The 56875-nt window shown below is 67.3% G+C and carries 54 protein-coding genes and 4 pseudogenes (1 of these 58 cut by a window edge); 34 read left to right on the top strand and 24 right to left on the bottom strand.

All coding sequences use genetic code 11. The annotated features are described in order from the left end of the window. The 6 genes in view from VJT49_RS34445 to VJT49_RS34420 are tightly spaced (at most 36 nt apart) and all read left to right on the top strand, a layout consistent with a single transcriptional unit that may run on beyond the window. On the top strand, nucleotides 1-39 hold the 3' portion of the coding sequence (locus VJT49_RS34445) for a hypothetical protein (RefSeq protein WP_324169179.1). It extends 1062 nt beyond the left edge of the window; only the last 39 of its 1101 coding nucleotides appear in the window; its start codon lies beyond the left edge, outside the window; the stop codon is at nucleotides 37-39. A 4-nt stretch (nucleotides 40-43) separates the two neighbouring features. Then, complete coding sequence (locus VJT49_RS34440; RefSeq protein WP_324169178.1) at nucleotides 44-1267, top strand: dTDP-4-dehydro-6-deoxyglucose aminotransferase; 1224 nt, start codon at nucleotides 44-46, stop codon at nucleotides 1265-1267. Then, complete coding sequence (gene desII / locus VJT49_RS34435; RefSeq protein ID WP_324169177.1) at nucleotides 1264-2727, top strand: dTDP-4-amino-4,6-dideoxy-D-glucose ammonia-lyase; 1464 nt, start codon at nucleotides 1264-1266, stop codon at nucleotides 2725-2727. Before VJT49_RS34440 ends, desII begins: the two co-directional genes overlap by 4 nt. A gap of 36 nt (nucleotides 2728-2763) precedes the next feature. Then, complete coding sequence (locus VJT49_RS34430; protein ID WP_324169176.1) at nucleotides 2764-4059, top strand: glycosyltransferase; 1296 nt, start codon at nucleotides 2764-2766, stop codon at nucleotides 4057-4059. Further along, nucleotides 4052-5500, top strand: a complete 1449-nt coding sequence (locus VJT49_RS34425) for an NDP-hexose 2,3-dehydratase family protein (protein ID WP_324169175.1) — start codon at nucleotides 4052-4054, stop codon at nucleotides 5498-5500. The genes VJT49_RS34430 and VJT49_RS34425 overlap by 8 nt, the downstream gene beginning before the upstream one ends. Further along, a complete protein-coding gene (locus VJT49_RS34420; RefSeq protein ID WP_324169174.1) occupies nucleotides 5476-6237 on the top strand; it encodes an NAD-dependent epimerase/dehydratase family protein in 762 nt (253 codons plus the stop codon). The genes VJT49_RS34425 and VJT49_RS34420 overlap by 25 nt, the downstream gene beginning before the upstream one ends. A 7-nt stretch (nucleotides 6238-6244) precedes the next feature. Here VJT49_RS34420 and VJT49_RS34415 read toward each other — a convergent pair whose 3' ends face one another. From VJT49_RS34415 to VJT49_RS34355, 13 genes are read right to left on the bottom strand one after another with little or no spacing between them, the layout of a single operon-like run. Continuing rightward, nucleotides 6245-7279, bottom strand: a complete 1035-nt coding sequence (locus tag VJT49_RS34415; protein ID WP_324169173.1) for a polyprenyl synthetase family protein — start codon at nucleotides 7277-7279, stop codon at nucleotides 6245-6247. A 30-nt stretch (nucleotides 7280-7309) separates the two neighbouring features. After that, complete coding sequence (locus VJT49_RS34410) at nucleotides 7310-9238, bottom strand: KedN5 family methylcobalamin-dependent radical SAM C-methyltransferase (protein WP_324169172.1); 1929 nt, start codon at nucleotides 9236-9238, stop codon at nucleotides 7310-7312. Nucleotides 9239-9278: 40 nt separating this feature from the next. Next, nucleotides 9279-10439, bottom strand: a complete 1161-nt coding sequence (locus VJT49_RS34405; RefSeq protein ID WP_324169171.1) for a cytochrome P450 — start codon at nucleotides 10437-10439, stop codon at nucleotides 9279-9281. A gap of 7 nt (nucleotides 10440-10446) precedes the next feature. After that, on the bottom strand, nucleotides 10447-11259 hold the full coding sequence (locus VJT49_RS34400) for an alpha/beta hydrolase (RefSeq protein WP_324169170.1): 813 nt from the start codon (nucleotides 11257-11259) through the stop codon (nucleotides 10447-10449). Next, the gene (locus tag VJT49_RS34395) at nucleotides 11256-12296 is read right to left on the bottom strand and encodes an acyl-CoA dehydrogenase family protein (RefSeq protein ID WP_324169169.1); all 1041 of its coding nucleotides are present in this window, start codon (nucleotides 12294-12296) and stop codon (nucleotides 11256-11258) included. The genes VJT49_RS34400 and VJT49_RS34395 overlap by 4 nt, the downstream gene beginning before the upstream one ends. 40 nt (nucleotides 12297-12336) lie before the next feature. After that, nucleotides 12337-13083, bottom strand: a complete 747-nt coding sequence (locus VJT49_RS34390; RefSeq protein WP_324169168.1) for a methyltransferase — start codon at nucleotides 13081-13083, stop codon at nucleotides 12337-12339. A 28-nt stretch (nucleotides 13084-13111) separates the two neighbouring features. Next, complete coding sequence (locus VJT49_RS34385; protein ID WP_324169167.1) at nucleotides 13112-14278, bottom strand: FAD-dependent oxidoreductase; 1167 nt, start codon at nucleotides 14276-14278, stop codon at nucleotides 13112-13114. Nucleotides 14279-14316: 38 nt separating this feature from the next. Then, nucleotides 14317-15159: a phytanoyl-CoA dioxygenase family protein gene (locus VJT49_RS34380; RefSeq protein ID WP_324169166.1), complete on the bottom strand. Its 843-nt coding sequence runs from the start codon at nucleotides 15157-15159 to the stop codon at nucleotides 14317-14319. 19 nt (nucleotides 15160-15178) lie between these two features. Beyond that, entirely contained in the window at nucleotides 15179-16369 is a 1191-nt protein-coding gene (locus tag VJT49_RS34375) for a cytochrome P450 (RefSeq protein ID WP_324169165.1), read from the bottom strand. After that, nucleotides 16353-17597: a cytochrome P450 gene (locus tag VJT49_RS34370; RefSeq protein ID WP_324169164.1), complete on the bottom strand. Its 1245-nt coding sequence runs from the start codon at nucleotides 17595-17597 to the stop codon at nucleotides 16353-16355. Before VJT49_RS34370 ends, VJT49_RS34375 begins: the two co-directional genes overlap by 17 nt. Continuing rightward, nucleotides 17594-18829, bottom strand: a complete 1236-nt coding sequence (locus VJT49_RS34365; protein ID WP_324169163.1) for a cytochrome P450 — start codon at nucleotides 18827-18829, stop codon at nucleotides 17594-17596. The genes VJT49_RS34370 and VJT49_RS34365 overlap by 4 nt, the downstream gene beginning before the upstream one ends. Continuing rightward, entirely contained in the window at nucleotides 18814-20142 is a 1329-nt protein-coding gene (locus tag VJT49_RS34360) for a cytochrome P450 (protein WP_324169162.1), read from the bottom strand. The genes VJT49_RS34365 and VJT49_RS34360 overlap by 16 nt, the downstream gene beginning before the upstream one ends. Next, the gene (locus VJT49_RS34355) at nucleotides 20139-21842 is read right to left on the bottom strand and encodes a prenyltransferase/squalene oxidase repeat-containing protein (protein ID WP_324169161.1); all 1704 of its coding nucleotides are present in this window, start codon (nucleotides 21840-21842) and stop codon (nucleotides 20139-20141) included. The genes VJT49_RS34360 and VJT49_RS34355 overlap by 4 nt, the downstream gene beginning before the upstream one ends. Nucleotides 21843-22030: 188 nt before the next feature. Between VJT49_RS34355 and VJT49_RS34350 the strand changes: the two genes are divergently transcribed. The 5 genes from VJT49_RS34350 to VJT49_RS34330 all read left to right on the top strand — a co-directional run bounded on the left by VJT49_RS34350 (nucleotide 22031) and on the right by VJT49_RS34330 (nucleotide 26344). After that, nucleotides 22031-23011, top strand: coding sequence for a Gfo/Idh/MocA family oxidoreductase (locus VJT49_RS34350; protein WP_324169160.1), 981 nt, complete (start codon nucleotides 22031-22033; stop codon nucleotides 23009-23011). Nucleotides 23012-23246: 235 nt separating this feature from the next. Continuing rightward, a complete protein-coding gene (locus VJT49_RS34345; RefSeq protein WP_324169159.1) occupies nucleotides 23247-23888 on the top strand; it encodes a hypothetical protein in 642 nt (213 codons plus the stop codon). A 497-nt stretch (nucleotides 23889-24385) separates the two neighbouring features. Next, on the top strand, nucleotides 24386-24592 hold the full coding sequence (locus tag VJT49_RS34340) for a hypothetical protein (RefSeq protein ID WP_324169158.1): 207 nt from the start codon (nucleotides 24386-24388) through the stop codon (nucleotides 24590-24592). Between the two features lie 652 nt (nucleotides 24593-25244). After that, nucleotides 25245-25703 (top strand): hypothetical protein, encoded by a 459-nt coding sequence (locus VJT49_RS34335; RefSeq protein WP_324169157.1) that lies wholly within the window; start codon nucleotides 25245-25247, stop codon nucleotides 25701-25703. Nucleotides 25704-25846: 143 nt separating this feature from the next. After that, complete coding sequence (locus VJT49_RS34330; RefSeq protein WP_324169156.1) at nucleotides 25847-26344, top strand: NUDIX hydrolase; 498 nt, start codon at nucleotides 25847-25849, stop codon at nucleotides 26342-26344. On the opposite strand, the gene VJT49_RS34325 is transcribed toward VJT49_RS34330, so the two are convergent. Both VJT49_RS34325 and VJT49_RS34320 read right to left on the bottom strand, forming a co-directional pair. After that, nucleotides 26334-26708, bottom strand: coding sequence for a hypothetical protein (locus VJT49_RS34325; protein ID WP_324169155.1), 375 nt, complete (start codon nucleotides 26706-26708; stop codon nucleotides 26334-26336). The two genes, VJT49_RS34330 and VJT49_RS34325, sit on opposite strands and share 11 nt — an antisense overlap. Continuing rightward, nucleotides 26709-26852 carry a hypothetical protein gene (locus VJT49_RS34320; protein WP_324169154.1) on the bottom strand — a complete coding sequence of 48 codons (144 nt, stop codon included), beginning with the start codon at nucleotides 26850-26852 and terminating at the stop codon, nucleotides 26709-26711. Between the two features lie 544 nt (nucleotides 26853-27396). On the opposite strand from VJT49_RS34320, the gene VJT49_RS34315 reads away from it, so the two are divergent. Genes VJT49_RS34315 through VJT49_RS34305 form a run of 3 tightly spaced genes read left to right on the top strand, consistent with a single transcriptional unit; the run spans nucleotide 27397 to nucleotide 30893 of the window. Next, nucleotides 27397-28254, top strand: a complete 858-nt coding sequence (locus VJT49_RS34315; RefSeq protein ID WP_324169153.1) for a HalD/BesD family halogenase — start codon at nucleotides 27397-27399, stop codon at nucleotides 28252-28254. Nucleotides 28255-28272: 18 nt separating this feature from the next. Further along, nucleotides 28273-29106: a class I SAM-dependent methyltransferase gene (locus tag VJT49_RS34310; protein WP_324169152.1), complete on the top strand. Its 834-nt coding sequence runs from the start codon at nucleotides 28273-28275 to the stop codon at nucleotides 29104-29106. Between the two features lie 8 nt (nucleotides 29107-29114). After that, nucleotides 29115-30893 (top strand): choline/carnitine O-acyltransferase, encoded by a 1779-nt coding sequence (locus tag VJT49_RS34305; RefSeq protein ID WP_324169151.1) that lies wholly within the window; start codon nucleotides 29115-29117, stop codon nucleotides 30891-30893. Nucleotides 30894-30899: 6 nt separating this feature from the next. Here VJT49_RS34305 and VJT49_RS34300 read toward each other — a convergent pair whose 3' ends face one another. Then, nucleotides 30900-31214 (bottom strand): hypothetical protein, encoded by a 315-nt coding sequence (locus tag VJT49_RS34300; protein ID WP_324169150.1) that lies wholly within the window; start codon nucleotides 31212-31214, stop codon nucleotides 30900-30902. Between the two features lie 330 nt (nucleotides 31215-31544). Between VJT49_RS34300 and VJT49_RS34295 the strand changes: the two genes are divergently transcribed. Genes VJT49_RS34295 through hmgA form a run of 3 tightly spaced genes read left to right on the top strand, consistent with a single transcriptional unit; the run spans nucleotide 31545 to nucleotide 34470 of the window. Continuing rightward, a complete protein-coding gene (locus VJT49_RS34295; RefSeq protein WP_324169149.1) occupies nucleotides 31545-32318 on the top strand; it encodes an SDR family oxidoreductase in 774 nt (257 codons plus the stop codon). Further along, nucleotides 32315-33058: a hypothetical protein gene (locus VJT49_RS34290; protein WP_324169148.1), complete on the top strand. Its 744-nt coding sequence runs from the start codon at nucleotides 32315-32317 to the stop codon at nucleotides 33056-33058. Before VJT49_RS34295 ends, VJT49_RS34290 begins: the two co-directional genes overlap by 4 nt. A gap of 20 nt (nucleotides 33059-33078) precedes the next feature. Next, nucleotides 33079-34470 (top strand): homogentisate 1,2-dioxygenase, encoded by a 1392-nt coding sequence (gene hmgA, locus VJT49_RS34285; protein ID WP_324169147.1) that lies wholly within the window; start codon nucleotides 33079-33081, stop codon nucleotides 34468-34470. 218 nt (nucleotides 34471-34688) lie between these two features. On the opposite strand, the gene VJT49_RS34280 is transcribed toward hmgA, so the two are convergent. After that, nucleotides 34689-35420, bottom strand: a complete 732-nt coding sequence (locus VJT49_RS34280) for a hypothetical protein (RefSeq protein ID WP_324169146.1) — start codon at nucleotides 35418-35420, stop codon at nucleotides 34689-34691. A gap of 359 nt (nucleotides 35421-35779) precedes the next feature. Between VJT49_RS34280 and VJT49_RS34275 the strand changes: the two genes are divergently transcribed. Continuing rightward, complete coding sequence (locus VJT49_RS34275) at nucleotides 35780-36850, top strand: hypothetical protein (protein WP_324169145.1); 1071 nt, start codon at nucleotides 35780-35782, stop codon at nucleotides 36848-36850. Nucleotides 36851-36911: 61 nt separating this feature from the next. Here VJT49_RS34275 and VJT49_RS34270 read toward each other — a convergent pair whose 3' ends face one another. From VJT49_RS34270 to VJT49_RS34260, 3 genes are all read right to left on the bottom strand, one after another. Continuing rightward, nucleotides 36912-37481, bottom strand: coding sequence for a hypothetical protein (locus VJT49_RS34270; RefSeq protein ID WP_324169144.1), 570 nt, complete (start codon nucleotides 37479-37481; stop codon nucleotides 36912-36914). Further along, nucleotides 37478-38356 carry a hypothetical protein gene (locus VJT49_RS34265; protein ID WP_324169143.1) on the bottom strand — a complete coding sequence of 293 codons (879 nt, stop codon included), beginning with the start codon at nucleotides 38354-38356 and terminating at the stop codon, nucleotides 37478-37480. Before VJT49_RS34265 ends, VJT49_RS34270 begins: the two co-directional genes overlap by 4 nt. A 99-nt stretch (nucleotides 38357-38455) precedes the next feature. Beyond that, nucleotides 38456-39427, bottom strand: a complete 972-nt coding sequence (locus VJT49_RS34260; RefSeq protein WP_324169142.1) for a cytochrome P450 — start codon at nucleotides 39425-39427, stop codon at nucleotides 38456-38458. A gap of 340 nt (nucleotides 39428-39767) precedes the next feature. On the opposite strand from VJT49_RS34260, the pseudogene VJT49_RS35640 reads away from it, so the two are divergent. Further along, nucleotides 39768-40034, top strand: a pseudogene (locus VJT49_RS35640) (DUF6444 domain-containing protein); the annotation flags it as partial. A gap of 120 nt (nucleotides 40035-40154) precedes the next feature. Here the strand turns inward: VJT49_RS35640 and VJT49_RS34250 are convergent. Beyond that, nucleotides 40155-40304, bottom strand: a complete 150-nt coding sequence (locus VJT49_RS34250) for a hypothetical protein (protein ID WP_324169286.1) — start codon at nucleotides 40302-40304, stop codon at nucleotides 40155-40157. An 11-nt stretch (nucleotides 40305-40315) separates the two neighbouring features. Here VJT49_RS34250 and VJT49_RS34245 point away from each other — a divergent pair. The 3 genes and pseudogenes from VJT49_RS34245 to VJT49_RS34235 form a co-directional block, all read left to right on the top strand. Beyond that, nucleotides 40316-40501 (top strand): annotated as a pseudogene (locus VJT49_RS34245) (IS66 family transposase); the annotation flags it as partial. A gap of 23 nt (nucleotides 40502-40524) precedes the next feature. Then, on the top strand, nucleotides 40525-41211 hold the full coding sequence (locus tag VJT49_RS34240) for an IS66 family transposase (protein WP_422652946.1): 687 nt from the start codon (nucleotides 40525-40527) through the stop codon (nucleotides 41209-41211). 1390 nt (nucleotides 41212-42601) lie between these two features. After that, the gene (locus tag VJT49_RS34235) at nucleotides 42602-43501 is read left to right on the top strand and encodes a DUF4231 domain-containing protein (RefSeq protein ID WP_324169140.1); all 900 of its coding nucleotides are present in this window, start codon (nucleotides 42602-42604) and stop codon (nucleotides 43499-43501) included. Between the two features lie 183 nt (nucleotides 43502-43684). Here VJT49_RS34235 and VJT49_RS34230 read toward each other — a convergent pair whose 3' ends face one another. Beyond that, nucleotides 43685-43861 carry a DUF6223 family protein gene (locus VJT49_RS34230; protein WP_324169139.1) on the bottom strand — a complete coding sequence of 59 codons (177 nt, stop codon included), beginning with the start codon at nucleotides 43859-43861 and terminating at the stop codon, nucleotides 43685-43687. Next, complete coding sequence (locus VJT49_RS34225; protein WP_324169138.1) at nucleotides 43840-43962, bottom strand: DUF6223 family protein; 123 nt, start codon at nucleotides 43960-43962, stop codon at nucleotides 43840-43842. Before VJT49_RS34225 ends, VJT49_RS34230 begins: the two co-directional genes overlap by 22 nt. A gap of 339 nt (nucleotides 43963-44301) precedes the next feature. Here VJT49_RS34225 and VJT49_RS34220 point away from each other — a divergent pair. Together VJT49_RS34220 and VJT49_RS34215 are read left to right on the top strand one after the other, a co-directional pair. After that, nucleotides 44302-44985: pseudogene (locus tag VJT49_RS34220) on the top strand (histidine kinase dimerization/phosphoacceptor domain-containing protein); the annotation flags it as partial. After that, a pseudogene (locus VJT49_RS34215) lies at nucleotides 44980-45069 on the top strand (DNA-binding response regulator); the annotation flags it as partial. The pseudogenes VJT49_RS34220 and VJT49_RS34215, both read left to right, overlap by 6 nt. Nucleotides 45070-46041: 972 nt before the next feature. On the opposite strand, the gene VJT49_RS34210 reads toward VJT49_RS34215, so the two are convergent. Then, entirely contained in the window at nucleotides 46042-46299 is a 258-nt protein-coding gene (locus tag VJT49_RS34210; protein ID WP_324169137.1) for a DUF3311 domain-containing protein, read from the bottom strand. A 167-nt stretch (nucleotides 46300-46466) separates the two neighbouring features. On the opposite strand from VJT49_RS34210, the gene VJT49_RS34205 reads away from it, so the two are divergent. The 10 genes from VJT49_RS34205 to VJT49_RS34160 all read left to right on the top strand — a co-directional run bounded on the left by VJT49_RS34205 (nucleotide 46467) and on the right by VJT49_RS34160 (nucleotide 56866). Further along, the gene (locus VJT49_RS34205; protein ID WP_324169136.1) at nucleotides 46467-48032 is read left to right on the top strand and encodes a sodium:solute symporter; all 1566 of its coding nucleotides are present in this window, start codon (nucleotides 46467-46469) and stop codon (nucleotides 48030-48032) included. Next, nucleotides 48029-48625, top strand: a complete 597-nt coding sequence (locus tag VJT49_RS34200) for a SigE family RNA polymerase sigma factor (protein WP_324169135.1) — start codon at nucleotides 48029-48031, stop codon at nucleotides 48623-48625. The genes VJT49_RS34205 and VJT49_RS34200 overlap by 4 nt, the downstream gene beginning before the upstream one ends. Further along, the gene (locus VJT49_RS34195; RefSeq protein WP_324169134.1) at nucleotides 48622-48936 is read left to right on the top strand and encodes a hypothetical protein; all 315 of its coding nucleotides are present in this window, start codon (nucleotides 48622-48624) and stop codon (nucleotides 48934-48936) included. Before VJT49_RS34200 ends, VJT49_RS34195 begins: the two co-directional genes overlap by 4 nt. 117 nt (nucleotides 48937-49053) lie before the next feature. Continuing rightward, a complete protein-coding gene (locus VJT49_RS34190) occupies nucleotides 49054-50703 on the top strand; it encodes a lysine N(6)-hydroxylase/L-ornithine N(5)-oxygenase family protein (RefSeq protein ID WP_324169133.1) in 1650 nt (549 codons plus the stop codon). Then, nucleotides 50690-51061: a cupin domain-containing protein gene (locus VJT49_RS34185; protein ID WP_324169132.1), complete on the top strand. Its 372-nt coding sequence runs from the start codon at nucleotides 50690-50692 to the stop codon at nucleotides 51059-51061. Before VJT49_RS34190 ends, VJT49_RS34185 begins: the two co-directional genes overlap by 14 nt. Next, a complete protein-coding gene (locus VJT49_RS34180; RefSeq protein ID WP_324169131.1) occupies nucleotides 51048-52157 on the top strand; it encodes an FAD-dependent oxidoreductase in 1110 nt (369 codons plus the stop codon). The genes VJT49_RS34185 and VJT49_RS34180 overlap by 14 nt, the downstream gene beginning before the upstream one ends. After that, a complete protein-coding gene (locus tag VJT49_RS34175; protein ID WP_324169130.1) occupies nucleotides 52154-53782 on the top strand; it encodes a methionine--tRNA ligase in 1629 nt (542 codons plus the stop codon). Before VJT49_RS34180 ends, VJT49_RS34175 begins: the two co-directional genes overlap by 4 nt. A gap of 26 nt (nucleotides 53783-53808) precedes the next feature. Further along, on the top strand, nucleotides 53809-54993 hold the full coding sequence (locus VJT49_RS34170) for an MFS transporter (protein ID WP_324169129.1): 1185 nt from the start codon (nucleotides 53809-53811) through the stop codon (nucleotides 54991-54993). Then, nucleotides 54947-56005, top strand: coding sequence for an AfsR/SARP family transcriptional regulator (locus tag VJT49_RS34165; protein WP_324169128.1), 1059 nt, complete (start codon nucleotides 54947-54949; stop codon nucleotides 56003-56005). Before VJT49_RS34170 ends, VJT49_RS34165 begins: the two co-directional genes overlap by 47 nt. Nucleotides 56006-56440: 435 nt before the next feature. Further along, a complete protein-coding gene (locus VJT49_RS34160) occupies nucleotides 56441-56866 on the top strand; it encodes a hypothetical protein (RefSeq protein WP_324169127.1) in 426 nt (141 codons plus the stop codon). Nucleotides 56867-56875: the final 9 nt, after the last annotated feature.

Raw genomic sequence — 56875 nt, 5'->3', positions numbered from 1 at the left:
CTGCAGGCCTCACGCGAAACACCGGAAGGCATCTACTGAAGCCATGAAACGCGGAGTGTCCGAACTCGCCTATTTCGGCGGATCCGCCGCCTTCCTGCAGAAGGTGTTCGTGGGCAGGCCGAACGTGGGTGACCGCGCGCGGTTCCTCGACCGGCTCGACTGGGTGCTGAACAACCGCTGGCTGACCAACGGCGGGCCACTCACCCGCGAGTTCGAGGGACGCGTCGCCGAACTGGCCGGTGTTCGCCACTGCGTGGCCACCTGCAACGCGACGGTGGCCCTCCAGTTGCTGGCCAGGGCGTGCGGGCTGACCGGTGAGGTGCTCATGCCCTCGCTGACCTTCGCCGCGACGCCACAGGCCATGCGCTGGATCGGGCTCGACGTAGTGTTCTGCGACGTCGACCCGGCGACCGCGTGTCTCGACCCGGCGCGGGTCGAGGCCGCACTGACGCCGCGAACGAGCGCGATCATCGGGGTTCACCTGTGGGGACGGCCGTGCGCGGTCGACGAGCTGGACAAGATCGCCGCCGCCAACGGCCTCGTGCTGCTCTACGACGCCGCGCACGCGCTCGGCGTCACCACGGGCGGGCGGCCGATCGGGGGCTTCGGCGTGGCCGAGGTGTTCAGTTTCCACGCCACCAAGGTGGTGAACTCGTTCGAGGGCGGCGCCGTCGTCACCGACGACGGTGAGCTGGCGGCGCGGATCCGGCGGATGCACAACTTCGGCTTCGCCAGTCCGGGCACGGCGGACTCGGTGGGCACCAACGGCAAGATGGCCGAGGTCGCGGCCGCGATGGGCCTGACGTCACTGGACACGTTCGCCGATTCGGTGGCGCACAACGAAGCGAACTACGACCTCTACCGCGCCGAGCTCGCCGGGCTGCCCGGAGTCCGCGTGATCGGCTACGACCGGCAGGAACGCAACAACTTCCACTATCTCGTGCTGGAGCTGGACGGAAAAATCACCAGGCTGCACCGGGACGTGCTGCTCGACGTGCTCCGGGCGGAGAACGTGATGGCACAGCGGTACTTCGCGCCGGGTTGTCACGAGATGCCGCCGTTCCGCGGTGAGCCGGCCGGTACGCTGCCGCACACCGAACGGATCGCGGACCGGGTGCTGGCCCTGCCGACCGGCCCCAGCGTCACCCGGGAGGACATCCGCCGGATCTGCGACGTGGTGACCATGGCCGTGAACCACGGCGCCGAAGTGACCCACCGGTGGCGTGCACGGCGCGGTGAGGCGGGAACGCGGGAGGTGCCGGAATGACTTCCCGCGTCACGGCCACCCCGGCGGCACTCGGCCGGCAAGCCATCGAGGCCGTCGAGGGATGTGCTTTACCCGGGTTCGACCGGGCGGAGGCGGTGACCGCGCTGGCCCCGCTCCTCCGCACCGGTGACGCGGCACGACTCGCCCACGAGCTCGTGTGGCTGGCCACGACGTACGGAAACGAACCGTTCTTGCCTCTGGAGACAGCCAGGGCGGAACTCGGCGTCGACCGGGCGCGCCTGGAGCACCTGCTCATCGTTTTCGCCGGGCTGCCGCAGTTACGCACGGCCGTGCTGCGCGGGCCCGCCGGAAAATACTGGTCCAACACGATCCTTCCGCTGGAGCGGGCGGGCGTGCTCGACCCGGTTCTGGCGGGCAACCCGGCGTTTCCCCGTCTTGTCGGCATCTACCCCGGGCCGACCTGCATGTTCCGGTGCCATTTCTGCGTCCGCGTCACCGGCGCCCGGTACCAGCACGAACTGATCGACGGCGGCAACGCCCTGTTCGCGAAAATCGTCGACGAACCGCCGTCCGCGAACCCGTTCGGTATGTACATCTCGGGCGGACTCGAACCGCTGACGAATCCCGGTCTGGGCGAGCTGATCAGCCGGGCGGCCGCCCGTGGCTTCAATTTGACGCTCTACACCAATTCTTTCGCGCTGACGGAGGCGACGCTGGCGCGACAGCCTGGGATCTGGCAGCTGCACGCGCTCCGGACCTCGCTGTATGGGCTGGACGACGAGGAGTATCGCGCCACGACGGGCAAACCGGGGGCGTTCAGCCGGGTCGAACGGAATCTCCTGCGGTTCCAGCGCCTTCGCCTCGACCACGCCCACCCGATCCAACTGGGCCTGAACTACATCGTGCTGCCTGGCCGGGTCGGGCGGCTGCCCCAGCTCGCCGACTTCGTCGCCCGGCTCAACGCCGCGGCACCGGACCGGCCGGTCGAGTTCGTCACCCTGCGCGAGGACTACAGCGGCCGGCCGGACGGGGCGATCACCGCCGACGAGCGCGACGAGATGCGGGCCGCGCTCGCGACGTTCGACGAACGCGTGCGGCAGCTGACACCCACGTTGCGCGTCGACTACGGCTATGCGCTGCACGCCCTGCGCCTGGGCGCGAACGTCCGGCTGCCGCGAGTCGGGCACGAAGAGATGCGGCCGGGTGCGCATCCCCAGGTCGCCGTCCAGGTGGACCTGCACGGTGACGTCTACCTGTACCGGGAAGCCGGTTTTCCCGGGCTCACCGGGGCCGAGCGGTACATCGCCGGTCGTGTCACCGCGTCGAGGAGTCTCGGTGAAGTAATCGACCGGTTCGTCACCGAACGTCGGCAGGTCGAGCCGGTCGCCGGCGATGAGTACTTCATGGACGGTTTCGATCAGGTCGTGACAGCCCGGCTACGGCAGCTCGAGGACGACATCGCGGCGGGTTGGCGCGCGCGGCGCGGCTTCCTGCGCTGACCCCGCATCCCTACAACCGATCAGGAGAAGCCGGCGATGACGATTGTGATCGCGACCGCGGGCACCCGGGGCGACGTCGCCCCCTACACCGGTCTCGGTGACCGACTGCGGGCCGCCGGCCACAAGGTCGCGATCGCCACCCACGCCCGCTTCGCCGACCTGGTGACCGGGGCGGGTTTCGAGTTCCGGGAGATTCCCGGCGATCCCCGGGAACTGTTCGAGTCGAAAGCCTTCCAGCGCTGGGCGAACGGCGGATCCTCGGTCCGGAAACTGGTGTCGTGGCCACCCCGGCCACCCAAACGGAACGTTTTCGCCGAACTTGTCGAGGGCATGCGCGGTGTCGCCGACGGCGTGCTCGCCGCGGTCGGCGACGACACCGACCTGCTGCTGCTGTCGAACTCCGTTTCGGCCTTCGGCCACCACGCGGCCGAAGCGACCGGGGTGCCGAGCATGGGCGTGTACTGGGGGCCGGTGCTCCCGACCGCCGCCTTCCCACCGATCATGGCCGGCATCCGGACGATGGGCCCGGCGGTCAACCGCGCGCTGGGCGCCCTTCTCGACAGCGCGACGGACCCGCTCTACTCGCGGGCGGTGCGCGACCTGCGCGCCGGCGCGGGCCTGCCGGCCACCGGGCACCGGGCCGTACGGCTGAAGCACGAACGGCAGCGGTGGCCGATCTACTGCGGTTTCAGTCCCTCGGTGGTACCCAGGCCCGCAGACTGGCGGGACGGTGTCGAGGTCGTCGGCTACTGGTGGCCCTACGCCGACCAGGGCTGGGAGCCGAGCCCACGGCTGGTGGACTTCCTCGATTCCGGTCCGCCGCCGGTCTTCGTCGGTTTCGGCAGCCACGCCAGTGGCGAGGGCGAACGGCTCGCCGGCATCGCCGGGAAGGCCTTGCGCGCGGCGGGCGTACGCGGTGTCGTCCAGGCCGGCTGGGCCGATCTGTCCACTCTCGACGGTGACGACCTGCTCTCCATCGGGGAGGTTCCGTACGAATGGTTGTTCCCCCGGATGGCGGCGGTCGTCCACCACGCCGGGGTCGGCACCACGGCGGCGGGCATCCGCGCGGGTGTGCCCGCCGTGCCCGTCCCGGTATGGCTGGACCAGCCGTTCTGGGCGGGGCGGCTGGCCGCGCTCGGCGTCTCCCCGGCGCCGATCCCGCTGACCGGACTCACCGCGCCCCGGCTTGCCGACGCCGTTCGCGCCGCTGTCTCCGACCCCTCATACGGGCGCCGGGCGACCGAGCTCGCGCGGCGGGTCGCCCAGGAGGACGGGGCGGCCTCGGTGGTCACGGCGGTCGAAGCGATGCTGGAGGTGAACCGCGGTGGGTAACGCCGGTTCCGCGCTCCAACCACCGGACGTCGACGACGAGATATCCCACCGGATCGCCCGCTCGGCCCAGACCACCCAGGGCACAGTCGTCAGTACCGACGGTTTCGCCTCGTGGTTCACCCGGTGCGTCGACCGGGTGAACCAGCGGGTGCGCCGGATCCCCTTCGGCGAGCTGCGGGAATGGCGTTTCGCCGCGGAGACCGGAAACCTGGTCCACGACAGCGGGCGGTTCTTCTCCGTGGAGGGGCTGACGGCGGTCAGCGACTACGGTCCCGTCCCCGCCTGGACCCAGCCCATCATCAACCAGCCCGAGATCGGCATCCTCGGGATCCTGGTGAAGGAGTTCGACGGGGTGCTGCACTGCCTGATGCAGGCCAAGGCCGAGCCCGGCAACGTGGGTGACGTCCAGCTCTCCCCCACCGTGCAGGCGACCAAGAGCAACTACAGCCGGGTGCACGGTGGCCGGGCCGTGCCGTACCTGGACTTCTTCCGCAACCCACCACCCGCACGGGTGATGGCGGACGTACTGCAGTCCGAGCAGGGATCGTGGTTCTTCCGCAAGCGCAACCGGAACATGATCGTCGAGGCCGACGGCGACATCGAGGTCGGCGAAGACTTCTGCTGGCTCACCATCGGCCAGGTGAACGCCCTGCTGACCCACGACAACCTGGTCAACATGGACGCGCGCACCGTGCTGTCGTGCTTCCCCCTCGCCGGCCGCGGGCTACGGGACCTCGACGGGGCGGCCTCCACCCCGTGGGGCGACGCCACCTACCAGTCGCTGTCCGGCACGCTCGGCAGCGCCCATGCCACCGGCGAAATCGGCAGCTGGATCACGGGCAGCCAGTCCCGGCACGAAATCCACACGCGCCTGATCCCGCTGCGGGAGGTGACCGGCTGGCACCGGTCACGGCACGAGATCGCCCACGAACTCGGCGTCTTCTTCCGGGTGATCGCGGTGGACGTCGAGGTGGCCGGGCGCGAGGTCCGGCGCTGGGCTCAGCCGCTCCTTCACCCGCACGAGGAAGGCATCGTGGCGTTCCTGGCGAAGCGGATCGACGGGGTGCTGCACGTCCTGGTCAACGCACGGGTCGAGCCGGGTTACCTCGACATCGTCGAACTCGCGCCCACCGTGCAGTGCACGCCCGGCAACTACCGGCACCTCCGCCGGGCGGACCGGCCCCTCTTCCTCGACCTGGTGCTCGGCGCGAAGGCGGAGGAGATCCGCTTCGACACGGTCCTGTCGGAGGAGGGTGGCCGGTTCTACCGGGCACGGAGCCGGTACCTGGTCGTCGAGGTGGACGACGAGGCGATCCCCGCCGAGCCGCCCGACTACCGCTGGATGACGCTGTACCAGCTCAGCGGCCTGCTCAGGCACAGCCACTACGTGAACGTCCAGGCGCGAACCCTCATCGCGTGCCTGCGGTCGGCGTGGAAATGAGCCCGGGAACGCCCTCAATGGAGGTGATCGGCCGCGGATTCCTCGCGGCCCACCTGCGCCCGATCGCCCCACGGCATCCGTCCGTGGTCGTGGTCGCGGCCGGCGTGTCCAGCACCGTGGTCGAGTCGCCGGACGCCTTCGAGCGGGAAGCACACCTCGTCCGCGAAACGCTGCACGCGGCCAGGGGACGGCTCGTCGTGTTCTTCTCGACCGCCTCCAGAGCGATGTATTCCGCTTCCGCTTCCGGCTCCGAGCACTGCCCCGTGGCCCCCGCCTCCGACTACGGCAGGCACAAGCTCCGCCTGGAGAACATGATCCGCGACTCCGGAGTGCCCGCGCTCATCACGCGCCTGACCCACGTGGTCGGCCACGGGCAGCGCCCGCACCAACTCCTTCCCACCCTGGTCGCCCAGGTCCGTTCCGGTGAGGTGCGATTGCGTACGGGTGCCCGGCGCGACCTGATCGACGTGCGGCACGTCGTGGCCATCCTCGACCGGCTGCTGGACCTGGGGGTGACCGGCGAGACGGTCAACGTCGGTTCCGGCGTCGCCTGGCCGGTCGCCTCGATCGTCGCCGGCATCGAACGCCGGCTACGGCTGAACGCCCGGCGGGTTCCCGCCGGCGCCGAGCCCCCTGGCTCGCCCGCTTCGATCGCCCGGCTCCGGCGGCTTGTCGACGTGGGCCCGTTCGGGTTCGACTGGAGCTACCCCGAAACCCTGCTCGACCGGTACGTGTGAAGACCGGTTACCGGTCGCGATCGACCGCGGCCTCCGCGAAACCGCGCAGGCGGTCGCGGCTGGGGCTGGGCGGCAGCACCTCCAGCGCGGCGATCGACTTCTCCGTGTACCGCCGCGCGTGCCCGCTCGCGGCGGCCACCGCACCGGTCCGCGTCAGGATCTCGACGAGTTGGTCCCGCCGCGCGACCGGATCGCCTTCGCCGTACAGGGCTTGCTTGATCAGGTGACGGGCGGTCGCGTCCACCGACTCGTACGCGAGGATCACCGGCAGCGTCGGCCTGCCGTTCCGGACGTCACTGGTGTCCGGCTTACCCATGCGTTCGGTGCTGCGGGTGTAGGACAGCAGGTCGTCGTGGATCTGGAACGCGACACCGAGACTTTCGGCGTAGGTGCCCAGCGCCGCGACCATGACCTCGTCACCGCCCGCCAGCAGCGCACCGCACTCACAGGCGCCGCGGAACAGGGCGGCCGTCTTCAGTTTCACCATCGTCAGGTAAGCGTCGATGCCGAAGTCCATTCGTTCACACAGTTCCGATTCCAGGCTCTGCCCGCGACACAGGTCGATACCGCACCGCGCGACGACGTCGAACGCCGCGACGATCCGGTCGGCGGGCGCGCCGGTGGTCCGGCATTCGGCGAGGCTGGCGAAGAGATCGAAGATCAGCGCGTCACCGGCCACGATCGCGTTGTCCACACCGTACTTGTGCTGGACCGAAGGCCGCCCCCGCCGCAGTTCGTCGTCGTCGATGATGTCGTCGTGGACCAGGCTGGCCACATGGCCGCATTCCGCGCCGATCGCCGCGGGGAGCACCGCGTCGACGTCCCCGCCGACCGCGAGCGCGGACTCCAGGAGCAGGATCGGACGGAACAGTTTCCCCGGGGGCGTGAGCGCGTGGGAGCACATCAAGTCCAGCCGGCTGGACTTTTCGTGCCAGCGCGTCCCCAGCCCGGCCGCGACCTTCTCGACGAGGACCGCGAGCTCCACGGCGGGCCCGACCACGCCGGTCCGCACACCCCGCAAACCTGTTGTCAGCTGACCCATGGTTGTTTCCCTCCTGGCTTCCCAAGAAGCTCACTTGCCCAGCAGTTGCCGCTCGAGCCGGCCCATGTAGTAGAGAATTTCCTCGTGGTTGGTGGAGGGCAGGAAATTGTTGGCGCCGGTCTTGTAGTAGACGGACGTGACAACCTCCCCCATCATGTGCTCGTACGGCTCCTCCCGCCTCAGTGCCAGTACCAGCGCGGGCACGTCGCAGGCCAGCCGCAGGTCTCGCCACACGTAGTACGACTCGCCGTCGACCTCGACCTGTGGGAAGGTTTCGTTCGCGTAGCGGGTCGAGGGTGATTGCCCTGGAACCGTGTACGCGGGCAGGGTCAGCAGATCGTATTCGAACACGGTGTCCAGAATCGACCGTACGGCCGCGGGCACCGACGGCAGGACCGACTCGGTCCACCAGCGCCGCAACACGTCCTTGGCTTCGTCGCTGCCGTAGACGTAGGTGAGCACCGGGGCGAGCACGTCGGAATCCGTGAACGAGTTGACCATCCCGGTGCGGAACGGCTCGGTGGCCGCGTGCCGATCGTTGTCGAACCAGTCCATCAAGGACCGGATCAGTTCCGACTGCGTGATCCCGCCCAGCGTCCGCAGCGGCGCCCAGAGGTTCCGGAAGACGGGGTTCTCGGCGATCAGCCTGGACACGAAGATGAAGCGGTGCATGTACTGGTTGTCCCGGGAGGACATCGTGTCGTGCGAAAGCAGGTACTCGAAGTCGTCGGTGTTCCCGCGCACGGTGACCAGACCGAACCGGTCCCGGTCCTGGTGGTAGGTCGTGTTGGGCAGGATCAGCATCGGATAGACCGCCACCCGGGAAACGTGGCTGGCGAGGCGGTCGTACCCCTTCATGAACGATTCGATCGTCTCACCCGGGGCGCCCCAGATCAGTTCGGCGTAACAGTCGAGGCCCTCCCGGGTGAGCCACTCGGCCAAACCCTCCCAGTCGTTGACCTTCATGTTGCGCCGGTTCATCAGATCGAGCGTGTCCTCGTCCAGGGTCTGCAGGGCGAGGGTGAAGGAACTGTGCAGCCCGGCTTCCTTCATCGCCCGGACGATTTCGTAGAAGACCTTGGACTTGTTCTTCGCCCAGGACGTTTCGATGCTGCGGGGAAAACCGTACTCGGTGCGGACGTCGATCACGTCCTGGACGAACTCCAGGTCGGCGCGCATCATGCCGAAGTTCGCGTCGCACAGCACCAGCGTGTGCACCTTGTGCCGGGCGAAGAGTTCGATCTCCTGGCGCAACCGCTCGCGCGAAAAGGCCCGGACACGCTGGCCCACCGCGCCGCCCCAGTAGCAGAACGAGCACTTGTACGGGCAGCCCCGGTTCGTCTCGAGCAGCGCCACATCGTACGGGAAGACGCCGTTCTCGTCGGTCATCGGGATGGCGCCGGTGAGAAACGGCGAGGGAATCGAGTCGAGGTCGTCGATGCGGGGGCGGTCCTCGGTGGTGACCGGCGTGCCCGAACCGTCCTGGAACGAGATCCCGGCGATGTGTCCCAGGTCGCGGGGAGAACAGTCGTCGAGCCGGGCCAGCAACAGATCACGGAAGGTGAACTCGCCCTCGCCGTTGACCACGACGTCGACGAAGGGATACATCGCGAACACCCGGTGAGCCTGCTGGGAAACGTGGTTGCCGCCGAACACCACCCATCCCCGCGGGTTGATCTGCTTGAACGTCTCGGCCAGTGCCGCGAACTCCCGGTAGTTCCAGCCGAGCACGGAAAAGGCGATCACGTCGGGCACGCCGTCGCGGAAAAGCTCGTTGGCCATGCCGAAGAGGGTGCAGCCGCCGTCGAAATTGTGGATCCTGATGTCGGCGTTCGCCGCGATGCGCTCGTCCTGCAGCGCAGTCGCCTTCAGATACCCGGAGGCCAGTGGCATCGATTCCAGCGCCATGGCCCAGATTCCCTGCTGTACCAGCCAAACCTGCGATCGCGATGCTGCCATCGGCCTTTTCCTCTGTGTGAATTCCGGTGGGTTTTCCCGCTCACCAGGTGACCGGCACGGCGGCGGGCCCGCTGTCGAGCGGATGGTCGGTCCAGGAGATCTCGTCGGGGTGGCAGGTCATGGCCAGCTCCGGGACCCGGTTCGCCAGCGCCGTGATCGCCGCGGCGAGTTCCATCCGGGCGACGGCCGCGCCGATGCACCGGTGGGGACCGTGCCCGAACTTCAGATGCGGAACCGGGGCACGACCCGGGTCGAAGCGGTCGGGATCGGGGAACCGGGCGGGATCACGGTTCGCCGCTTCGAGCCGCACGATCACCATGTCGCCCGCGGCGACGCACTGACCGGCCAGCTCGAGATCCGTCTGTGCCCACCGGGGGAACGCCTCCCCGCTGATACCCGCCTGGTGGCGCAGCATCTCTTCCACGGCCACGGCCACGCCCTCACCGCCGGCGAATCCAGCCAGACCGCCGGTCTGGATCAGCTTGACCACCCCGATCGACAGGGCGTTGGCCGTGGTCAGCTGACCGCCGGAAAGCAGCGCGGCGGCGGCCAGCAGCAGTTCCCGGTCATTGAGCGTACCGTCGTCGGCGTCGCGGACCGCGACGAGCGCGCTGAGCAGGTCGTCGCCGGGGTTCGCACGCTTGGCGACGATCAGCTCGCCGAGGAATCCGGCGAGCTCCATCCACGTCTCCACATAGCCCGCGTCGGTTTCGGCGATGAGCACGGACACCGCTTCCGCCCACTTGTAGAACCGGGCCCGGTCGTCCACCGGCACGCCCAGCATTTCGGTGATCACGGCCAGGGTCAGCGGGCGGGCGAGTTTCGACACGAGGTCGGCCGGCGGCCCGGCCTCGAACAGTTCCACCACGAAGCGATCGGCCATCTCGTCGACCCGCGGCCGCAGGCTTTCCATCGCCCGGGCACCGAAACCGCGGGAGATGACCCGGCGCAGCCGCGCGTGGGCATCCCCGTCGCAGAGCAACGATTCCTTGTCCGTGGGGACGCCCGGTTTCGCCACGCCGAACCGCCGGTCCGACAACACCTGCTGGGCGATGTCGGCGCCAATCACCACCCAGGCGGGTTCACCGGAAGCCGTGATCGTCCGCACGACCGGCGACTCGCGGCGCAGCTCGGCGTAGTCCGCCGGCGGGTGGTACGGCGATCGCCGCTCGAACGGCAGGGTAAAAGACTGGATGTCCACAAGTTTCCTACTCGGATCCGCCGGACAGGCCGTCGAGGAACTGCCGGACCGCTTGGTTGAACCTGCCGGGCCGCTCCATGTTGACCATGTGCCCGGCACCCTCGATCACTTCGAGCTGTGCCTTCCCGACGCTGGCCACGACCCGCTCGATCATTTCCCGCACATCGGTGCAGTCGAGCTCACCGACGATGGCGAGCAGTGGCGTTTCGACGCCGGACAGCCGCGCCCAGGTGTCGGCGGCCCTGCCCGGCAACACCGGGTTCGGCCGGGCGTGCCGGAGTGCTGTGTTGAGCGCCATTTCCCGGCACCGCTCACGCACCGAAAGGTCGACCTCGTGCGGCTCCCGCACCGGTCCGTCGACCCACATGCGCAGGTAGGTTTCGAGGTAACCGTCGGTGTCCCCCTGAAACGCCGCCTCCATCTGCCGCTTGAGCAGATCGACCAGGAACGGGCTCTGCCAGTACTGCTCGGAGGTGCCGCAGCCGCTGATGACCACGCCCCGGACGCGGTCCGGATGGTCCAGGACCGCATCGAGCGCGCTGGTCCCGCCCATGGCCTGGCCGACCAGGTAGGCCGAGTCCAAGCCGAGGTGGTCGAGCAGGGCGATCACATCGTCACACCGGCCGTAGGGCTCCGCCGGGGTGGACGACTCGCCGTGGCCGCGGGCGTCGAAGTTGAGCACCCGGTACCCGTCGAAGGCGCCCAGCTGCTGGCGCCACACCCGCCGGTCGAGCGTTCCGTCGTGCAGGAACACCACCGCGGGGCCGTCCCCCGTGTCGTCGTAGGCGAGGTGGCCGTCGGCCAGTTCGACCCGGTTCATGCCGCGCCTTCCCCGACGGAAGCGGTCAGCAGGCCCAGCACTGCCGTCTTCACCTCCGGCCGGCTCGCCACGACGAGGGTGAACAGCGACTCCCTGGCCAGCCGCTGGGCTTCGTGGGTGGCGATCAGTGCGGGCCCGCCGATCACGACGAGGTAGCCCGTGCAGGCCCGGTGTGCCAGCGCAGAGCAGGCGGCCCGCATCGCCGGCAGCCGCGCGGGGTCGGCCATCGCGGCGGCGAATTTGGCCCGCAGGTCGGCGGCCTCGGCTCGCAACGCCTCGGCCACGTCCGCCTGCCCCGCCTCCTCCAGCAGCGTCAGCGCCCGCGCGATCAGGCCGAACGCGAGCGAACTGTCCACCCGCAGGCCCAGGACCAGGCCGGCCAGATAGCCCTGGAGATTGACGCGGGTCGTCACCTTCTCGTCGGGCAGGTACAGCTCCCGGAACTCCAGCCGCACCGTGTTGCTCGCCTGCGCGGCGACCAGCGAGAGCGGGTGGACCGCGGCGACGCCCGCTCCCTCCCGTGCCGGGATGAGGCCGTTGACCACGTCCCCGCTGTCCTCGTCGAAGGCCGATACGTGCAGCACGTCGACCAGACCCCAGCCGCTGACGAACGGGACCTGCCCGCTGATCGACCAACCGTCGCCCGAGCGAGTCGCCCGCACACGCGGAGGCGAAGAGACGACGCCCGAGAACGCCCCGCCGCCGCGGAGATCCCCGCTCACCGCTCGTGCGAGGTATTCCTCCCGCAGGGCCGCGTTCGGCGTCATCAACAGCCCCATCACCACCCCGTGGTGCTGCAGCCAGGTGAAGGTCGTCGTCACACAACCGCGGGCGAGGGTCTCCACGACTTCGAGGAAGTCCGGAAACTCCGCCCCCGCCCCGCCGGCCTCGGCGGGCGCCAGGAGGCCGTACATCCCGTCCTCGGCGAGACGGTCGAAATGCCCGGCGGGGATCCGCCCGGACCGGTCGACCTCACTCGCGGCGGGGAGCAGCACCTCGTCGGCGATCTTGGCCGCTCTCCGGACCATTTCCGTCATAGCAGCGGGCCTTTCTTCGTGGTCTTTTCTCCGGGCCGCGTCATCGGGCCTTCAGCTCCAGCAAATGCAGATGCCATTCCGTGCTCTGCGCGGCATCCAGCATGAATGCGGGAAAAGCGTCGGCGAGCGCTTCGGGAACGGCCGACAGTTGAAGGTCCTTGAGGACGTTCAGGTCGAGATCGGTCTCCGCCGCCAGGTCGCGGATCAAGGTGGGATTGCCGAACGCCTCGCCGAACCAGAGATAGATCCGGCCGTCCGGGGCGAGCAGTTCCCGGCCCTCCCGCAGGAAACGACGCAGCTTAGCATATTCCGGGTCGAACATCGTCTCGTGCCAGATCGACGAGTCGAGGGCGTCCGGTGGTGCGTCCAGGAAAGGCGGATTCCAATAAATGCCGTCGAACCGCTCCCCCGGCTTCACCGCGGAGTACAGGTCGCTTTCCCGTGCGGTGATCCGTGCGGCGACCCCGTGGCGCGCGGCGTTGAGCATCGTGTTCTCCACGGCGGCGGGGTTGATGTCCAGCGCGAGGACCGACGGGCAGCCGGCCAGCGCCGCCAGCACCGACATGATCCCCACCCCGCAACCCATTTCGAGAAACGAGGACATCTCACCGAACGGGATCAGATCGGCGAACAGCTCGCCACCGGGTGAATAACTGGGCGGCCAGACCTCGTCGAGCAGGTTCCACTCCCGGCCGACCCATTCGAAAACCGACGGGCGGCCGGCGTCGGAGCGGTACTTGTCGATGATGTTCTTGCCGATGAGGAATTCGAGGTCCCTGGTTTCCATGGCGTCCCTTCTTCGCGGGTTTCCCCGGTCACCGCGCCGAAGGCGGCGACCAGCCCATCATCGCGTCCATCGAGCGGCGGCCGACCGTTTCCGGCAGCAGGCCCCCGAGCCACGTTCCGCCGTCGCGGGCGGCCACGGCGGCCGGCGCGGACAGTTCGGCGAACCGGCCCATCCACCGCGACATCCGGCTCAGCCGGATGCTGCGCGGGCGCCGGAGGCGGTCGTAGCGGCCGAGCCCGGCGCGCAACCGGTTCCAGTTCAGCGGGCCTCCGACGGTGTGGGCGAGTTCGACGGCGTCCTCCAGAGCGAGGTTCGCCGAGCCCACGTTCGGCGTCATGGGATGCGCCGCGTCTCCGACGAGTACCGTCCGGCCCATCGAGAAATCTTCGACCGGACGGCAGATCTCTTCGATCTCGTCGAAGAACAAGGTCCCCGCCGAAAGCCGGTCCAGCAGGTCCGGGATGGGTGCGTGCCAGCCACCGAACAACGGCCCAGGACCGTCAGCCCCGCGCACCGGCGACCGCGCGAGCGCCGAGAAATGCACCCGCTCCCCCGGCATCGGCAGGATGGAGAACCGCAGTCCCCGCCCCCAGGTCTCGGCAGCGGCCAGCGTCAGCCCGTCCGCCGGAACCACACACCGCCAGCTCACCGTGCCGCAGGAGCGCAGACCGGGGTGATCCGGGTACATCGCGCGCCGGACCGCGGACCGGATGCCGTCCGCCCCGACGAGCAGGCCCGATTCGAGACGGCGCCCGTTCACCCGCAGCATCGCCGGGTCGACCGCGTCGCCGGTCGCGAGCACTTCCGCGTCCGATCCATAGTGGATGGAGCCGGAGGGAAGAGCCGCCACCAGCGCACGCGCGAGTTCGATCCGCGGCAGCGCGCGAATCGGCTCACCGTACCGCTGTTCGACGAACCGCAAGGGGGTCCTGGCTATCCACCGTCCGTTCGGCGCCCGCACACCGCCCTCGCGCTGGATGACCGAGCGGTCCCGCACGGCGTCGCCCACGCCGATTTCGTCGAGCGCGTGCATCCCGTTCGGGGTGATGCCGATGCCGCCACCGGTGGCCCGCAGTTCCGCGCTCCGCTCGAACACCCGCACCGACCAGCCGCGGCAGGCCAGCGCGATCGCCGAAGACAGGCCCGCGATACCCGCTCCGACGACATGCGCGGTTCGTGCGCCCGCGAAATCCATCGATGACCCTCCCTTCACCACCGCCCGGATACCGGGGCTCAGACCAGCTTCAACGAGTTCTTCGGATCGCCGCCCTTGTACAGGCCGAGCACCAGTTCGTTCGAATACCCCAGCAGTTCCTGGAGCTCGGGTTCGAGTTCCGCCGCCTTCGGCGGTGGAACACTGAGCGTGCTGTTCTCCACCGTGCGCAGCCAGGCCACCTGGAATCCCATCGAGAAGATGCGGCGCACGTCCGACTCGGTGGTGTTCGCCCCGCCCGCGTGGAACAGGTCGGCCCGGAACAGCAGCGCGTCACCCTGGCGCATCTCCGCCTGCACGGCGGCGCTCCAGTCCGGCGCCGGCACGTCAGGCGGACCGCCGTGGCTGTCGAGGACGACCCAGGTGGCGCCGTTCTCCGCGGTGAAGTCGCTCATCGCGGCCATCACGGTCAGCGCGATCGGATTCTCCCCGCCCGGGACGTGCCGCCAGGAAAAGGTGTCACAGTGCAACTGCTGACGTTCCACTCCCGGATGGCGGGCCATGTACTCCGCGATGGTCAGCAGGATCGTGTCCGAAAGCGGCTTCAGCACCCTGCGTGCGCAGCCCACGATGTCTCGCTGGAGAACCATCGAGGCCGCGCACGGAATGGTGCCGACCAGCGAATGCAGGGTGGAAGTGGTTTCTCCCTGAAAGTAGCCGAGGACCGAACTCGCCGCGTACTCCGCCTCCTCCGGATGCTCGCGAAGGTAGTCCTCGATCTGGGACAGAAAGGTCTCGCACTGTTCGCGCGAGTAGGCCTCCGACAGGATCACCGCGCCCCGGTTCCGCACGGCGTCGTCGAGTTCTTCCTGGTCGTACGGCCTGCTGACGCGGGGCACAACGCTGGTTTCGTTCGTTGTCATGGTCAAAACCCTTCGATTCCTACCAGGCGACCGGGAGCCGGTCGATGTTCACATCCATCCCGTCGGCGCTCCATTCCACTTCGCTGAACGCCACCGCCAGGCGAAGTCCCGGGATCCTGGTCAGGAGCGTGCCGAACGCCACCTCCAGCTCCATCCTGGCGAGCGCCGCGCCGAGGCAGTGGTGGATTCCGTGGCCGAAGGCCAGATGCTGGCCTGACGGCGAGTCCACAGTGAACGATTCGGCGTCCCGGAACGCCCGTGGGTCGCGGTTCGCACCCACCCGTGAGGCGATGACCGTCTCGCCCCGCCGGACCCGGACGCCGCAGACGTCCACATCGGCCAGCGCGATGCGATTGATCCCGACCTCCTCGTCCTGGAGGCGAAGCAATTCCTCGACCACGTCGGTGATCCTGAGTTCGCCGGCCCGGATCCCGGCCGGCACGGCCGGGTTCCGGAACAACCGCAGCAAACCGTGCGAGATCGCGGAAGCCGTGGTCACGTAGCCTGCCATCAGCAAGCCCATCGCCATGGACGCGATCTCCAGCCGGCTGAGCCCCCCGGGTTCGCCCGACTGCCCGGCGAGCTCGCTGAGCAGGTCCGGCCCGTCGGGCTTCGACTCCACCAGCGCCACGACGAACTTCTGCAGATCGGCGAACGCCTCCCCGAACCCTTCCCCGCCGCCGACCGCACGCAGCACGATGTCGGCCCAGCGCCGGAACCGGGCACGGTCGCTTTCCGGAATACCGAGCAATTCGGAGATGATCGCGATCGGCAGGGGGTAGGCGAATTCCTCCTGCACGTCCACCACCGGCCCTTTTTCCACCATCGTCGTGACGAGACCGGCGGCGACCACCTCGGCCCGCTCCCGCAGGGCGGCGACCCGGCGGACGGTGAACACCCGGCTCACGCTCCGGCGCAACCTGGTGTGTTCCGGGGGATCCTTCAGGAACATGAAGCCGCCGGCGAGATTTTCCGCGTCGACGGTCGGCACCGAGCCCGGATACTGGGTGCCGAACGCCGGGCTCCCCAGCAGCGCCCGCACGTCCTCGTACCGGGTGACCAGCCAGGCGTCGCCACCGGTGGCCAGGCGGACCTTGTGGATCGGCGCCGACTCCCGCAGCTGGGCCAGCGCGGGTGCCGGATCGATGATCGATTCACGCGCGAAGGGATAACTCCACGTTTTCGTGAGCTGCTCAGGTTGTGCGTTCACGGTTCCTCGTTCCGTATTCGGTCTGCCATGCGCTCACCAGCAACCGCACCGGGAACCGGTCCCCGAGCATGTTGACCTCCCAGGGAACCGAATCCCAGCTTTCCAGCATTTCGAAGCCGAGCCCGGAATCCACCAGTGCCGCCACCGCGCACTGCAGTTCCAGCCGGGCAAGATTCGCCCCCAGGCAACGGTGGATACCGAACCCGAACGCCAGATGCCGCCCGAGCCCGGGCCGCCGTGGATCGAACGAGCCGGGCTGGTCGAAGAGCTCGTCGTCGCGGTTGGCGGCCACCAGCGGCGCCACCACCATGTCCCCCTTCCGGATCAGCTCGTCGCACACCCGCACGTCCTCCGCGGCGAACCTCGGCATCGACTCGCCGTTGTCGCCCGACTGGAACCGGAGAACCTCCTCGACGAACGACTTCAGCAGCGCCGGCCGGTCCGGACAGACCCGCAGTTCGTCGAGCCACTTGTCTTCGACCAGGTGCCGCACGGCCACCGCGATCGCGTTCGCCGTGCTGACATAGCCGGCCACCGGCAGCCCGAGCACCATCGTGGTCAGCTCGACGTCGGTCAGCGACGCGTCCTCTTTTTGGACGCGGATCATGTGCGCGAGCAGGTCGCCGCCCCGCCCTCCGGCGGTTCGGCGGCGGTGCGCGATCAGCGACCGCACGTACTCGTTCAGCTGCCGCCAGCCTTCCAGCGCCACCACGCCCTGCGCCTCGGACACCGGAACCAGCAACTGGTCGGACAGCCGCTGGAACATCGCGCGGTCCGGCCCGGGCACGCCCACCACGTCCGAGATGACGTTCATGGTCAGTGGCTTGGAGAAATCGGCCATGATGTCGATCGCCTCGCCCGAGGAGAGCATGGCGCCGATCAGCTCGTCCGCCTTCGCCCGGATCGCCGCCCGGTACTTCCCGACCCGCCCCACCGCGAACGGGCCCGCCACCAGCCCGCGCAGGCGGGTGTGCTCGGGCGGATCCTGGAAGATCGATTCGTTGCCTTCTCCGGTTTCGGTGCTCACGTCGGAATCCAGCGGCGTCACCCGGAACACCTGGCGGCCGAGCACCGACCGGATGTCGTGGTATCTCGTGACGAGCCAGACGTCCGTGCCGTCGGGTGTCGTGGTCTTCGAGACCGGGCAGGTGGACCGGAGCCTGCCCCAGTCGCGTTCCAGATCGGCCGGGCGAAAGCGTTCGACCGGGGGTGGCTCGGCTGATGTCATGAGGTTTTCGCTCCTCTCGGATCGCCCGTGCCGGCCGTCAGCACCAGCTTCGAAGGACCGCGGACCAACATCCCGGCCTTCCACCCGACCGCGGATTCCCGATCGGCCAGCCGCAGACCGGGCAGGGCCGCGGTCAGCACCTCCAGCGCGACCCGCAACTCCAGCCGGGCGAGCGGGGCGCCGAGGCAGAAGTGGGCACCGATGCCGAACCCGAAGTGGGGATTGGGCTCCCGGCGGAAGTCGAGCCGGTGGGGTTCGCGGAAGACCGCGGGGTCCCGGTTGGCGATCACCGTCGCGGCGACCACGGGCGAGCCCGCCTCGATGAGAGTTCCGGACAGGACGACGTCTTCCGTCGCGTATCGCGGCGACGCGCCGTTGGCTTCGAGTGGTACGTACCGCATCAGTTCTTCCACCGCCGACGGGATGACCTCCGGTTCACCGACCAGGGCCTGGTAGCGTGCCGGGTCTTCGAGCAGCAGGTAGACGAAATTGGGCAGTTGCGTCGAGGTGGTCTCGTAGCCGGCGACCAGGATGGTCATCACCACGATCACGAGTTCCTCATCGGACACCGTCGCGGTCTCGGCCTGGCATGCGACCATGGCGGAGATCAGGTCGTCCCGCGCCGACCGCCGGCGATCCGCGACCAGCCGGGCCACGTAGTCCCACATGTTCCCGGTCGCGCGCCACCGCTCGTCCTCCGAGATCGAGGTCGTCGCCAGGCCGGCTTCGGCCCAGTGCCGGAACTGGTGACGATCCTCGTAGGGGACGCCGAGCAACTCGCAGACCATCTTGAGGGTGAAGGGGAGCGCGAAGTCCTCGACACCGTCGAATTCCGGGGCCGTCACCGCGTCCTCAAGCAGGTCGACGGCGATGGTGGTCGCGCGTTCACGCAGCCGCGCGATGGTCCTCGGGGTGAACGCGCGCCGGCACACCGCCCGCACCCTGGTGTGCTCCGGCGGATCCATCGCGACGATCCCACCGCTGAAGTTCTCGGCGGTGACCCGGGGCACGTCCCGTTCCAGGGAAGACGCCCGCGAGAACCTGGGATCCGACAATGTGGTCCGCACGTCGGCGTACCTGGTGACCAGCCACGCGGGCTCGCCGTAGGGGAAGACCACGCGGCTCACCGGCTCGTCGCGTTGCAGCGTCTCGTATTCGGGTTCCAGCTTCAGCCCGGGCGCGGACGGAAACGGGAAGGACCGCACCTCCCGCTCGCTCACCGGGCTGTCCATGCCGGCTCCCGTTCGGTCAGGCGGTTTTCCACGACCACGACTTCGGTGCCGCGGGCCGGCACCAGCATCGGCCCCTTGGGCGAGATCCGCTCCGCCCGCCACCGGGCCGGGCCGAGCCGCACGTGCCGCAGGATCGTGCCGATGATCGTGCGCATCTCGACCATGGCCAGCGACGCGCCCAGGCACCGGTGGCTTCCCCCGCCGAAGGGCAGGAAATGCGTGCTGGGCGGCTCCGCCGGGTAGAACCTGTCCACCGAATAGTCGCCCGGCCGCTCGTGCAGGTCCGGCGAAAGGTGCAGCAGCCCGAGCGAGACCGCGAACATGGTGCCCGGCGGGAAAGCGTATCCATGCGCTTGCCAGACCTGTTTGGTCACCCGGCCCAGGTCCATTGTGGTTGGTCGCACCCGAACCGATTCGTGGATCGCCGCGTCCACGAACTTCCAGTCCCCCGTGCCGACCGCGGTCACGACCCGGTCGAGCACATCCGGTGTCCTGAGCACGCGTTCGAAAAACCACGCCAGCTGGGTGGCCGTGGTCTCCTGGCCGACCGCGAGCAGCGTGACCAGATGGTCGCGCAACTCCTGGTCGCTCACGGCGTCTTCGTCCGAGCGTGCCAGCAAAATCGACACGACGTCGGCGCCCTGGTGACCGCCGGCGGCCCGCCGCTCGGCGATCTCGGCGAAGATGATTTCGTCGACCTCCGCCAGCAGCCGCTGGAAGGCCGCCCACGGGCCCAAACCACCGAACCGCCGCCGCGACGCGGGAAGCAGGATGATCAGCGGGTTGATGTCGAGCAGCCGGGGAACGAGCACCCGCAGCCGGTCCAGCCGCGACGAGTCCGTTATCCCGAACACCGCCCGCATCATCACTTCCAGCGTGACCCGCTGGAAGCGCTCCAGCAGCCTGATCCGGGACTTCCCGGCCCACCGCCGGATCTCCTGCTCGACGATCGACTCCATGAGCTCGACGTAGCCCGCCACGTTGTCGCCGTGCAGCGGCCGCATCAGCACCCGGCGCCTCCGGGTGTGCGCGGCACCTTCGGACATGAGCAGGGAATGGTCCCCGACGAGGAACCTGATCGACTTGTTGGCCGCGGCCGCGTCGAAGTTGTCCGCGTCGTCCCGAAGGATCCGCCGAATGCCGTCCGGCGTGCAGATGTAGACGATGCTTCCGAAACCGAGGATGCGCGCGGTGAAAAGCGACCCGTAGCGGTCCATACACGCCTTGCCGAACTTCGTCGGCGCCACCGCCCACATGATCGTCTGCAGGAACGCGGGCAACGGCGGGCCCGGCGGCAGCGAACCGTGGTTCACCGTTCCTCGCCTCGCGAAACCAGGTTCAGCCAGCGCCCGAGCGCACGCAGCGAGAAGGTGTGGGCTATCAGGTCGTCGGTGTAACACAGGTCGTCGAAGTACAATCCGACGTTGCTGGGCCGCCACGTTCCCGCGTCGTCCTGATGCGTGAGCAGCCACTCGACGGCCTTGAGCACGACCGGGCTCACCGGGTCCTCACCGCCTTTCAACAGTGCGAACAGCGCCCATGCCGTTTCCTCCGCGGTACTTCCCTCCGGCGGCAGCTCGTGGCACAGCGGCCAGCCTCCGTCGGCGGCCTGGTTCTCGCGCAGCCATCGCCGGGCGGCTTCGGCCTCGGGGCCGCGGCCGTTCCTGGTGTCCACACAGGCTTCCAGCAACCGGCTCGTGCCGTGCACGTTGTCCCGGAACCAGACCGAGGCGATGGACCCGTCGCGCTCCTGGTGCTTGCGCAGGTAGGCCAGGCCGCGGGCGATGGGCGTGCCCGGCGAGGCCGGCTCCCCGAAACGTTGCAAGGCCATCAGAACATGCGCGGTGACCCCGGGGCACGGCCGATCGTTCATGATCGAGGAGTCGCGCACCCATTCCGACCACGAACCGTCCCGGTTCTGCTGGTTCTCCAGCCAGGCTATGCCGAGTCGCACGGCCGGATGCGTCCTGGGCACCCCCAGGTCAGCCAGCACCCCGAGGACCACCGCGGTGTCCTCGGACTCCGGCCATCCCGACGGCAGCGCCCAGCCCCACCCGCCGGCGGGCAGGCCCAGCGGGCTGAACGGCTTGTTCCACTGGGTTCGCAGCAACCATTCCCTCGTGGGTTTCAGGAGCGGCTCCTCCGCCACGTCCCGGAACTCGCTGAGCGCCATGATCGAATAAGCGGTCACCGAGATCTCCAGGTCGCGGTCGATGGCCCACGAACCGTCCTCGCGCTGCGTTTCCAGCAGGTACCGCAGCGAGCCGAGCTGGAGGTCGGTGGCCACGCCGGCCTCGCGGAGTCCAAGGTAGACGAACCCGGCGATCATCGGGCACTCCTCGATGCCGCCGTTGGTGCCGGAGACTTCGCGCAACCAGTTCAGCGCGAGCGGCTCGGCCACCCGGCCCAGAATCTTCCGGATGGGGCCGCGGTGCATGGTCCGGCTCTGCATGACGCCGAGTCCCAGGATCGCCGGCAGCGCGATCGACACCTTGTTGCGGAGCCGCGGCGGTAGCAGTATCACCTCGACCGGCTGGTCGGGTTGCTGCTGGAAGTCCCGCAGGCCGACCAGTCCCCAGATGGTGGGCAGCGCCGCGGGCCAGGTTTTGGGGGCGTCGCCGTTGAGACCGGGAATCACGTTCGTCGCGTCGTTGTCGTCGAGGAACTTCCACCCGCGATCGATGGCGTCGCTCGTGCTTTCGCGCGCTGTCTCGTGCAGTGCCGCGATCCCGAACGCGGTCATGCCGGGGCTGCTCGGCGCTTCGGCGTCGGCCATGCTCCAGCCGCCGTCGGCCCGCTGGTGTGCCAGCAGCCACCGCACCGCGGCGTCGATCCGGTCGCGGTAGGCGACCGTGTCGGCACGGGCCAGGCAGAGCGCACCGAGCGAGGTCGCGATCGTCGACGAGCTGAGCCGGTCGACCCACGACCCGTCCTCCCGCTGCCTGTCGTAAAGGTGGGTAAGGGCGCGCTCGGCCGCCTTCTTGGCCCGCGGTTGCAGCTGTCCGACGTCCACCGCCACCTCCGATTGCCGACGATCCCCCGCGAAAATATCTACTTTGGACAGTGAGAGCCCGGAACGCGAATCGACGTTAACGGCGACGGTCCGGCAGCCGCAACGGCGCGTTCAAGCGCGGGCATTCCGCAGTCGAACCGTGCTCGCGTGGCCTGTCGAGCTGCGCCCGGCCTTGCTAACCTTCCCCGGTGAAAAGTCGTGAAACCGGCCGGCGGCTACGGTTCGGAATCCTCGGCTGCGCCGATATCGCGTGGCGGCGGATGCTGCCGGCGATGACCACCGATCCGAGGATCGACATCGTCGCGATCGCCAGCCGCGACGAACGGCGCGCCACGACCTTCACCGACCGTTTCGGCGGTACTCCGTTCGAAGGCTACGACGCGATCGTGGAACACGATGACGTGGACGCGGTCTATATTCCCTTGCCTCTGATGCTGCACGCGCACTGGGCCGCACGGTGCCTGGCGGCAGGCAAACACGTGCTGGTCGAGAAACCGATGTCCGGCACTCACCGGGAGTCGAGCGACCTGGTCGCCCTGGCCCGCTCGCGCGATCTCGTGCTCTTCGAGAACTACATGTTCCTCCACCACTCGCAGCACGCCGTCGTGGCCAAGCTGATCGCCGACGGCACCATCGGCGAGCTGCGGGGTTTTTCCAGTTCCTTCACCATCCCGCCCAAAACCGGCAACGACATCAGGTACCAGCGCGAGGTGGGCGGCGGGGCCTTCCTCGACATCGGCGGCTATCCGGTCCGCGCGGCGCTTCATTTCCTCGGAAACGACCTCCGGACGGCCGGCGCCGTTTTCCGCCGGCACCCCGACCGGGACGTCGTGATATCCGGCGGAATCCTCCTCTCGACACCGGATGGAATTCCCGCACAGCTGACGTTCGGCATGGAACATTCGTACCGGAACCGCTACAGTTTTTCCGGCAGCACCGGCCGGATCTCACTCGACCGCGCTTTCACCCCACCGGAGACGCATTGCCCGGTTCTCCGGATCGAGCGGCAGGACCACCGGGAAGAGCTCACACTCCGCGCCGACCACCAGTTCGCCCGCGCCCTCGACGCCTTCGCCGACGCCGTCAACGACGAGAAACCCTTCGAGCAGCCGGGAACGCTCGAGCAGGCGGCGTTGATCGATGAGATCCGGCGTATCGCACACCAGTGACGGAGCGCAAGGCGACGGCGGGTGCTCATAACTTCCGGGTGTTCACGGCCGCGGAATGTCGCGCAGGTTGGCCCGCGCCGGATCGAGCATCCGTCCGACCCGTCGCCGCGCGGGCTCATCCGCACAAATCGGAACCGGTGGATCCGCATCGACTACCGCCAGAACCTGTGGTAGTACTAAGAGGAAATGACCTTTCTGGGCTCGAAAAACCGCATCTACGCTGGTCAAGTCAAGTGTGGTAGTCCAGAAACTTAGGGTCTCCTTAGTAAGTTACAAAAAAATACGCGAACAAAGGATTTCCTCCCCGATGCGTCTCCCTACGAACAAGCACCTGCGCCGCGCCTTCGCCGTCGTCTCGGCTGGTCTCGCGCTTGTCTGTGCTCAGGCCGCACCCGCGAACGCCAGCCCCCTGGCGGGCCACGCCGAACGCACAGTCACCGCTGAGGGCACCACCTTTCACCTGAAGCTGTTCGCAGCCCCGACGATCCTCCCGGCCGCCGGTGGCACCGTGGTGGTCAGAGGTACGGGTTACAACACCGCGCAGGGCATTTTCCTCGCGTTCTGCGTGATCCCCGACAGCGTCCACGTTGGTGACGCCTCGACGTACACCGCCCTTCCCACACCCTGCCTCGGCGGACGCCAATCCACTGACGGCTCCGCCCGGCGAATCACCAACACCGGTACCGGCACGCCGGGCGTAACCATCCCCTACGCGCCAGGAGGTTCATTCCTCACCACCCTCAATCTCAAACCCGAAATCGCCGACGGAACCGTCTGTGGCGTCACCGTGCGGTGTGCGATTGTCACCCGCGCCGACTTCACGGCTACCGATCAACGGTTGTACGACCAGTACATCCCGATGCGATTTGTGCGATAGCGGATGAGGACAGGTGGGGCGCAACCCCATCTCTCCTTCTATCGTCGTCTTCGGTCCAGGTCCTTACCGTCGGTGCAGATCGATACGCAGGATGCTGCCCCCGCCGGCGCAAACACGACAATTGGACACGTGTGCCGCGCCGTCGTGGAACACCAGACCACCGGGGAGCTCCAGCGGGTCGGTCAGTACGACCTGATTGCCGTTGTCGCGGGACCCGGACGGGGCGCCGACCGGATCGTCGGCCGAGGAACCGGGCCGGGAGATCTACCGCAAGCATCGCGAACGGCTGGGCCGGCACCTGCGGCGGGAGGACCGGCGCGAGTACTCCCTGGAGGTGCTGGAGGCTTTCATCGCCGAACACACCGCCCACAAGCACGGGAGCAGGTTCTACAACCGCGGCATCCCCGACGACTACGGCTGGGAGGGCTTCTTCGGGCTCAAGCCAGACCCGCAGCTGGAGGAGGCCACCCAGCGCCTATCGCCACGACGCGACCTTCGTGCTCGACCCGCTGGACACCTTCGAGGCCCCCGACGACATCGTCTGGGCCAAGGACCGCGAGATCCGCCGGGTCCACGAGCTGATCGTGCACGGCTACTACGACGCCGGCTACGAGCCAGTGGTCGTCGCCCCCGATTCGGCCGAAGCCCGTCTGGACTTCATCTGCTCCAACCTGCGCCTGCCCAAACCCAGCCGAGGAGCGTGACAGGCGTTGCGCGCCAACGCAAACCGCGACCGGGGAGTGTGATCACGTTGTTCCGCACCGGGAAATCAGGGAAGTCACAGCTGCTGCTCTCACCGAACAGCGTGCTGGCCAACGCACTGCCGCGCTCGATCGACCTCCTCCGTCCCCGCGTGTTGGCTTCCCGGCCGGGCGGATCGAGTTCGTCGTCGGCACCCAAATCAACGGCGCCCCACACCTGGGCACGAACCTGGTCCAGACCGCTGCGTTCCTGCTGGCGAAGATCGCCCGGCGGGAGTTCTCCATCGACACCGCGATGCGGTCGAGTGTCGGGTGTGGAGCTGTCGGGAACGCAAGCGATCATCGTCGCGGCGACTGACAGGGACAAGTGTTTCCCGAAACGGCCGTCGGCCTGCATCTTGGGCGGGCCACGGAGCGCGACGACCTGTCAGCCCGGTAGGGCCGAGGGGATGGCTCGGGTCGGTGTCGCTTCGGCGAAGGCGTTCCACAGCAGGTTGAGCGGGTGGTCGGCGGCGTAGCGGTCACGTTCGCCCTTGCGGGCGAAGATGCCGGTGACGATCTCCAGGCGGGTTGGTAGTCCTCGGCGAGGTCGATCTTGCGCAGGCCCTGGCCGGGCAGCCGGCCTTCGAGGGCGGCGTCGGCGACGCGTTCGGTGGTGAGCAGGTACCCATTGCAGGAGGTCGGTCGCCGAGACGCTGACCGCGGCCGGGGTGCCGGTGCACGCGACGACGCAGCCGTCCCGCGCGCCGCTGGGCGAGCTGGCCCGGCCCGGCACGGCACCTACCACGGGATGGCCCTGGCCTGCTTGTGCGCGGCCGACCGGCATCACCAGTTCGCCACCGAGATCGTGCCCGCACTACGCGAGGGCCAGGTTGTGGTGTGCGACCGTTACGTCGCGTCCTCGCTGGTGCTGCAAGGTCTTGACGGGTTGTCGGCGGAGGTGGTGTGGCAGCTCAACCACGGCGTTTACCGGCCGGACCTGTCGGTCATCCTCACCGTGGCTCAGCCGCCCTGGCCGAGCGGCTCACCGGCTGCGAGTACGTCCACGAGACCAGGGAACTCACCGAAGACGGCTCCCGACTCACCGACCATTCGGGACTCGCCGTGCGCCTGATGCTGACCGCCACCGGTGCGCTGCTAACGTCGGACCCCGCCACGGCGGCCACGCCTGCCGAGCCGGAGCCCACCTTGTTCTGACCGGCCGGTTCTGCCGGAGCACACGCCCCGTCAGCCGAGACCGCGAGGACCAGCCGCAGGATGTCTGTCCCGACCAGCACCGTCACGCCCCGCATCGGCGCCCGCGTCCTTCTGCTGGACCCCGCCGACCGCGTACTGCTCATCCACGCCCTTGACCCCGCCGACTCCGAACACCACTGGTGGGAACTGCCCGGCGGCGGCCTGGACGACGGCGAGGACCTCCAGGCCGCGGCCCGCCGCGAAGTCGCCGAGGAGACCGGAATCCTGCTCCCCGCCCTCGGCCGCGAACTGTGGGTGCGGGAATCCCGGTTCCGCGACAAGGGCCGCGACCACCACCACATCGAGCACGTGTTCCTCGGCCGCACCCCCACCACCGTGCCGCAGGTCGCGCTCCAGCCCACCGAGAACGAGAAGGCCGGGCTGATCGAACGCCGCTGGTGGCCGGCCGACGAGCTGCGGCAGTGCGGCGACAAGCTCCTGCCCGCGGAACTGCCTGCCCTGCTCGACGACCTGCTCTCCGGCCGGTTCAGCCCCACGCCCCTCTCACTCACCAGCTGAGCGTCTGGCCACCCGTCCACGTTGGGTGCTGGATGACAAGCTCGCGGACGACCGGCACCCGGGTGAGCTGGTCGCACACGCGCGCCCGGTCTTCGTGCTTGTCGATCAGCGTGTAGCCCTGTGGCGGCTGGAACCCGTCCAGCATCGTGGCCAGCTCGTCAGCGGTGAAGCCGGGGTACTCGCGGATCGTGCGGATCGGCATCGCGTGGGCCAGTTCGACGTCGTGGAGGTAGGCGTAGACGGACTCGCCGTTCCCCGGGTTGGCACGTTCGGCGATGTCAGCAAGCGATCGTGGCGGGCCGGCTACGGCCTCGTCCAGGTCGATCACCGCGATCAGCTTCGACACCGGCGCCGTCAGATACACCTACCAGGTGGTCGGCTGGCCTTTGCCATAGCGGCGGCGGAACTCGTGGGTCTTCAGGCCCTGCCACATCAGTTCGTAGTACTCGGGCTTGAGCGACATCAGCACGCGCGCGGGCAATGTGGTGACGACGAGGTCGTTGGGCACACCAAACTCCCGTTCGTACGGTGATCATCTCGCCGCGTCGGCGGCTTGCCGAGCTGGGTCGAAGTCCAGTTGCTGGTCAGGGCTGCGTCGGCATGTCACTTGCGACAGGCAGCCGAGTGACGCCGCTGAGTTCGGCCAGCTCCTCGTGGGCCTGCTGCAGTTCCAGCGACAGCTCGGCGAGGGCCTTTCGAAGCATCGCGGTGGTCGCCTGTGAACAAAACCAAGACCAACAAACACAAACCGCCTGACATAGAAGGATCATTCACGGCGGGCGAGTTCCGCGTTCGCGGCGCCCGATAAAATCGGGATAGGCGCAGCCCGGCGAGAGTGCGTCGCCGGATAACCAGGGACAACCAGAAACACCAGGTCAACACCGGCGGTGGGAGCCAGGGGGACGCGAACCCCGGTCGCCCGCACGGCCGGAGGCGGGGCCGCGATCGCAGTGTGACCGGTCACAAACTCAGGGTCACCCGAACGAATCCTGTGCTACACGTTTTCCACGACCAGGGTAAGCAGGGCAGCTCCACCCCGCGAGAGGACGTCGATGAGCATCTCCGAAGTCGTGACCGCACTCGACCTCGTTGACACCGGCAGCTACCCGCTCACCGAACCGGGCGGCGCGGCGTGGCGGGAGATCGTTGACCGCACCCGGGCCGAGCTGCGGGAAGTCGGCTGCAGCGTGGTGAAGGGCTTCATCCGCACGGAGTTGCAAAGCATCCTGCGCGCCGAGTGCGCCGCCCTCGCGCCGCATGCGTACGCCACGGTGGAACGGGTCAACGCCTACAACATCGCGCTCGACACGCCGCTGCCGGACCACCACCCCGGTCGCATCATCATGGAACGCGGCAACGCCTTCGTGACACGCGATCGTATCCCGGCGACCGCGATCATCCAGCAGCTCTACACCAGCCCGGTGTTCCAGCGGTTCGTCGCCGACTGCTTCGGTCTGCCCGAACTGCACGAGCTCGCCGACCCGCTGTCCGGGCTCACGCTCAACGTGATCGCGCCGGGCCGCGCGCACCCGTGGCACTTCGACACGAACGAGTTCACCGTGAGCATGCTCATCCAGGAGGCGGACGGCGGTGGACGCTTCGAGTACTGCCCGAACATCCGATCCGCCACCAGCGAAAACTTCGGCGACGTCCGGGCCGTGCTGGCCGGGGGAAGCGATCTCGTGCGTCGACTCGATCTGCGTCCCGGCGATCTTCAGCTGTTCCGCGGCCGGTATTCGCTGCACCGGGTCAGCACGGTGGAGGGCACCATCGCCCGTCATTCGGCGATCTTCGCCTACAGTGAAGGTCCTGGAGTCATCGGCAGCCCGGCGCGGACGAGACAGCTCTTCGGCCGGGTTCTGCCCGAACACCTCGCCGAGGCCGTGCGCGGCGACAAGTTGCTCGACTGACGTCAGGAGCTGCCCCCCATGTCCTTCGACTCGACCGGCAAGATCTCCTTCGACGACATCTACACCGCACCGGATCCTCGCGCTTTTTTCGGCACTCTGCGCAGGCTCGATTATCAGATTCCCCAGCTGGCAAAGCCGTATCTCACGAAACTGATCGAGGTGTACCGCGCGGGCCGGCGCGCCGCCGAACCGACCGTACTCGACGTCGGGTGCTCGTACGGCATCAACGCGGCGCTGCACCGGTGCGACACGACGATGGACGAGCTGTTCGAGTACTACGCCGAAGCGGACACGCTGGATCACGACGCGCTGCTCACGCGCGACCGCCGGCTGGTGCGGTCGCACGCGGGGGCCGACAGCGTCCGGTTCGTCGGCCTCGACGCGTCGGCGCCCGCGCTGGAGTACGCGCACGCCACGGGGTTCCTCGACGAGACGATCCACGCGGATCTCGAGGCGAACGACCCGGACAAGGATCAGCAGGCCATCCTGGACGACGTCGACCTCGTCGTCTCCACCGGCTGCGTCGGGTACGTCACCGAGCAGACGCTGACCCGCGTCGCGCGGGGCGCGCGGCCGTGGATGGCGCATTTCGTGCTGCGGATGTTCTCCTACGAACCAGTGGCGGCGAGTCTCGCCGAAGAACTGGGGTACGAGACCGCTAGCATCCACGGCGTGTTCAGGCAGCGGCGGTTCGCCTCCGAGGACGAGCAAACGCGGATCCTGGACACGCTGTCCGCGGCCGGGGTGGATCCGCAGGGGCTGGAGACGGAGGGCTGGCTGTACGCCCAGCTCTACGTGTCGGGGCCGCGCGGGGTCGCCACCAGGCTCGCATCCACCCTGAACACCCTGTGAAAACGAGGATGACCGTGAGCAGTCCGGAGTGGTCCGCCCGCACGTTCGGCAACGAGGAGAACCTGCCCCGGGTCCCGTTGCCCACGCTCGAGAGCAGCTGCCGCCGGTTCCTCGAGTGGTGCACGCCGCTGCTGACCGCGGACGAGCTCGCGCGGACCGAAGCGGCCGTCGCGGACTTCCTGGCGCCGGAAAGCCCGGCCCACGAACTGCAGGCGACGCTCGAGGCGTACGACCGGTCCGAGGGCGTGCTCAGCTGGCTGGACGCGTTCTGGCGGTACCGCTACCTCGGCCGCCGGGACCGGATCGCGCTCAACGCCAACTTCTTCTTCCTGTTCCAGCCGTCCCCGCTCGGGCAGGTCGAACGCGCGGCCGAGCTGGTCGCGTCCGCGGTGGACTACAAGCTCAAGCTCGACGACGAGCTGGTCGCGCCGGTGATCTTGCGTGGGCAGCCGCAGTCGATGGTGCAGCACAAGTTCCTCTTCTCCGCGACCCGGATCCCGGGCCAGGTGCTGGACACCGCGCGCACGCCGTATCGCGAGGACTGGCCGGGTCCCTCGAACGCGCGGCACGTCCTCGTGTTCTTCCGGAACACGCCGTTCCGGATGGACGTACTGGCGCCGGACGGCCGACCGTACGACCCGGAGCAACTGGCGGCCGGGCTGCGTTCGATCGTGAAGACGGGCAAGGTCGTCGACGACCCCACGACCGCGGTCGGGCATTTCACCACCAAGGCGCGAGCGGACTGGGCGTCGAGCAGGGCGGCACTGCTGGCCGCGGGCAACGCCGAGGCGCTCGACGCCATCGAAACGGCACTGTTCTGTCTCTGCCTGGAGGACTTCGCACCGACGGACACCCAGGACGCGTGCGACAAGCTGCTGCACGGTGACAGTGGGAACCGGTGGTTCGACAAGGCCGTCTCGTTCGTCGTGTTCGAGGACGGCACGGCGGGGATCAACGTCGAGCACTGCGAGCTGGACGGCACCACGATCCTCAGTTTCACCGACGCGCTGCTGAGCGAAGAACGGACATCGCGCGAAGCGCCCGAAGGCGTGCCGGCGTTCGAGCCTGTCAAGTTCGTACTGGACGACGCGTTGCGCGAAGACGCTCGCACGGCTGGAGAGTCCTTCGCCGCGTACGCGGATGCGACGGCCACGAAGACGGTGTCGTTCGACTTCGGTGCCAACCGCGCGAAGCAGCTGGGGATGTCACCGGACGGTTTCGCGCAGATGGCATACCAGCTCGCGCACAAGCGGGCCAAGGGCCTGAACGGCGCGACCTACGAGTCCATCGCGACCCGGCAGTACCGCAACGGCCGGACCGAGGCGATGCGTGTCGTCACCCCCGAAGTGCTGGCGTTCGTCGCGGCAGTGGAGGACCCGAACACGTCCGCCGACGCGCGGCGGGCGGCCTTCCGTGCCGCGGCGGCGAAGCACGCGGCGCGGGCGAAGGAGTGCCAGGCGGGTGACGCGCCGGAACAACACCTGTGGGAGCTGCAGCGGATCCAGAAACGGCGTGGCGTCGACGAAGTACCGGCGCTGTACGCGTCGCCAGGCTGGCTGATCATGCGGAACGACTACCTGAGCACCAGTTCCGCACCGTCGCACAACATCCAGTACTTCGGGTTCGGCTCAACCAGCCCCCAGTGCATCGGCGTCGCCTACGTACTGCTGCCGGACCGTTGGAACATCTACCTGAGCACGCCCCGGCATGTCGCCGACGAGATGCATCGCTTCGCCGACGAGCTCACCCGGGCCGTCCAGGAACTGCAGGACCTGCTGGCCGAGTGACGATCGTCAGGTGCGCGGGATGGCTTCTGTTCGCTGGAAAGTCTTCGACCCGTTCGCGCCGAGAATCCGCGGACAGGCGGTCTCCGGCGCGGGCGGCCAGGTCGGGGCGTCGATGCCGGTGACGTAGTCGCGCATGGTCGCCAACGGGCCGCCGAACTCCCGGCCGACGCGCTCCGCCTGCGGCGTCACCGTACCGTCCTGGTGGGCGAGACTGAGGACTCGCAGCGCGTTCGCGACGGAGTTCAGGGTCTGTACCGCTTCTTGGGACCTGGCGTGCCGCATCACGGAATCGTGCGCGAAGGTGTTCCGATGTGCGGCCATCTATTCGTAACGTCCTTCGTGGGCGACAACCGCTCTTCGCCGAGAGGCATCCGCGCACAGAAGGGATCGGAATGTCTGATTCCCCTGTTCAGCGCCAGGTCGCCGACCACGACGTGATCGTCGCCGGTGCCGGCCCGGTCGGTCTGACCACGGCCCTGGTACTGGGACGGACCGGCCGCCGGGTTTCCGAGATCCAGCGGATCACCCACCGCGGCACCCAGGACCTCTCGCCAAGCCGTCGATCGCATTCATCGGCGCCGGGCACTACCCGAACTACCGTCTCTGGTGCCGGTGCATGGTGCCTGACCCGGCGCGGATGGAGTGATCAAGATGAGTGAAGCACGACCCGGCGGCCTTGGGACCTTGCCGCTGGCGGGAAAGGTTGCCGTGGTGACCGGCGGAAGCAGCGGTATCGGTGCCGCGGCGGCATGCCGGCTCGCCGCGCAGGGGGCATCGGTCGTGGTCGGGTTCCATCGCGGAACGGACCGGGCGGCCGACCTCGTTGCCCGCCTTCCGGGCGATGGCCATCGCCCGGTATCGATGCCGGTTGAGAACTCGAGGCGACTCGAAGAGGTCGCGCAGCTCGTCGAACGCGAATACGGCCGGTGCGACGTGTTGATCAACTCGGCCGGCGCGACGCGGAAGGTCGCCCACGCCGACCTGGAGGCGCTGAACGACGAGCTGTTCGACTCGCTGATGCGGATCAACGTCCGCGGCCCCTTCGCCACGGTCCGGGCGTTCGCCCCGCTGCTGGCGGGCACGGGCGACGCGGTGGTGATCAACGTGTCGTCGATCTCGGGGAGCACGGCCTCGGGCAGCAACGTCGCCTACTGCGCGGCGAAGGCCGCGCTCGACAACCTCACCATGTCGCTCGGCCGCGCGCTGGGTCCCGCGATCAGAGTGATCGGTGTGGCACCCGCCGCCGTCGACACGGGATTCGTGCCTGGGCGTGAGCGGCAGGCCGTCGTCGCCCAGGCGGCGGGGACACCGCTTCAGGTCGTCGTCGACCCGGACGACGTGGCGGTCGCCATCGTCGGCGCGGTCACTCACTTCCGGATCTCCACCGGGACCACCTTCGTCGTGGACGGCGGGAAACATCTGTGAACCCAGCGCACTCTTCCCTTCCGTTCGGCGTGTTCTCGGTCGGCACCGAGCGGCCGCGAGCAGGCGTCGCCGTCGGCGACATGGTTCTGGATCTGGCCGGAGCCCTGGGTGACCCGATCGTCGACTCCCCTCGCCTGAACCCCTTCCTCGCCCGCGGACCCGAGGCGCGGTCGTCGACCCGGGCGGCGGTGCTCGACCTGCTCGACACCCGGGGTCCGGATGTTCCCACCCGCCTCGAGTTCCACCTCGTCCCGGTTCGCGACGTGAAGCCGCACCTGCCGGTCGAGGTCGCGGACTTCGTCGATTTCCACTCGTCCCTCGAGCACGCGAGCAACGCCAGCCGGATCCTGCGTCCGGGCGATGAGCCGCTCAAGCCGAACTGGCGGCACCTGCCGGTCGGCGGTCACCTCGTGTCCACTCCCGCCTTCGCCCCGGTGTACTGGACACCGGCGCGGCAGCTCGCCCACCTGACGTCGAACGGCGCTTCGCCGCGAACGGGCGATCTCCACGGGACCGGGACGATCTCGTCGTGGGACAGGTCGGGCCATGACTGTTTCCTGGAGCTGACCTGGAACGGTGAGGATCCGATCGACCTGCCCGGCGGCGAGCGGCGGGGTTACCTCCACGACCACGACGTGGTCACCGTCTCGGCGTCCGCGCCCGCACCGGACGGTGGTCGCGTTGATTTCGGACAGGTGAGTGGCCGCGTGCTCCCGGCGGGAACCACCGGCACCTCGTGAACGAGAAAGAAGGAGAGGCCATGACCGCGGCACAGGAGAAGCCTGCGACCCCGCAGAGTCCGACAGTGGATTCCGGGGATTCCGGGGATTCCGGGGATTCCGGGGATTCGGGGGATTCGGGGGATTCGGTGCTGTCCTATCTTTCGGGCTTCGGCAACCATCACTCCACCGAGGCGGTCCCGGGTGCGCTCCCGGTGGGGCGCAATTCCCCGCAGAAAGCACCGCTCGGGCTGTATGCGGAGCAGATCAGCGGTACCGCCTTCACCGCACCGCGCCGGATGAACCGGCGGACCTGGGTGTACCGGCAACTGCCGTCGGCGGCCCACTCGGCGTTCGTCCCCATCGGGCCCGGCGACCTTCGGGCCGCGCCGCTGCGGGAGGTGCCGTTGAACCCCAACCGTCTGCGGTGGGACCCGCCACCCGCGCCGGCGACCCCCACGGACTTCGTCGAAGGCCTGTTCACGATCGCCGCCAACGGCGACGTCGAGGCGCAGACCGGCATCGCGATCCACCAGTACACGGCCACGAAATCCATGACGGACCGCTACTTCGTCAATGCCGACGGGGAGATGCTGCTTGTCCCCGAATCCGGCATCCTGCTGCTGCGCACCGAGTTGGGCGTACTCCGGGTGAGCCCGGGTGAGATCGCCGTGGTGCCTCGGGGTCTCCGGTGGGGCGTCGCGCTGCCGGACGGCCACGCCCGTGGCTACGTGATGGAAAACTATGGCGCGATGTTGACGTTGCCCGAGCTCGGCCCGCTCGGCGCCAACGGTCTGGCGAACCACCGCGACTTCCTCGCGCCCATGGCCGCCTTCGACGACATCGCCGGCACGGTCGAAGTCGTCCAGAAGTACGGCGGCGCGCTCTGGGCGGCGGAGTACGACCACTCGCCGCTGGACGTCGTGGCCTGGCACGGCAACTACCACCCGTACAAGTACGACCTGTCCCGGTTCATGGTCATCGGCACGATCAGCTTCGACCACCCGGACCCGTCCATCTTCACGGTGCTGACCTCGCCGAGTGAGGTGCCCGGGACGGCCAACGCCGACTTCGTCATCTTCCCCCCGCGCTGGCTGGTGGGAGAGGACACCTTCCGCCCGCCGTGGTTCCACCGCAACATCATGACCGAATTCATGGGGCTGGTCCGCGGCGTCTACGACGCGAAGGCGGACGGCTTCGTGCCGGGCGGCGCGAGCCTGCACAACTCGTTCACGGCGCACGGGCCGGACGCCACCACCTACCACCAGGCAAGCAACCGGGAACTCGTTCCGCAGAAGATCGAGAACACGCTCGCCTTCATGTTCGAGACCCGGCTGCCGCTGCGCCTCACCTCCGCCGCCGCCTCGGCCGCCCACCGGCAGCCGGACTACGACGCTGTCTGGCAGGGCTTCACGAAGGACTTCACCGGCTGACCGAGGCCGCCGCATGGGACCACGAACGCTCGCAAACGGAAGTGCGGTGCCAGGGCGGTTGTTCCGCCGATTGCTGGTCAAGCTTTTTGGCGAACAGGTCCGTGAACAGACGTGCATGCCTGCCGGCCGGGAAACCGGCGAGTGACCCCCTCACCAACCCCACCGGCATCGCCGCCACCACCCGCGTCGCCGGCCAGGTCGCCGACCTCATCGGACGGTCACTCACCCACGCGTTGCGTACTCATGATCACGTCATCCACCTGGACGTCGTAGGACGACGGCGTCGGATCGGCCTGGTAGAGCTGCCAGCCCAGCTTGAGGGTGTCGAACCGCGGGAAGACGAAGTTGTCCGACGTCCCGCCATGGTGCTTCGTGGAGACTGCCAGTGCGGTCTGTTCGATGCCGTCCAGGTACACGGTGACGCGGTTGTCGCTGGCGTCGAGGTGGAATTCCACGCACCGCCAGCTTCCGCCGACGGCCGGCACGGAAGCCTGCCAGGCGGTCCAGTCGCCGGTGGGGCCCAAATCGGACCCCACTCCCCAGAAGTTGCTGCCAGAGCCGGGCACATACTGGCCGCCAAGCGGGCGGACCAACGTCGGCGAGCCGGAGCCGGAAGCCTCGGCAACGGTCCAGTGGGCCCAGTCGGGTGCGGTGGGGAATGCGGCCACGCGCAGGCGCAAGCGAACCCAGAAACTGTTGGCGGGCGGCGTCAGGCCGGACACCACAAGGAACGCATGGCCGTTCCCGTCCGTGTGAATGCGCAGTTCATGGCCGCGCCCGGTCGCGCTGGGTGCGATGTGGAGGCTGCCGCCGTCGACGTCGGTGGTCCAGGCGGGAGCTGCCTCGACCTGTCCGAGAGGCAGGTGATCGAAGTCCTCCCGGAAGAACACGCTGTCGCGCGGAACCGCCGTAGCCGCGGCAGGGGACGTCAACAGCGCCGCGGCGAGCACGGCCAAAATCCGCTTTCCCGGGTGAATCATGTCGCCAGCATGCCGCAAGTCGAAGTGTCCTCGCCGCCGGTGCCGGAATCCTGTCGGGAAGTGGACAGCATCGATCCAGAGTGTCGTCGACCAGGACAGTGCCGCCCTTGTCTCCCAGGACGACGCACGCGATCCGTGGGTATGGCAACGGCCCGGGACGGACAAACCAAGATTCGGGAGCAGGAAAGAACAGCCGTGGATCGCGTCCGCATCGGCCGACTCCGGAGACGGTAACGCCCGTGCCAGGGACTTCTCGTTCCCCTCCCCGGTAACGGCCGTCCAGGCCCGCGCGACTACCGGTCTGTCGATCGCCGGGCCGAAGGGATGCCGTGCTCAGAGTCATGCTGTGCGGAGCCAGTGACACCGCCGACGTGCGGGATCAGTTCGCCGACGTGATCGGCGGCTTCGGCGGGGAGCCCCTGCACTACCTCGCCGGTGGCGTCCAATACCTGAACTCCGCCGATTCGAGCTGGTCGCGCAACTCGCAGATCACCGTCCGGGCCGCCGACCTGTGCGTGTTCGTGATCATCGAAAAGCACGGCGAGATCACCTGGAGCACCGAACTCCGGGAAGCGAGATCGGCGGGCAAACCGTTCCTCGTTCTCTGCCTCGACCGCACATACACCAAGTACGACGTGCTGCGGAACAGCCTCACCGACGCCACCGAGCTGCGCGCCGAGGACGATCGTCTGCTGCTCGAAACCATCCGCGAGATGGAGTTCTCGTGGCAGCTGACCGTCATCCCGTTCAGCTACGGCACGTTCCCCCAGATCCTGCGCCGTCAACTGGCGATCCTCTTCCACCTCACGCTGCAGGCACAGCAAGAACGCAACCGGCGCGCCGCGATCGCCCGTCTGGCCGTCCAAGGCGAGCGTCTCAACGCGCAGGAGCAGGCGATCGCCATCAAGATCGCGACCGACGAACTGGAGGAGAAGAACATCCGGAAACGTGCGGTGGTCGCCCTCACCAGCAGTGGCGTCGACCCGGAGGTAGCGCTGGAGCTGCTCTCCTCGGACGAACAAGGGGTGCAGCGGCTCGCCGCCGAGCACTTGGCCGACCTCTATCGTGACCGCCCCGCGGACCCGGAGTTCCTCGCCCAGTGCGTCCAAACCGCCAACGCCGCGGACGACGTCGGGATCGGCCGCAGGCTGATCCCGACGCTGCTGAACCTTGATCTGGTCGCCGGAATCTCCGCGCTGAACCTGCTTTCGGTCGCCGAAGCCGGGACGCGCCGCCGCATCGCCGAAAACCTCGAACGGCATGAGGAGGCGATCGTCGCCGAAAACGTGACGGCGGAAGCCCTCGCTCTGCTCGCCCGGTGCCTGGAGGACATCTCGGAGACCGGCTGGAAGGCCCGCTGCCGTCAACTCCACGCACGGCTGTCCGCCGGACAGGTATAGGAACGCCGCGCTCCACCCACACCTCCATCGAGATCAACACGTCACGCCGATGGGGTCGACATCACGATGGTGACAGCGCATGGAAATCCGACAGGAAAACGACCTCTGGCGCTTCTGTTTCGTCATAGCCGGCCGCCAGAGCTATCGCGAACTGGACTTCTCTGGCATCGGTGTGATGCGTCGCCGTGTTCGTCACCATGTTGAGCAGGCACAGGTAGGGAACGGTGAGCTGAAATTGCGCGATGTCCGTTGTCCGGTCACCGTACCGACGTAGTTCCGCTACGGCATCCAGGACTGCCTTGTCCAGCCTCCGCCGCGGGAGCCAGGTGATGTGAGACCAGTGTCGCTCACCGGGAACGTACAGCTCCTGCCAAGGGGTGTTCTGGTTTTCCGAAATCCTGTTCCGATACAATACGTAGTGATCATGCATTCCGGGTCGTGGTGCGAAGAACCGCCACATAGGGATGGCTCCGCCATGTGGATCGATTCGTCTGATGAGCCACATCGGCTCATCGACCTGATTGAAGCACGTCAAGGCCAGCCACGTCGGTAACACCACATGCAATGCTAGTTTTGGCAACGTGAACGCGTGTAGCTTCGCAGTCCACGAACTGCCGCGGTCGGACGTCATGATGCGCCCGATCCCTTCTCATGCCGTCGGGGTAACACGTTCTTGGCGCACCACGCGACCGCTGGATAGCTGCCGACAAAAGACCAAAAGAACCTGGGCAGGCCCATGTATCGAGCGTTTGCGAGGTGGAAACCGGCACCGCTGAGCAAGATCAACCGTGCGATCGGGGCAGGCGCGACCAACACCGTCGGGAACAGGGTTTCGATGAGCATCACCAGCCACGCCAGGAGCCGGGCAAGGCCCGGTCGGTCCTTGACGATTCGGTAAAGAAACCTGTCGCCATATGCCCGGGTACGGGTAATCCCGGAGATGGCCGCGCCACTGCGCCAGGTTGGAGACGTCAGTTTTGCCGCACCGGCGACGAAGTACGAAAGGCAGCTCTGCGCAGCGGCGAACGCAATCGCGAGCTCACGTGAGTCCCGGTCATCGCGAAAGAACTTCTCGATCAGGGCGACACAGAAATTGATCTTAGCCATGTCATCGGAGCCGTCGAGGCCGTAGCTGGTGCGCCTGACCAGCGCGGCATCACTGGCCACCATAATGCCCAAACAGGCACGGCGGGTACCGTGTCCGGTATTGGGCAGCAACAGCGGAAAGCAGGCGAGAAGTCTGGTTGTCAACACGGCTGTGAACCATGGGTGCGCCAGGATCTTGTCAAGGATTTTACGCTGTTTTTCCCAACCACCAGGACCCTTGCCGCGTTGGATCGGCCATGCGAACACTCCCCTGTCATCCATCGACCTGGATATCGCCAGCCATTCGAGTGCACCCAGCGTGGCGCCGACGGCGGTCAGTCGCTCAATCGCTCGGAAAGCACGGTCGAGCTCGGCACTGTCCCTTGCCCGAGTGCAGGTCTGCTTCCGCCATAGGGCCATGTTACTTCCTATCCACTGAACCTGGGACATCTTTGTCCCGGCATGCGGACGCCGGCCCAGAAAATTCGTGGGCCGTCGTGCTGTTCGATCGGGCGCTGTTCATGGCCGCAGGACCACCGGGAGACTCTTGAGCGTGTGACGGAAGGCGCTGGCATACCACACCAGTTCAGCCGGATCCGCCGCCAGTCGCAGTGCCGGAAAGCGTCGAAGAACAACCCGAAGCGCGGTCTCGGTCTGTTGCTGTGCGTAGCCGATCGCCGGGCAGCGATGTCGGCCGAGGCCAAAACCGAAATGGTCTTGTGGGCAGCGGGTCACGTCCAGGACGTCCGGGTCGGCAAAGTGGGTGTCGTCGTGATTGCCGGAGCCGAGCGCGAAAAAAACGACGTCGCCCGCCGCGATGTCCGCTCCGGCGAGGCGGAGATCCTCGGTGGCGATTCGAGCCGCCGACATGATAGTCGTAGCGTTGAGTCGAAGTAACTCGTCGATGGCAGGAGCGACCAGCAGGTCGTCATCAAGCAGCTTCTTCAGTTGGTTCGGGTTCGTCAGCAGATCATGGAAGCTGTTGACTACACAGTCGCAAATATTGGTGACCCACCGTAGAAGGATATACGTCGTGCTGGAGGCGACGTGCTCCTCGGTCGCTCCCGCGCCAGACGTGATCTTGGCAGCAAGCGCGGTGATCAGGTCTTCCTGCGGTTCGATTTGACGCTCGGTCAACAGCCCGGTGATCCGTCTGTGCATCTGTTTGAACACAGTTCTGTCGGTGTAACGATCGTCGTCGGACATGGCGTCGATCCGAAACCACTCGATGAAGTCGGCTCGGTCGTGTTCGGGAATCCCGGCCACTTCGCTCGCCACGCGAACCGCATAGGGCAACGCGAACTGGGACACCAGATCGACGGGAACTTCCGGGCGTGCGACAGAATCAAGAAGTGCGTTGGCTATCTCGGTGAACCGCTCACGCGGATTCCCGTTGGCAGGCGATCCAAGATGACGTGCTACCACCTCGCGTACGAGGGAGGCGAAGGAATCGTTCAGGGCCATGGTGTCGGACACGACTTCGCTTGTCACCTCGCCCATCTTTGCGTGCGCTCGCTTCGCAAACGCCTCGCCACTCTTGCTCAGTCGCAGATCAGTGAGCCCGGCTCGAATGGCGTCGTATCCAACGACCAGCCAGTTGGTGCCCCCACGACCTCGGACCTGGTGTACCGGGCCGTGTGAGCGCAATGTCCGATAGACACTATAGGGGTCTTGGAAGAAAGACCCATCCATCGGAACCTCGAAGGTATTCGTCTCCGCATTGTCACTCGACATCAGGAAAACACTCCAAGAGTTGTGAGAGCCGGTAACTGGTCAGGCCCTTTGACGCGTGGCGGGTTGATCTTCCGCCTGGTTCGTCGATCATGGTGTTGTGCCTGGCGATGTGCATCCGTCCGGTGAGGAGCTTGCTGCGGAGAACGCGCAGCTTCGGACGGTTGTGTCGGACTTCCGGGCGATGGTTGAGGTGTTGACGGCGCGGGTGGAGGCGATGGAAGCGGAGAACGCGGAGTTGAAGGGCCGGCTGGGGCAGAACAGCCGGAACTCGTCGAAGTTCCCTTCGTCGGACTCGCCGTTTGCCAAGCCCGCGCCGAAGTCGCCGCGCCGTAAGAGCGGCCATAAGCCGGGCGGTCAGCCGGGACATCCGGGGTCGCCGTTGGCGCTGGTTGGCAATCCGGACGAGCGGAGGCGGCACGAGCCCGGCCCCGGTACTGGATGCGGAGCGGACCTGGCCCGCGCCCGAGGTGGGTATCAAACGGCGTCAGGTGTTCGACCTGCCACCGATCACGGTGCGGGTGACCGGACACCAGCTCATCAGCCGCCGTTGCGCGGGTGGGACGACCACGCGCGGCACCGCACCCGAGGGCGTGGTCTCGCCAGTGCGGTACGGGCCGCGGATCACCGCGATCATCCTCTACCGGTATGTCGGGGGAGTTCCTGTCCGAGAAACGTACCGCCCAGGCGCTGGCCGAGCTGTTCGGTACCCCGGTCACCGCAGGCACCGTCGCGACCATGACCCGCCGCGCCGCCGACGGGCTGGAAAAGTTCCTCGACCAGGTCAAAGACCGCATCGCCGCCGCTGATATGGCCGGGTTCGACGAGACCGGCCTGCGGGTGGCGGGCAAGCCGCACTGGGTCCGCACCGACAAGTACACCCTGATCACCTGTCACCCCAAGCGCGGCAGCGACGGCATGGACAAGCGGGCGTCCTCGGCCGGTTCCGTGGCATGGTGGTGCACGACGCGTGGGCCCCCTACGACAGCTACATCAATGCCGAACACCAGCTCTGCTGCGCCCACGCCCAGCGTGAACTGGCTGCTGTCGCCGACACCGCCGCCCCTGAGCCGGACTGGTGCTGGACCACCCAGGCCGGCGACGCGCTCGTGGCCATGCAGAAACTGGCCGCCGAGGCGGTCGCCGCCGGTGCGGACGCCCTGGACCCCGAGGCCCTGGACAAGCAGGTCCGGCTCTACCACTCGGCTGCCGAGATGGGCATCATCTCCACCGCCGCGCGCAGCACCACGATGATGCGCAGGCACGACGCGCTCGCCCACCGGCTGCTCGACCGGCAAGACGACTACCTTCGATTCACCCGAGACTGGCGAATACCACCCGACAACAACGGATCCGAGCGAGACATCCGGATGATCAAGCTCCGGCAGAAGGTCTCCGGCTGTCTGCGCTCCCTCACCGGAGCCGAACAATTTCGCGCGATCCGCAGCTACCTCTCCACCGCCGCCGCGAAACACAGCCGCACCTTCTTTCACACCCTCGTCATGCTCGCCGAGAGCCACCCCGGGCTGCCCGCACATTCCTAATTACACCACCAGGACCTGACCAGTTACGAGAGCTGTTGGGTCCTGCCCGGCCGAAAGACCGGACAGGACCCCACGATCAACCAAGATTGGACCGGTGACTCACCAATGTATCCACGTCGGCTCCACGGGGCAGAGTCTCGATCACAGCGCTGTCCGGTTCCGCCAACGGGCCCCAGAAATTGTGGGAGGTCGTCACGGCAAACACCATGTTCCCGGTGTGGATCGAACAGTTAACCGGTCCCGGCGGCGCGATAAGCTTCTCAGCCGCCGCAGTGACATTCGACATCGGTTCTTCTCCTTCTTCTTTGGGCGATTAACGGTGCCGCCGTCAGCGTAGTTGACCTTGCCGACGACCGCATCAGCCGATCGGCCGAGTTGCTCGCACCCCTTCACTTCGCCGCATTTGAAATCTTATCCGCAATTATCGGAAAACGTCGCGAGCTTGTTGCCCGCGGTTCGGTGGACTGAGCTTGCGCGGCGTGGGCGTGGGCTTCTCACGGAGAGGCGCAGTTCTTCCAGCTACCCTCGTGGTCACCGCGGTCATCATCGTGACGCTCTTCGCGGGCGCGACCCCCGGGCACTGGGCTGTTCAGGTGCGCCGGATTCGGGTGTTCCTGCCGTCGCCGGGTGACGTCGGCGACGAGCGACGGCCAGCCGGTTCGTCGCCGTGGTCGGGACATCAGATCCGGTATGGCGACCGCCGAGACGTCGTCGAGTGTTTCCAGCCCGACCAGCCCGGACCGGTCCCCGAAACCACCCACGAGGTCCCCCGAGCCGGGTGTCGGCCACGGCGCCGTCGTCGGCCCGTACGACATGGCAGGACCGCCCACCGTTGGCGAAGAAACCGAACACCGCCTTACCGAGATAGCTGCCCGTCAACCGCCCGCCGAACCGCCGCTCGTAGTCGTCCCAGCGGTGGACCGGCCTCGGCAGATGCGCCGGCCCCGACTCAGTCAGCCCCACGAAAGCGGCCACCGAGTGTTCGGCGGTCCACCGCGGTGGGGAAATCTCGCCCGGCTCCACCGGCACCTCGACCCGACAGGTCACCCGTGGCGGCAGCGCTCGAACCTCCCGCTCCTCCACGTAGACGCCGGGACGAAGGTCGGTCGGCACGACGAAGTAGGCTAGCCGAGTTCGACCGAGACGCCAATGGCCTACGCCATGGGTGGTAGGGCACGCACGCCGCCGGGGGTGGGGAAAGGCAGGAACCGCGCTGGGCGCGCACTGTCTCACCGCGGCAACGGACTTTCGCGGACACTGGTCCCCTTGGGCGCTCCGAGCGGACCTACGCCGCAGCGGCGCGCACCGGGGTGCGGTAGACGAACGAAGTTGGGCCATCCACCGCCCGAATACTCCTTGCCATGTCGATCGCTGGAGGCAAGATACCCGCATGACAAGCGATTCCAGCTCAACCGCAGCCCTGACCATGCTGTGGCAGCGGCAGAGCGTGTGGTCCCAGGCCGCCGGGCGCATCAAGGCCGAAATAGGGCGAGCCCGGGTGGCCGTGCTGGTACTGACCATCACCGGCGCGGTCCTGGGCACCGCGTCGGCCCAGGTGATCCCGCACCACACCCCGGTCGGCCGCCTGCTTGCCGTGGCTTCCGCGGTGGCGCTGGCCGTCGCCGCATTTCTCGGGCGAACGACCAGCATCAGGCTGGTACGCGACTGGACCAGGACCCGCTCGGCCTCCGAGGCGATCAAGTCCGACGTCTACACCTACCTGGCCGGAGTGGCGCCCTTCCGCGACGCCCACCGGAACCGCATCCTCCTGGAGCGGCTGGAAAAACTAGGCGACAGCGTTGCCGACCTCGCCAAGTACACCGCCGGACTCACGCCCGTCGCCCGGCCACTTCCGGAGGTGTCCGATGTCGACTCCTACACCGGCGTCCGAGTACACGGCCAAATCGACGGCTACTACCGTCCCAAGGCTGCCCAGCTCACCCGCCGCCTTGCCGCGTTCCGGCGCGGTGAGGCGGCGCTGGCCGTGACCGCGGCCATCCTGGCGGCCGTGGTCGGCGTGCTCCCGGAGGCCGCGCTGACCGCGTGGATCGGTGTCCTCACCACGGCCGCGACCGCGCTGACCGCCCACGCCGCCGCTTCCCGCTACGAGTACCAACAGATCGAATTCACCCGCACGGCAGACGAACTGGAACGCCTCCTCGCCGCGCGAGCGGTCGCGCCTGGCGACGCCCGTGCCGACGACGATTTCGTCGCCCGGTGCGAACAGGTGATCTCCATCCAGAACGAAGGTTGGATGGCCAAACTGTCCACAGCGGACGACGGCTCCTGAGCAGACCGCGAGAGCGGGACGATTACGAAGACCTTCCTGTCCTACCGAAAGACTTCGTGCGACGACTGGCCACCGGCCTGGACCGGGATGACGTGGCTGAGGTCAGCTACCCGGACATGTGGCGAAGCGGTCTTCAGGCATACCCGAACGCGCTCGTGTTCGCTGGGTCAGCCGGTCAGCCGGTCAGCCGGGTGCGGCGGGAGCGGGCCAGAGCCAGCCCACCGAGGACCGCGCTGACCAGCAAAGCACCAGGACCAAGGCGCCACCGGCCACTCCGTTGCCGGTGCCGGGACCACCGTCGGCGGTGGCCAGGACCAGCTTGCCATTGACCACGCCGGTCAGCCCCGCCACCAGGGCCACGACGGCCCCCTTCGCCCGGTGCCGATGCCGATACGACCGGCGGAGCGGGCCAGGACCAGCCCGCCGATGACGACGCCGACCAGCGCCACCAGTGCAGCCACGCTGGCCCGGATTCGATCGGGGGTCCCGACGAAAGTATCGACGCCCTGGGTCGCGCATTCTGCCGGCGTCGCACAGACCTACGCGACCGCCGGTGCGGCAAGCGCGAACACGACGGACATGAGGTTCTCCTTCTCTTCCTACGACTGGACGTGTCTGATCATGTCCGCCCGGCCCCACCGCCGGTCGTCCCGCTGACGCGGACAATTCACGCTGCCGCCGGTGCCGTAGCCGACTGCCGAGGGCACGGCAAGAGCCGCGAAACCTACCGCGTGTGCGGTCGGCGGCTGATCATCCGCGCGCAGGAGTTGCCCGCGCGAACATCCGGCTGGGGTGCATGCATGAGCAGGGGGCGGATCGGCGTCAGAGCTTGGGCGATCGCCGTAGGCGTGGTGGCGACCCTGCTGGTCGCCGGGTTGTCCGGACAACACCCCTCGACCAATCTCGACCCGCTGGTTGTTGATAACCGGCGGCCTGTCGATGGTCGCGCGCCGCCGGGCGCCGGTCGCGGTGCTGGCCGTAACTGGCTTCTGCGCGCTGGGTTACCAAGCCGTCGGGTTCGACGTACCTGCCGTCGCCTATCTGTTCGCGGTGTACGCCACGGTGCGGGCGGGACACCGCATCGTCACGGTGGCGGGTTCGGTGATCATGCTGGCGGCTCTTCCGCACGTGATCCTGGCCTCACCCATGACCGGGCCGTGGGCGAGGCGCTCACGCAGTCTCGGGACGTCCTCCAACTGGCCTGGTTGATCGCCACCGGTGCGGCGGGGGGGAAGCGCTGAGACAGGCCGGGCGCCGGGCGAAACCGAGCGCACTCGCGAGGAGACCGCGCGGCGCCGCGCCAACGAAGGAACGGCTGTACATCGTGCGGGAGCTGCCCGATTCGCTCACCCACCAGATCTCGGTCATCAAGGTGCAGGCCGAAGTTCGCCGTCCACCTGACCCGCAAACGGGGCGAACAGGTGCCGGAAGCTTTGCTGGCCATCCGGGAGGCCGGTCGCGAGGCGGCCAGGGAACTGCGAGCCATGACCAAGCTCCCCGCCCGCGACCGCGCTCGACTCGTAGTCCTCGCCTACGAATCCGGCCTGGTCACCCCGCACAACTCCCGATCTCCGCGGTCCGGGTGCAGGCCCTGGTGGCATCGCTGCCCCCACTGCGACCGGAAACTCTCGCTTCAGCGTGTAAGCCGGTTCAGCGACACCGGTCTCGACGAAGCCACCCACAGCGGGGCGCCGACAATACTGCTGGACCTTCGGGAGCAGGTCGGGGACGCCTCGCCGGATGGAATGCGGCACTTACTGTCCCGGGCGGTGTGAGAACCGATGCGGTGCGCGACGATGGCGGGCGATCGCGGTGGAATATCCGGAATTCGAGGGCGCGATCCTGGTCGGCCACCACCCTACCCGGGCAGGCGAGGTGGTCCAGCACGTAGCCACGTAGCACGTCCCGCACGGTCAGCCACAAGAGCCCAGGTCACCTCGAGCGTTGGAACGCCCGAGGTGACCTGGACCGCAATTAGACGGCGACTTCGCAAGCCGCGATAATGTCGTCACTCGACATCCGCTCGATGCCATTCGGCGACAGGCCGCCTACACGGTTGTCGGGGCTGAAGCCGATGAGCGTCGCAGGCGTCGTAATGCACATGAAGACCACTTAAGCTGCCCCCGGGGCCTGCGCCCTCGCAATTTCCAGTGGTTTGATTGTTTTCACCGCGTTCTGGTTTGTCGCCATTTCGATGCGGTTCATTTCTTCTCCATATCCGCTCGTCTTCCCGGAGCGTCCCCAAACCTATCAATTCGGTCACAATTCCAGCATCGGTCGAATGCCGATTTGGGCTCTCCTGGCCGACAGCGCAGCCGGATCGTGAGATACTCGCATCCGGCAGATGCCCTTCGACTCGGCGATATGGAACCTTCGACAAGTCCCATCGTCCCAGGTCAAAGAGCACCCGACGCGTTACGACACCACCAATCCCACCATTCCACTGGTGCATCCAGGCTAAAAAATCTTCCTCTGTTCAGGTCTTGACAATCACTCGTGCGTCGGAATTTTCACCCGCTCGCGGGTGTCACCGGCAGGACCTACCTGCGCGACCGGCTGTCCGACGCCAGGTGCGAACGATTCCTGAGCAAATAGGCGGCCAGCAGCGCCAGGCTGCAGCCGGGTATCCAGGCGAACTGGTACCAGTAGAAGAAGGGAAACCCGCCCCAGCGCGGTGCCACGCGTGCGTACAGGGGCAGGGGCAGTAACGCGACGAACGGAAGCACGAGGCAGATTGTCCGCAGGACCAGTCGCAGGGTTCCCAGCCTGTCGCGCTCGCGGGATCCGGGTGACTTCACCTGGTCCTCCTTCCAGACGCCCGGCACCGGGACGCCTCTGCCCGAGCCTGTGGGAGAGTTGCCGGGCCGCCCGGAGTGGTTGACAGCGAACTGCGGCAATTTTCGCGGCGGTCTCCTGTCCTCGAAACAGCATACGCGCGCAACTGACAGATGGATGAACCCTCAGAGTGGATGGTGCCGTAGTGGTCGTGGCCTTTCTCTGCATCGTCGGCGGGATGACCCTGCTCGCGCTGACCGCGCGGCGCTTCCGCACCACCGACGAACTTCCCACTCTCGCGGATTGGGCACTGGCCGGCCGCACACTCGGCCCCGCCTGGAACTGGTCGCTGCTGGGCGGCACCATCTTCACCGCCTACACCTTCACGGCCGTGCCCAGCCTGGTTTACGGCACCGGCGCCATCGGTTTCTTCGCTCTCCCCTACACCGTGATCGTCTGCCCGATCGCCTTCGTCCTGCTACCCCGCCTGTCGTGGGCGGCACACCGACATCGCTTCGTTACCGTCTCCGACTACGTCCAGGGGCGGTACGGTTCGCCACTGCTGGCGCTGGTGATCGCACTCACCGGAATCCTCGCGACGATGCCGTATCTCGCGCTCCAACTGCTCGGCATCCAGGCCGTCCTGACCGCGGGCGGGCTGTCGCCGTCCGGTCCCGCCGGAGACTTCATCCTGGTCGCGGTGTTCGCCGGGCTGGCTGCCGCCACGTACCGGTACGGCCTGCGGGTGCCCACCGTGGTCTCGGCGGCCAAGGCGGTGGGAATCTTCGCGACCGCCGTCGTCCTGATCACGGTGGTCCTCGTCAGGCAAGGCGGCGCCGACGCCGTGTTCGAGAGCGCGGCACGTCACCTGGCCGCATTGGGACCCGGCGCCACCGCCGCCACCGTGGGGCCGGACCAGTACTGGGCTTTCACCACCCTCGCGCTCGGGTCGGCGCTTGCCCTCCTGATGTATCCGCACGTCCTCATCGCCGGCTTCGCCGCGTCGGGACCGGAAACCCTCCGGAAGGTGGTTATCGGCCTGCCCGCGTGGACCGCGGTACTCGGCATCTTCGCGCTACTCGGTCTCGCCGCACTCGCCGCCCGTATCCCTACCCCGCCAGGCAACGCCGTGGACGCGGTACCACAACTACTCGCGGCCGATCTGCCCGCGGTGGCCGCCGGCCTGGTCTTCGGCGTGATCGTGGTGGGTGCGCTCGTCCCTTTCGTGGTGATGTCGATCGGGGCGGGTGCATCCTTCGTTCGCAACGTCTATGTCGAGTACTTCCACCAGACGGCCACACCCAAGCGCCAGTTGCGCATCGCCAGGGCCGTCTCGCTCATCGCCGAAGCCGGCGCGGTCGCGTTCGTCCTTGGGCTGCGCCATCAGGCCGCCATCAACCTGCAGTTGCTCGGCGGGGTCTGGATCCTGCAGATCCTGCCGACCGTGGTCATTGGCCTGTACACCCGCAGGATGCACCACCTGGCCCTGCTCGGCGGCTGGGCCGTCGGCATGATGGCCGGCAGCGCGATGATCGTGCACGAGGGTTTCTCGCCCCTGGTGTCCTTAGGGTTCGGAGACCACCAGATCGAGTGTTACGCCGGGCTCGCCGCACTCGTCCTCAACCTCGCGGTGGCGGTGGTGCTGACCGCGCTCCTCGACCGTCTGGGAGCGCCGCGCAGGCCGGATATCACCGAACTACCGCCTCGTCTGAGATTCAGGTCGCACCACGAATCGACCGGAGGAGATCCTTCATGAAGCGAACACGTCCGAGCCCGACCGTGGTGCAGCCGGACGAGCCGCGGGCCGGACTGGAAAGCGTTCCCAGCGCCGAGATGACGTCGCCGTCCACGGAGACCTTCGATCTGCAGCGTGAGGCGGCGGTGTCCCGCTTGTTCGATCTCCACTACACGTCCATGCTCAGGCTCGCCGCGCTGCTCGGTGCGGACGACCCGGAAAACATCGTGGCCGAGGCCTATTATCAGCTCTACCGAAAGTGGCGCAAACTGCGCGCCTCCGATGCCGCGGCATCCTACCTGCGGTCGGTGGTCTGCAATCTGACCCGGATGCGCATCCGGCACCTGCAGGTTGCCCGCCGGTATCTCGAGCCTCCCCCTGACAACGTGGCGTCGGCGGAGAGTTCCGCGCTGCTTCACGATGACCAACAAGTCATGCTGGTCGCGCTGCGGAAGCTACCCCCACGGCAGCGGGAGGCACTGGTCTTGCGGCACTGGCTCGGTTTGCGGGAAAAGGAGATCGCCGAAGCCATGGGCATCTCGGTGGGTTCGGTCAAGACACACACCTCGCGCGGCATCGCCGCTCTGACCCAGGCAATGGAGGAACGTCGATGAACAACCCCGCCGACACCGAAGACCAGCTCCGTGATGCCTTCGAAGCTTTCGCGGCCGGGGTCCACCCCGCACCCGACGCCTACCGGCGCGCCCGGAGCGCATGGCGCCGGAGCGAGCGGCGTCGCCGACTGATCCTCGCGGTCGTGATCGCGGTCGTCTTTTCCCTGTCCGTCCTGATCGGGCTGTGGGTCCTCAACCGGGCGGCGTCCACCTCGCCCGTACTCTTCACCGGATGGCTGGCCCCCCACCACGGGGAAGTGATCACCAACCCGGCAAGCAGTGGTCAGACGTGGTTGATGATCTCTCCGTGAGACGGCTTCTGCCCACGCGGAATGCACGGGCAGCGGTGCCGATCGCGGCAGGATGACAGATATTTACGCATACCCGCCGGAATTTTGACACAAGCGGAGTTCCGACGGTTCTTCCGCATGCACAAAATCATGAAGAATCAATCAGTTTCTCCCAAAAATTTCCTCTCGAAGGAGAACTTGATGCCATACTTCCCGACGTCCGATCGGGCTTACGGCAGACTCATCCGCACTTCACGAAATCAGTTCCACAGTTCACAAGAACCCCTGGACACCGCGGCCGTCACAATTAATGTCAATACACGGGACAACTCGAACCACGACCTCCCGCGGTCCGACTGTCGGTTTTCCCACCAAGCACCACAAGGAGGTGACGTGCTTAACGCATTGACCGCCGGTTCGACCAGGCGACGAGACAAGGAGTCGAATCGAAACCAGGACAGGCCACTCAGTTTCGCCGGCATCGGCATCGGCCCGGCAAACCTCAGCCTGGCGGCACTGAGCGAGCCGCTGCCGGACCTGACCTACGAGTTCTTCGACCGACGGCCCGAATTCACATGGCATCCGGGCCTGAATTTTCCGGGCACGACCATCCAGGTGTCCTTCCTGAAAGACCTGGTGACGCTCGTCGACCCGACCAGCCCCTACTCGTTTCTCTCGTTCCTCGTCGCGAAAAACCGACTTTACAGGTTTCTCACGGCGAACTTTCCAGGCGTCCTCCGCGCGGAGTACGACCAATACTTCCGCTGGGCGAGCACCTTGGTACCCGGACTCAATTTCGGACACGAGGTCACCGCGGTCGACTTCGACGAGCGGTACCAGGAGTTCCGCATCGAGACGACTCGCGGGCACTTCACGGCCGAAAACCTGGTGCTGGGCACCGGGCTTCCCCCGGCGGTTCCCGAAGCGTGCCTGCCGCATCTCGGCGAACAGGTTTTCCACGCCAGCGAGTTCACGCAGCGCAAGCCACCTACCCGAGGACGGGACGTCGTCGTACTGGGCGGTGGGCAAACGGGCGCGGAAGTCTTCCTCACCCTGTTACGGGACGGCCGCGCGAGGCCGCGCAGGACGACCTGGATCACGCGGCGAGCCAACTTCCTGCCACTGGACGACTCCCCGTTCACGAACGAGCTCTTCTTCCCGAACTTCGCACAGTACTTTCACGGGGAGACCGGGACCCGGAAGGCCCGGTTACTGAACGACCAAAAACTGGCTAGTGACGGAATCAGCATATCCACCCTGGAGGAAATATACCGGGAATTATACACGATGGAATGTGTCCAGGGCAACGGCGACTTCTACCGACTTCTTCCGGAAAGCGAGCTGGTCGGCCTGGAACGCGACGCGGACAAGCTGGTCGTCACCACCCAGAGCGCGGCCTGCGGCGTTACTCGCTCCATGGTGGCCGACACGCTGATTCTCTGCACCGGATACGAGTACCGGCCGCCGGAATTCCTGGCGCCCCTGCTGTCCAGGATATGCCTGCCCGGAGGACGATTCAAGATCTCGGACGACTATTCGCTGGACTGGGACGGCCCGCCGGGTTCCAGGATCTACGTCCAGAACGCCGGGCGGCATGAATGGGGCGCTGCCGACCCCAACCTGAGCCTTTTGTCCTGGCGCAGCGCGACCATCATCAACAGTCTTGTCGAATACCGCAGGTACGACACTGGGAAAACGAGTTCCGCCCTGCGTTTCGGCGACAAACCAGAGCAATCGGCCTGGCCAGCCGAATACTTTTCCGGAGAGCGGTTCGATGAATTCATCTGAGTTTACCCACGCCCGAGTAGCCGGCGGGGCGAGTTTCGGCGAGCCCGAGGTTTTCCCGACCGGGCTCTCGGTGGAGCCGGTTGAATTCCGCGACGACACTGGTTTCCGGCTTCCATTCAAGGCTTCCCGCTTCACGGTCGTGCCAGGTGGCTGCACGCCACCGGACACCCACGCCGTCGCCGAATGCTGGTTCGTCGTGTCCGGCGACGCTCACCTTGTGTACGACAACCAGGAAATCTCGCTGCGACATGGCGACATCTTCACCTTCGCCCCCCACAAGACGCATCAAGCGTTCAATGACGGCGACCGCGATCTGGTCGTCTTCTCCACGTGGTGGGATGTCGATGGCCGGCCCTGACTTCGACCTCGTGGTGGTCGGCGCCGGTGTGCTGGGGGCGGCCACGGCGCGTCTGGCAACCCTTTACCACCCGGACTGGCGTCTACTGGTCGTTGATCGCGGCTTCGCCGGCGGAGCCGCGAGTCGCGTCTCAGCCGGCTTGGATGTCCCGTTGGCACGTAACGCCACGCAGCGTGACCTGGTGCGGCGGAGCAACGAAGCGTGGGGAACGCTGCGACTGGGGACCCCTGGCCTGGACACCCCGGTGGTTGACACCTACTGGATCGTCGGCGACCACCATGTCGACGATCTCCGGGACAGGATTGTGGACGGATCGGTCGGACCCGCCACCGCCCACGAACGGGAGCGTCTCGAAGCCGTCTTCGGCCGGATAGTCCTCGCTTCCGGTGAGACGGTTTTCCGGTCGTACGGCAGCCGCTACGGTTCGCCCGCCGCGGTGGCCAGGGCGATGCTCAAGGCCTGCTTCTCGCCCACACGCCTGTGCTGGGAGGGCACGCACGTGGAGAAGTACGAACGGAACGCACGCGGGTTCACTCTGCGATGCCGGGATGGCAGGACCATTCACGGCGCCAGGTTGGTCGTCGCGCCCGGCCCGTGGATCACGTCGGCCCCGTGGGCGCGGGCCGGCCTGCTCGAGCACGTCCGGATCAAGAAGGTGGCCGCGCTACACGTGGAACGAGTTCCGGAAGCGGGTTCACCGGTACTGATGTTCTTCGAACACGACGCCTTCCTGCTGCCGCGGACCGATGAGCGGAGGTGGATCCTCAGCTTCGCCTCCGACGACTGGGACTGCCCGCCCGAACCGTCCCGCCTGGCGATCAGCAGCGCCGACCGGGCCAAGGCCCTGTCCGTCGTCAACCGCTACGTACCCAGTTTCGCCGAACACCTCCACAGTGGACGCGTCTTCTGCGATGCCTACGCGCCCGACCGGACGCCGGTCGTGGCGCCTCTGGATGGGCCGGCAACCGCACTGGTGGGGGCTTCCTCCGGTTCCGGCTACCGCTTCGCACCAGGTCTCGCCGACCAGGCACTCGAACTGATCGGCGCCCACCCCACACCCACCCCGACCGGCCCGCAAGGAGAGGCTGGACCATGATGTTCCCCACCGGATCGGACACCACCGCGCGGCGGCATCTCCTGATCCCCATCATGCCGACTCCGAACGGCCGCTTCCACCTCGGCCACATCGCAGGTCCCTACCTGAAGATGGACCTCATCGCCCGCCATCTGCGGCGCCGGGGAGACCAGGCGTGGATCATCACCGGCACGGACAGCTACGAGTCGTACGTGTTGCGCCGGGCCGAGGAGCAGAATCGCGACCCGGTGGAGGTGTGCACTGACTATCACAAGCTCATCGAGTGCGACCTCGCGGCCCTCGACATCGAACTCGACGCCTTCATTTCACCGGTGAGCAGCTCAGCATGCGCCACCTACCGGGAACTGCACCACGAGTGGGTACGCCGGATGGAGCGGTCCAACGGCGTGGTCGCCGTCACCGAGCGGCTTCCCTTCGACGCGGTCACAAACCGGTACGCCGGCGGATGCTGGCTTTCCGGCCGGTGTCCGGACTGTGCCTCGCCCGTCACCAGCTATTTCTGTGAGGACTGCGGCACGCATTTCCGTCCGGAGGAGCTGCTCGAACCACAGGGGAGGAAGGCCGAAGATCCCCTGCTCTGGCGGCCGGTCACCAGCCTCTTCCTCCGCCTTCCCGAACCGGTTACGATACTGGCCCACCTCGAACGAATGGCCGTCCCGGCACGGTTCCGCGCCATCGCCGAGCGATTCCTGACCCGCAACAGACGGCTGCTGCGGCTCAGTGTGCCCGGTGATTGGGGCGTTCCGCTCACGCCCGATGGCGGGGGACCGAGGTCACTTTTCTCCTACACCGGCCTCCTGCCCTACTCGCTGTTGTGCGGCGATCTCCACGCCGACCTCACCCACGCCGGCAGCAGTGCTTTCGCGGCGGGGTCCGATGTCGTGACGGTGTCGAGCTTCGGGATCGACAACACCATTCCGATGCTGGTCGGCGCGATCGGCGGTGCCCTGCTGGACCCCACGTCCAAACCCTTCGACCATTTTCTCGTCAACCATTTCTACCAGCTGGAGGGTGAGAAGTTCTCCACGAGCCGCGACCATGCCATCTGGGTGTCCGATATCGTCGCCCAACCGAGAATAGTAACAGACGCGATTCGCTATTACCTCGCGAAGGTAAGCCCCGACAGCCAGACTCGCAGCCTGGACGTGCAGGACTTCGTCAATACCGTGAACAGCGACCTGGCCGGCGGGATCAGCCGGTCCACCGGGATCGCTGTCGAGCGGCTTCGTGACCTCGCCGGGGAGCCCGGACCTCCACCGTACAACCTGCTCCAGCGCCTCGAGTCCGCGGCCCGCGAGCAGGCGAAAGCGTTCGAGTACACCAGCTTCTCATCCGCCGACGCGGTCGCTGTTCTCCTCGCGTGGTCGAGCGAAGTGGCCGCGGTTCGCTCCGGAACCGACGCTTACTGGTGGCTGAAGGGACTGGCGCTGCTGGTCTGGCCCGTCATGCCGCGCTTCGGCGGCGCAGTGTGGGATCTCCTCGGCGGTCACGGCGAACCGGCCGTTTCCCGATTTTCCGTCCCGTCCGTGCCGGACTGGAGCCGGCCCGCTCCCGGCTTCGGCGTGATCTCCAGGGCGGACCTCGACCCGTGCCTCCCCCGGGCACTCCGAACGGTGCCACAGTGAACATCCGCCGCACAAGGAATGGGAAAATGTACCTTTCACGCGAACGCCCCGTTGCCAGCCGAAACCTGGTTGCCCTGCTCTACTCCGGATCGCTGAGCATAGCCATCGCGTACGGGTTTCTCCTTCTGCTTCCGGCCTACCTCAAGTACATCGGGGGTGACGAGGCCGAAGCCGGGCGAATCCTCGCCTGCGGTGCCGTGGGCGCCATCGTGGCCGTCGCACTCACCGGGCGGTTCTGCGAACGGGTCGGGCCGAGCGCCGCGGCCGCGACCGGTTCCGCGGTCTACGCCCTGGGCACCGGCGCGATATGCCTGAGCTCCCAGGTATCCGCGTACCTCTACCTGGCCGGGGTGCTGCTGGGTGTCGGCTGGGCGCTGTTCTTCACGGCCGCACCCATCGCGCTCTCCACCTTCGTGCCCGGCGATGCGCGAGGCAGATATTTCAGTGTCCTGGCGGGCTTCAACGCACTGGGCATGGGTTTGGCTCCCGTCCTCGGCGACTACCTCCGATCAGTCTCGGTGCCCTATTCGACGATCTTCCTGGCCGCCACCGTGCTCAACGTCGCTTCAACGCTGTTCTTCCTGCTGCTCGCCCGGAAGTTCGACGGATCCTGGCCGCGCTCCCGGCCCGGTCAAGGCACCGTGCTCGGGCCGTGGCGCACGGTCCTGGCATCACCGGCAAGGCCGTTCTTCGTGATGGTCTTTCTCGGCGCCTGCGTCTTCACCGCGATGCAGTCGTTCAACTCCACCTACGCGGCCAGCCGCGGGCTGAGCTACTCGATCTTCTACGGCGCGTACACCCTGGGCGTGATCGTGCCAAGGTTCACCGTCAGCGGCTTCATCGCCCGCCAAAACCCACACAGGACGACCATCGTGCTGCTCGCTCTGATGTGCCTGTCCGTGGCCGGTTTCCTCGCCGTGAACGGAAACCCGCTGGTCTACGGGTTCAGCTCCGCGTTGCTCGGCATGAGCTACGGGCTGGTCTACCCGCTCATCCAGGCCCAGGCTGTCGCCGTCTCCGAGGCCGATGTCGAGCACTGGGTGCTGTCCTACTTCAGCCTCGCCTATTTCGCCGCGGTATTCGGTTTTCCGTTGGTGGCCGGTGCCGTCATCGTGCACTGGGGATACCAGACCATGTTCGGCCTGCTCGTGGCGATCGCCTTGGGTGAACTCACAGTCGCGATCCGGCAGTCCGTCCGCAAACCGGCTTGAGCGCGAAACGGCCAGCCGCCTTTCCACTCGATCGGCTCCGCCGTCTTCGGAAATTCCCGGTATCGCCACGGATTTCCCCCTACGCTGGAGGATGCCTCGAAATCGGCTTGACTTCTGGCAATCATTTCGAGCGTACTTCCCATCACGATTGACAGGTGACCAGATGATGGACATTTTCGTACTCGGACCACTGCAACTCCGCCTGCGGGCGAAGCCGGCGACACCGACCGCACGAAAACACCGCCAGCTGTTGTCATTGCTGCTGCTCAACGCAGGCCACACGGTAAACGTGGAGGACCTCATCCGAGGGCTGTGGGACGACACGCCGCCGCGCAGCGCACATATCACCCTTCAGACCTACATCGCACACCTCCGCAAGCAGATCGCGAATGGCCTGGACGTCGATATGAACGCAGCCAAAGAGATTCTGGTCACGACAGGCAGCGGCTACCTGCTCCAGTCGCCGGTGGGCTACTTCGACCTGCAGGAGTACCGCGGCCTCCGTCGCGACGGGGCCAAGCTGCTCGCCTCCGGCACGCCCGCGCAGGCGTTCGAGTCGCTGCGAAAGGCGCTTTCACACTGGCGCGGCCGCGCACTCGCCGACGTCCAGCCATCCCGCGTGCTGGCGGCCGAAATCGACAGGCTGGAGGAATCCAAACTGCGCACGGTCGAGGAATATCTGGACTTCGCCCTTCGCCTGGGCCGGAATCGTGAGCACCTCGATGAGCTGTCCGATCTGTGTGTCGCCCATCCGTTGAACGAGAACTTCCATCTCGCGAACATGGTGGCGCTGTACCGGTGCAACCTGCGGGCCGACGCGCTGCGGACGTTCCGCCGGCTCTGGGACACGACCGTGAATCAACTGGGTCTGGAACCGACGACGGTCATCCAGCGGGTGCACGACGCCATCCTGCACTCGGACGACGAACTGCTGTGGGTCAGCATGGACAATCCGTTCGGTGTCGGCCCGTTCATCCGCGCCAGCACGCCGGACCGGGCTCTGGCGCGGTGATGCAGATCACGAGGTCAACGTGACCGGGAGGTCGCGCGAAACGGTACCAGCACTGTCAGGGTTCTTCGCCGGCTTCTTCTCCCACGGTGCATCCGACGACGGGGCACGTGGCCGGAAGGGATCTTACCCTCCGGCTCTCAGAACCGGGCGTGAACCTCTCGATTCACCCGGCTCCCACCATCCAACCCTACGGCGGGTTTGGTTTTCCGGTCGGTGTTCCGGACGAGGGTGAGGCGAACGGTGTCGGTGCGCCATGTGCCGTGCCAGAGGCAGACCTGCTCGCTGAGCTGCATGGTGGCCGTGGTGCCGTAACGGCGCGCGGGCACCGACCGCCAGTTCGCTTTCCCGGCGATCTGTGCCGGTGTGCCGATCCGGTCGCCGTTGAGCCGGGACCTGCCCCGTTTCCCGGTGCGTGCGGGGGGTCCTGGTCATGTCGTGGACGAGCCCGGCGAAGGCGCCGCAACCATAGGCTATGTCGGCCACGACATGGATGACGCGGTCGGCGAAGTGCTCGGCGACGGCGTCGACGAGATCGCGGGCCAGGTCCGGCTTGGAGCGGCCTCCCTTGACCGCCAGCGCCGCCAGCACCGGCAACGCGATCGGGCGGGCCAGGAACGGCGGCCACACCACGAGCGCGGCGACGACCCAGTTGTTACCGAAGCCCAGCTTCGTTTTTCCCGCGGCCGAGCCGTCATGAAACCAGCTCGCGGCGTGAACTTTCTTGCCCCGGCGGCGGAAAAGGGTGTCACCGATCGCGATCGGCGCGCCCGTGGCCAGCAGCCAGGACACTCCGGCCAGCGCCAGATCAACCTACCGTGGATCCCCGCGTGCGGCGGAAAAAAGCGACGCGCGCGAGCGTGATGCCACACG

Source organism: Amycolatopsis sp., from assembly GCF_035276945.1.
Classification (GTDB): domain Bacteria; phylum Actinomycetota; class Actinomycetes; order Mycobacteriales; family Pseudonocardiaceae; genus Amycolatopsis_E.
This window is presented reverse-complemented; position numbering and strand designations above follow the sequence as displayed.

What these genes read in the sequence shown, in the direction of transcription:
- VJT49_RS34175 (WP_324169130.1), top strand. Translation starts at nt 52,154, where the DNA reads ATGATGTTCCCCACCGGATCGGACACCACCGCGCGGCGGCATCTCCTG.
- VJT49_RS34390 (WP_324169168.1), bottom strand. Translation starts at nt 13,083, where the DNA reads ATGGAAACCAGGGACCTCGAATTCCTCATCGGCAAGAACATCATCGAC.
- VJT49_RS34330 (WP_324169156.1), top strand. Translation starts at nt 25,847, where the DNA reads ATGTCTGTCCCGACCAGCACCGTCACGCCCCGCATCGGCGCCCGCGTC.
- VJT49_RS34315 (WP_324169153.1), top strand. Translation starts at nt 27,397, where the DNA reads ATGAGCATCTCCGAAGTCGTGACCGCACTCGACCTCGTTGACACCGGC.
- VJT49_RS34300 (WP_324169150.1), bottom strand. Translation starts at nt 31,214, where the DNA reads ATGGCCGCACATCGGAACACCTTCGCGCACGATTCCGTGATGCGGCAC.
- VJT49_RS34200 (WP_324169135.1), top strand. Translation starts at nt 48,029, where the DNA reads ATGAAGCGAACACGTCCGAGCCCGACCGTGGTGCAGCCGGACGAGCCG.
- VJT49_RS34310 (WP_324169152.1), top strand. Translation starts at nt 28,273, where the DNA reads ATGTCCTTCGACTCGACCGGCAAGATCTCCTTCGACGACATCTACACC.
- VJT49_RS34305 (WP_324169151.1), top strand. Translation starts at nt 29,115, where the DNA reads ATGACCGTGAGCAGTCCGGAGTGGTCCGCCCGCACGTTCGGCAACGAG.
- VJT49_RS34195 (WP_324169134.1), top strand. Translation starts at nt 48,622, where the DNA reads ATGAACAACCCCGCCGACACCGAAGACCAGCTCCGTGATGCCTTCGAA.
- VJT49_RS34440 (WP_324169178.1), top strand. Translation starts at nt 44, where the DNA reads ATGAAACGCGGAGTGTCCGAACTCGCCTATTTCGGCGGATCCGCCGCC.
- VJT49_RS34265 (WP_324169143.1), bottom strand. Translation starts at nt 38,356, where the DNA reads ATGGCCCTATGGCGGAAGCAGACCTGCACTCGGGCAAGGGACAGTGCC.
- VJT49_RS34365 (WP_324169163.1), bottom strand. Translation starts at nt 18,829, where the DNA reads ATGGACAGCCCGGTGAGCGAGCGGGAGGTGCGGTCCTTCCCGTTTCCG.
- VJT49_RS34185 (WP_324169132.1), top strand. Translation starts at nt 50,690, where the DNA reads ATGAATTCATCTGAGTTTACCCACGCCCGAGTAGCCGGCGGGGCGAGT.
- VJT49_RS34170 (WP_324169129.1), top strand. Translation starts at nt 53,809, where the DNA reads ATGTACCTTTCACGCGAACGCCCCGTTGCCAGCCGAAACCTGGTTGCC.
- VJT49_RS34235 (WP_324169140.1), top strand. Translation starts at nt 42,602, where the DNA reads ATGACAAGCGATTCCAGCTCAACCGCAGCCCTGACCATGCTGTGGCAG.
- VJT49_RS34415 (WP_324169173.1), bottom strand. Translation starts at nt 7,279, where the DNA reads ATGGGTCAGCTGACAACAGGTTTGCGGGGTGTGCGGACCGGCGTGGTC.
- VJT49_RS34270 (WP_324169144.1), bottom strand. Translation starts at nt 37,481, where the DNA reads ATGACGTCCGACCGCGGCAGTTCGTGGACTGCGAAGCTACACGCGTTC.
- VJT49_RS34410 (WP_324169172.1), bottom strand. Translation starts at nt 9,238, where the DNA reads ATGGCAGCATCGCGATCGCAGGTTTGGCTGGTACAGCAGGGAATCTGG.
- VJT49_RS34385 (WP_324169167.1), bottom strand. Translation starts at nt 14,278, where the DNA reads ATGGATTTCGCGGGCGCACGAACCGCGCATGTCGTCGGAGCGGGTATC.
- VJT49_RS34295 (WP_324169149.1), top strand. Translation starts at nt 31,545, where the DNA reads ATGAGTGAAGCACGACCCGGCGGCCTTGGGACCTTGCCGCTGGCGGGA.
- VJT49_RS34180 (WP_324169131.1), top strand. Translation starts at nt 51,048, where the DNA reads ATGGCCGGCCCTGACTTCGACCTCGTGGTGGTCGGCGCCGGTGTGCTG.
- VJT49_RS34250 (WP_324169286.1), bottom strand. Translation starts at nt 40,304, where the DNA reads ATGATCGCGGTGATCCGCGGCCCGTACCGCACTGGCGAGACCACGCCC.
- VJT49_RS34430 (WP_324169176.1), top strand. Translation starts at nt 2,764, where the DNA reads ATGACGATTGTGATCGCGACCGCGGGCACCCGGGGCGACGTCGCCCCC.
- VJT49_RS34400 (WP_324169170.1), bottom strand. Translation starts at nt 11,259, where the DNA reads ATGAACCGGGTCGAACTGGCCGACGGCCACCTCGCCTACGACGACACG.
- VJT49_RS34395 (WP_324169169.1), bottom strand. Translation starts at nt 12,296, where the DNA reads ATGACGGAAATGGTCCGGAGAGCGGCCAAGATCGCCGACGAGGTGCTG.
- desII (WP_324169177.1), top strand. Translation starts at nt 1,264, where the DNA reads ATGACTTCCCGCGTCACGGCCACCCCGGCGGCACTCGGCCGGCAAGCC.
- VJT49_RS34190 (WP_324169133.1), top strand. Translation starts at nt 49,054, where the DNA reads ATGCACAAAATCATGAAGAATCAATCAGTTTCTCCCAAAAATTTCCTC.
- VJT49_RS34370 (WP_324169164.1), bottom strand. Translation starts at nt 17,597, where the DNA reads ATGACATCAGCCGAGCCACCCCCGGTCGAACGCTTTCGCCCGGCCGAT.
- VJT49_RS34380 (WP_324169166.1), bottom strand. Translation starts at nt 15,159, where the DNA reads ATGACAACGAACGAAACCAGCGTTGTGCCCCGCGTCAGCAGGCCGTAC.
- hmgA (WP_324169147.1), top strand. Translation starts at nt 33,079, where the DNA reads ATGACCGCGGCACAGGAGAAGCCTGCGACCCCGCAGAGTCCGACAGTG.